The sequence below is a fragment of the Streptomyces sp. NPDC052107 genome, assembly GCF_040680215.1.
In the GTDB taxonomy this organism is placed as follows: Bacteria; Actinomycetota; Actinomycetes; order Streptomycetales; family Streptomycetaceae; genus Streptomyces.
In genome coordinates this window covers 57,672-111,280 of record NZ_JBFAWG010000018.1, presented here as the reverse complement: position 1 = coordinate 111,280, position 53,609 = coordinate 57,672, and the positions used below count along the sequence as shown (strand labels likewise).

Below are 53,609 nucleotides of genomic sequence, written 5' to 3'. Positions count from 1 at the left end.
ACGGTCGAGCGGGAATGCGATCACCCGAGAACCCGCTCGTAAGAGGGTCAGACGAGCACGTGGTCCACGAAACACCACCGCCAGTCCTCGCCGGGCTCGAAGGTCCGCATCACCGGGTGACCGGTGGTCTCGTGGTGCTGCGTCGCGTGCCGTCCGGGCGAGGAGTCGCAGCAGCCGACATGGCCGCAGGTGAGGCACAGCCGCAGCTGCACGGGGTGCGTGCCGTCGCGCAGGCACTCCGGGCAGGTCGGATCGAGGGGGTCCGGTTCCGGGTGCGGCAGCGCGTCGGAGTGCGTGCACTGTTTCATGATTGCCAGATTACGACGGGCGTGCGGGTGGCCGCGCGGAAAACGAGGGTGGGCGAAGGATCATGGACGTGATGCCGCTGCTGTTGCTGGTGGCGGGCAGTGCGGCGATCGCGGGGGCCGCCCGGCGCACTCCGGTGCCGGCGCCGCTGCTGCTGGTCGCCGTGGCCCTCGCGGTCTCGTACGTCCCCGGGATCCCGCACTACACCCTGGACCCGCAGATCGTCCTGCCGCTGGTGCTGCCGCCGCTGCTGTACAAGGAGGGCACGGAGAGCTCGTACCTGGACCTGCGCGCCCAGATGCGGCCCGTGGGGCTGCTGTCGATCGGGTACGTGCTCTTCGCGACCTTCGCCGTCGGCTGGGTCGCCTATCTCGTCGTACCGGGGCTGCCGCTGCCCGCCGCGCTGGTGCTGGGCGCGGTGGTCGCGCCGACGGACGCGGTCGCGGCCGCGGCGATCGCCCGCCGGGTCGGCCTGCCCTCCAGGATCACCACCATCCTCCAGGGCGAGTCCCTGCTCAACGACGCCACCGCGATCACCGCCTACAAGGTGGCCCTGGGTGCGGCCGTCGGCGCGGGCGCCACCTGGGCGGGCGGGTTCGGCGAGTTCCTGCGGGCCGCCATCGGGGGTGTCGTGGTCGGCCTGGTGCTCATGGTGCCGATCCACTGGCTGCGCACGCACCTGAAGGAGGCCCTGCTCCAGAACACCCTCTCCCTGCTGATCCCGTTCGTCGCCTATGGCGTCGCCGAGCAGTTCCACGGCTCCGGGGTCCTCGCGGTCGTCGTGGTCGCGGTCTATCTCGGGCACCACGCGTGGGAGGTCGACTTCGCCACCCGGCTCCAGGAGGACGCGGTGTGGCGGATGGTCGCCTTCGTGCTGGAATCGGCGGTGTTCGCGCTGATCGGGCTCCAACTGCCCACCGTCCTCAAGGGATTGGGCGCCTATCGCGGGGTCGACGCGGCCTGGTACGCCATCGCGGTCTTCCTCGTGGTCGTCGCGGCCCGGTTCGTCTGGGTGTATCCGGCGGCCTTCCTGCCCCGCCTGCTCTTCCGCCGCATCCGGGAACGCGAGGACAACCCCACCTGGCGGGCGCCGGTCGTGACGTCGTGGGCCGCCATGCGCGGTGTGGTGTCCCTGGCCATCGCCTTCTCGATCCCGCTCACGGTGAGCGGCGGCGCCCCCTTCCCGCAGCGGAACCTGATCCTCTTCCTGACCTTCACCACGGTCATCGGCACCCTCGTGGTGCAGGGCCTGACGCTCGCGCCGCTGATCCGTCTGATGAAGTTCCCCGGCCGCGACCCGCAGGCCGTGACCCTCGCCGAGGCCAACGCCCAGGCACAGGCCTCCCGGGCCGCCGAGAGGCGCCTCGACGACCTCCTCTCCGACGAGCGCAACGAACTGCCCCCGCCGCTCGCCGACCGTCTGCGCACGGTCCTGGAGCGCCGCCGCAACGCCGTCTGGGAGCGCCTCGGCCAGACCAATCCGATCACCGGCGAGTCCGTCGACGACACCTACCGTCGCCTCTCGCGCGAGATGATCGGCGCCGAACGCGAGGTCTTCGTCAAGCTCCGCGACCACCGCTACATCGACGACGAGATGCTGCGCGCGCTGCTCAGACGCCTGGACCTGGAGGAGGCGGCGGCCTACCGGGAGGCGGAGTAGCGCTATGGGAACGGCCGCCCGGTGACGACGGCGGCCACCGTCGTCCCGCGCGCGAAGGCGCCCTCCTGCGCGAGGGCGACAAGCCCGTAGAGCAACTTGGCGACATAGAGACGTTCCACGGACAGCCCGTGGCGGTCCTCGAAGTCCTCGGCGAACGCGTGCAGTGCGGGTGTCGTACGGGCGTAACCGCCGAAGTGGAAACGCTCGTCGAGGGACCAGGAGCCGGTACGGCCGCCGAAGGCACGTTCCTGCAGTGCCTGTACGTCATCTCCCAGGAAGCCGCCCCTGAGGACCGGCACGCCGAGTGCCCGCTGCCCCGGGGCCAGACCCGCGGCCAGCCCGGCGAGCGTGCCACCGGTGCCGCAGGCGACGCCGACGACATCGGCGTACCCGCGCAACTCCGCTCCCAGCGCCCGGCAACCGTGGACGGCCGCGCTGTTGCTGCCGCCTTCGGGCACGACGTACGCGCCCTCGGCCCCGGCCGCTCGCAGGACCGCGGTCAGGGTCCCGGGGTCGGTCTTGCGTCGATATGTCGCTCTGTCGATGAAGTGCAGCCGCATGCCGTCCGCCGCGCACCGGGCCAGCGAGGGGTTGAACGGACGGTCGGTCAGCTCCTCGCCGCGGACGACGCCGGTGGTCGCCAGCCCGAGGATCCGGCCCGCGGCGGCGGTGGCCCGCAGGTGGTTGGAGTAGGCCCCGCCGAAGGTGACCAGCGGCCGCCCTCCCGCCGCCTCGATGTTCGGCACGAGCTTGCGCCACTTGTTGCCGACGAGGTCGGGGTGGATCAGATCGTCCCGCTTGAGGAGGAGCCGCAGCCCGCGCCGCTCGAACCGGTCGTCCCGTACCTCTTGGAGGGGGGACGGGAGGCGGGGGGTGAGGGCGGTCCGGCTGGTCACTGCTCCATTGTCGCCCGGGGGGCCGGCCGGGAGGTGGGACGCTTACCGGCGCAGGCTGGGACGGCGGGCAGCGCCCCGCAAGGAGCGCGGGGGACTGCGGCGCTACCCCTTCAGCCGCTCCGCCACGCGATCCCGCAGCCAGTCCATGCCGAACCCCCTCGGATCCACCTTCCCCGGCTGCCACTCCAAGTGGCCGATGACCGACCTCTCGGTCCACCCGTGCCGGCGGCACACCGCGGCGGCGACGCGCTCGATCGCGTCCAGCTGGGCCTCGGGCCACGGATCCTCCCCGTCGCCCAGGTTCTCGCACTCGAAGCCGTAGAAGTGCCGGTTGCCGTCGGTGTCGGCCTCGTTGTCCGGCGGCAGCCCCCTCTCGGCGATGACGGCACGCAGCACCTCGTCGTCGCCGAGGCCGGCATGGTTGGCGCGGCCGTAGCCGACCAGGTGGACCGTGCCGTCCTTGGTGATCACGCCGTGGCACAGCGGGCCCGGCAGCCCCGGATGGCCGTCCCGGCAGACCTGCACGGTGTGCGCGCTGCCCCGGGTCACCGTGTGGTGGATCATCACGCCGTGGACGGGCCCCCACGGGCCCTTGTGGTTGCGGTTGTGGTTCCTCCAGTCGCCGACCTCGACGACCGCGACGCCCTCCGCGCGCAGTGCGTCCAGAAACCCGCTCGCGGACATGGGTGGGGCCATGCCGCCTCCTTCGTGCCGTACCGGTCCGTGTACCGACACCTCTACCGAAACCGGACGTCCCGGAGCACGTCGTTCGCACGATGTGCGAGCCGATTCGGCCAGGTGGCGCGGGTTCTCCGGCGTTACAAGGCGCTCGACCGGCAGTCCCTCTTCGTGCCCGGTAATCCGATGATCCATTCCCGCTCATTCGGGTAATGGTGCGATCACGGTCCGTGATGGAAAGCTCGGATACCGAGACCGGTGCTCCCTGCGATTCGGTGCCGGGCATACCTGGGAGGCAATTCTCTATGTCGGTAGGCGAAGAGGTCCGCACGGATCAGGGCAAGCCGCAGCAGTCCCTCGGGACGGCGGCCGCGCGGAACCTGGCCACCACGACCAAGTCCGTTCCTCAGATGCAGGAGATCAGCTCCCGCTGGCTGCTGCGCACACTCCCGTGGGTCGACGTACAGGGCGGCACGTACCGCGTCAACCGGCGGCTGACGTACTCCGTCGGCGACGGCCGCATCACCTTCGTGAAGACCGGGGACCAGGTCGAGGTCATCCCGGCCGAACTCGGCGAGCTGCCGGCCCTGCGCTCGTACGAGGACGAGGAGGTGCTGACGGAGCTCGCCCGGCGCTGCCGCCAGCGCGACTTCGCGCCCGGCGAGGTGATCGCCGACTTCGGCAACCAGACGGGCGAGGTGTACCTGCTGGCGCACGGCAGGGTCGAGAAGATCGGCACCGGCCCCTACGGCGACGACGCGGTCCTCGGAGTCCTCGCCGACGGCGCCTACTTCGGCGAGCAGGCGCTGCTGGACCCGGACGCCATCTGGGAGTACACCGTCCGCGCCGACACCGCCACCACCGTGCTGATCCTCGGCCGCCAGGACTTCCAGCAGGTCGCCGAGCGCTCGGACACCCTGCGCGACCACCTCGAACAGCTGCGCTCGGTGCCGGAGCAGCGGACCAACAAGTACGGCGAGAAGGAGGTCGAGCTGGCGGCCGGTCACTCCGGCGAGCCCGACATCCCGCACACCTTCGTGGACTACGAGGCGCGGCCCCGCGAGTACGAGCTGAGCATCGCCCAGACCGTGCTGCGCATCCACACGCGCGTGGCCGACCTCTACAACCAGCCGATGATCCAGACCGAGCAGCAGCTCAGGCTCACGGTCGAGGCGCTCAAGGAGCGCCAGGAGCACGAGCTGATCAACAACCGCGACTTCGGCCTGCTCCACAACTGCGAGTACGACCAGCGGATCCAGCCGCACGACGGCGTGCCCAGCCCGGACGACATGGACGAGCTGCTCAGCCGCCGGCGCAGCACCAAGCTGTTCCTGGCCCACCCGCGCGCGATCGCCGCCTTCGGGCGCGAGCTGAACAAGCGCGGACTGGTTCCGGAGACCGTCGAGATCGGCGGCAACCGCATCCCGACCTGGCGCGGAGTGCCGATCTACCCGTGCAACAAGATCCCGGTCACCCCGGAGCGCACGACCTCGATCATCGCGATGCGTACCGGTGAGCAGGACCAGGGTGTCGTCGGCCTGAGGCAGTCGGGCATCCCGGACGAGATCGAGCCGAGCGTGTCCGTGCGGTTCATGGGCATCAACGAACAGGCCGTCATCAAGTACCTGGTGACGGCCTACTACTCGGTCGCCGTGCTGGTGCCCGACGCGCTCGGCGTGCTGGAGAACGTCGAGATCGGCCGGTGGAGGTGACGTTTCCGCACTTCGCGGCCGTGTCCCCGCCCGCCGGGAGGGGTAGACCCTCGGAATATGCGTCCGGCCGGGCCGGCGACGCCGGTGTCCGCGGACCTGGCGAGGGGGAGACATGGCCGAGTTCATGACGGAGACCGAACAGCGTTCCCCCGCCGTGCCGCACCCCGGCGCGGCGGGGGAACGGCGGGGGAGGAGCGGCGACGCCGGCGCCGATCCGGTCGACAAAGAACCCGAACGGCATCCAGAGCGGTATCCGGAACGGCAGACCGAGGGGCATCCCGAAGGGCAGGAGGCACCGGCGCTCCTGGAGCGCACCCGGGCCGCCGTCGACCCGGAGCTAAGGGCGGCCCTGGAGTCGCTGCCCGCCCCCATGCGCCGTATCGCGCTCTACCACTTCGGCTGGCAGCACGCGGACGGCAGCCCGGCAACGGACAACGCCGGCAAGGCGATACGGCCCGCGCTCGTCCTGGCGGCGGCCGCGGCCCTCGGCGGACCGGCGGCCCGTGCGGCGGCGGTCCGGGCGGCGGTGGCGGTCGAACTCGTCCACAACTTCACGCTGTTGCACGACGACGTGATGGACCGGGACACCTCCCGCCGGCACCGGCCCACCGCCTGGACCGTGTTCGGCGACACCGACGCGATCCTCGCCGGTGACGCCCTGCAGGCGCTGGCCCTGCGGCTGCTCGCCGAGGATCCGCACCCGGCCTCCGGCCCGGCCGCGGCCCGGCTCGCGGACTGTGTCATGGAGCTGTGCGCCGGCCAGCACACCGACACGGACATGGAGCAACGCGCCCCGGACGAGGTCACCCTCGACGAGGTGCTCGCCATGGCCGAGGCGAAGACCGGCGCGCTGCTGGGCTGCGCCTGCGCCCTCGGCGCGCTGTACGCGGGGGCCGGCCGGGCGGAGGTGGCGGCGCTGGACGGCTTCGGCCGCCAGGCCGGGCTCGCCTTCCAGCTGATCGACGACGTCATCGGCATATGGGGTGACCCACGGCGCACCGGGAAGCCGGCCGGTGCCGATCTCGCCGCCCGAAAGAAGTCGCTGCCCGTGGTGGCGGCCCTCGCCTCCGGCACCGAGGCCGCGGCCGAACTCGCCGAGCTGTACGGCAAGCCGTACGTCTCCGGTGACGCCGAGGGCATCGCGCGTACCGCACGGGCCGTGGAGCGGGCCGGCGGCCGGGACTGGGCGCAGGCCGAGGCGGCCGACCGGATGGCCCGCGCCATGCAGGAGCTGTCCCGCGCGGTCCCCGTCCCCGAGGCGGCGGGCGGTCTGCTGGCACTCGCCGAGTTCGTGACCCGGCGCAGCAGCTGAGCGCCGTCGGCACCGGCAGCCGGGGAGACCCCGGAGCCCGGGCCCGTGCGGCTCCTGACCCGTGCGGCCACCGGGGCTCCGGCCAGGCGGGTCCCGCGCATCCCCGCGGTGCGCGGGGCTCGCTGCTTCGCCGAGCCGGCGCAAGGGCATGACGAGCCGTCCGGCGATCGCAGCCGCCGGCCTACTCGGCGGGGACGATCGTCGTCACGATCCTGTCGACCAGCCCCTCCGGCACGCTCACTCCCTCCAGGGCTCCGTCCAGGACGCCGGGCAGTGTCAGGTGCTCCAGGATGAGGCCGAGCATCGCGAGGTAGAGGACGGTGACGGTCTCGTCGCCGCCGGGCAGGCCGCTCCGGCGGTGGAACGCCATGCCCTGTTCCAGGTCCCCGCGCACGGACCGGGTGAAGGAGGCACGCAGCTCGGGGCGCCGGGTGGCCTCCAGACGCATCTCCAGCAGGGCCAGATAGCCGGTGCGGTCGCGGGTGGCGCGGTCCATGAGATCCCGCATGAAGGCCATGACCAGGGAGCGGTCGCGGGCCCCGCGCAGCAGCGTCTCCACCACCTCCGGATCGGGCGCGAGCCGGAGGTGCAGCCGGGCGTCGATCTGACGGAGCAGGTCGTCGCGGTTGGTGAAGTAGTTGGAGGCGGTGCCCGTGGGCACGCCCGCCTCGCCGTCCACCGCGCGGAACGTCAGCCCGCGTGCGCCCTCCCGTGCCAGCACCGCGATCCCGGCGTCCACCAGCGCCGCCCGCCGTTCCGGATTGCCCGCCATGCGGAATCCCTTCTCCCACTTGCCCTCGATGCCGACGGCATCCCTGAAAGACCTTGCCGCCACTACAACCGGAGTACTACAAATGAAGCACTACAAGTGGAGTGGTTATCGGGCCGCTCCGCAGCCTACGAAAAGAGACCAAGCTTGCGAAAGCTCACGTACTTCATCGCCTGCTCGCTCGACGGCTTCATCGGCGACGAGCACGGCGACGCCTCCGCGCTGCTCCGCTTCCTGGACGAGGAGTTCCTCGCATTCCTCGGGACGGAGTTCCCGGAGACCCTCCCCACCCACGCCCGCAAGCCGCTGGGCCTGGACGACCTGGAGAACAAGCGGTTCGACACCATCATCCAGGGCCGGGCCAGCTACGAGCTGGCGCTGAAGGAGGGCATCACCAGCCCCTACGCCCATCTGCGCGAGTACGTCGCCTCGCGCACGCTGGGCAGCTCCCCCGACCCGAACGTCGAGGTCATCGCCGACGACCTGGTCGGCCGGGTGCGCGAACTGAAGGCCGAGGAAGGCGGGTTGGACATCTACCTGTGCGGTGGTTCGCTGCTCGCGGGCGCGCTGCTCGAGGAGATCGACGAACTCGTCATCAAGAGCTACCCCCTCGTCTACGGCACCGGCATGCCGATGTTCGGCACCGGCCTCGACATCAAGGAGTTCACCCTGGACTCGGTGCGCACCTTCGGCAACGGCGCGCTGGTGCGGACGTACCGCAGGAAGCGCTGAACCCCCGCCCGCCCTACCCTGAGGACATGGACAGCGAGGACCACGTCTGTCCCGTCTGCGGACAGCCCGTCGACACGGTCGTCGGACGGCGCAAGACGCTGGGCGCCTGGGTACCGGTGTGGGGCCCCGGCCCCTGCCGCAACCCCGACTGCGCGGCCCACGGCGAGCCCGTCGAGCCCGCGGCCGGGGACGACGGGACCGAGCCACCGCACCCCGGTGAATCCGAGGCCGAGAAAACCTGAGCCGGGTGGTCATGAGCCGAAGGAGCGGACCATGAGGTACCTGGTGATGGTGCAGGGTGCGCAGGCGGACTACGACGCGATGGCCGGCAAGCCCACCGAGCACGCCCCGGCCTGGACCGAGGCACAGCTCAAGGCCATGTACCTGTACATGGACGCGATCGGCCACGACCTCGCCGAGTCCGGCGAGCTCGTCGAAGCCGAAGGCCTGGCCGAGCCCGCCCGGACCCGGCTCGTCGCACGCGGCGAGGACGGCCAGACCGTGATCACCGACGACCCGTACGGCGACACCGAGGCGGTGATGGCCGGTTACTGGGTGGTGGACTGCGCGAGCCTGGACCGGGTCACCGAGATCGCCGAACGCGTCACCCGCTGTCCCGGCCCCGAGGGACTGATCGACTACCCCGTGGTGATCCGGACCGTCATGGACGCGGCCGACGACATCGGTGCCGGATGAGGAGACGCGCGCGGCCCGGCCGGGGCCGTAGCGTGGCCGCATGCCGAAGCTTCCGTACATCGTCCACATCACCGAGCGCTCCCTGTGGGAGGCGGCGCGCGAGCGCGGCACCTACGAGATGTCGACCCGTGGCCGCACCCTCCAGGAGGAGGGCTTCATCCACTTCTCCACCCGTGAACAGCTCCCGCGCATCGCCGAGTTCCTCTACGGCGACTACGACGGCCCGGACGAGCTGGTCGTGCTGGTCGTGGACCCGGCCCGGGTCGGCGCACCGGTGAGGTACGAGGCCGTGGACCCCGGCGGGGAGGAGTTCCCGCATGTGTACGGGCCGGTGCCGGCCGACGCCGTGGTGGACGTGGAGTCCTGGGGGTGACCGGGCAGGGAGGAACGCCTCGCCGCCGTGGGTGGCGGTGGGCGGTGACGGTCTGGGCGGTCGCCGTGGCCGTGGGGGGAGGGCTCACGCTCTTGCTCCAGGAGGACGTACGGCCCCGGGGGCCGTACGTCTGGGACGACGGGCACGGGGCCGGCCCATCGCCCAGTTCGCGGCGCCTGCCGCAACAGCCGCTGGGCGACGACCGCTCCTGCCCGCCGAGTCCACCGGCGGATCCGGCCGAGGCCTCCCCTCGCACCGGGGTCGTGTGCCTCTACGCGACGACGGCCCGTTGACCCCCGCCGGGCAGGCCGCCGGTCTCCGGGTCACGGCCCGTCAGGCAGTAGACGCCGCCCGCCGGATCGCGCAGCACCGTCCAGTGCGGGCCCCCGCCCACCACGACGGCGCCGTGCTCCTCGTGCCGGGCGCGGACGGCGGCGAGGTCCGCGCAGGCCAGGTCGAGGTGGGCGGAGGCGGGGCGCTCGCCGTCGAGCCGCTGGAGCAGGATCCGCATGGGCAGCCCCGCCGGCGGCCTCAGCACCTCGAACTCCGGCCGCGACCCCTTCAGCCGCTCCCAGCCGGTGAGGCCGGCCCAGAAGTCCGACTCGGCGGCGTACGCCGACGGCGGGATGTCCAGGCACACCTGGTCAAGCCGGCTGCCGGCCACCACCGGCGGCCGTACCGTCTCCCCGTGCCAGGGCACGGCACAGAACAACTGCCCCGCCGGAGAACGCAGTACGGCCCAGTCGCCGTGGTCCGTCACCAGCTCCGCGCCGAGTTCCAGGGCCGCGCCGGTCACCTCCCGTACGTCCTCGGCGCAGAGGTCGAGGTGGGCGCCGCCGTCGCCCTCGGTGACGCCCTGGAGCTTCACGCACGCGTCCGTCCCGGCCGCCTCCTCGGGCAGCAGGGTCATGAACTCGCCCCGCTCACCGCGGGGTTCGGAGGCATGGGTGCCGGTGACGGCCGTCCAGAAGGCGCGCGCCTCGGGCTGCCGCTCGGCGGGCCGGTCGACGAAGGCGTACGTCCAGCGAATGATCACGGGGTGGAGTCTAGGCGCGAGCCCCCCGAAGGCATGCGGACTTTCACTCCGCGGGCCGCTGGAGGAAGCGCAACTGGTTGCCCGCCGGGTCCCGGAAGGCACAGTCGCGCACCCCGTACGGCTGGTCCGTCGGCTCCTGGAGCACATCGGCGCCGGACTCCCGCACCCGCTCGTACAGCGCGTCGCAGTCCTCGGTCGTGAAGATGACACCCCTCAGCATGCCCTTGGCGAGCAGCTCCGCGAGCGCCTGCCGGTCGGCGGGGGAGGCGTCCGGGTTCGCGCCGGGCGGCTCCAGCACGATCTCGACGTCCGGTTGCAGCGGCGAGCCCAGCGTCACCCAGCGCATGCCCTCGAAGCCCACGTCGTTGCGGACCTCCAGACCGAGCACGTCACGGTAGAAGACGAGCGCCTTGTCATGGTCGTCCACCGCGATGAAGCACTGCTTGAGTTTCACGTCCATGGGCTCACGCTAGGCCCATCCGGGCCGGGGCGCGCGGTTCAGTAGGGGCGGCGGCGTGGGCGGGTGAACGTACGGGCCACGCAGGACGGGATCACCGCGCTCTCCTCGTGGTCACGGGCCCGGTAGGCGCTCGGCGTCTCCCCGACCAGCTCGGTGAAGCGGGAGCTGAAGGAGCCGAGCGACGTACACCCCACGGCGAGGCACACCTCGGTCACGGTGAGGTCGCCCCGGCGCAGCAGCGCCTTGGCGCGCTCGATCCTGCGGGTCATCAGATAGCTGTACGGCGTCTCCCCGAAGGCCTTGCGGAAGCTGCGCTGGAAGTGCCCCGGGGACATGTGGGCGCCTCGGGCCAGCTCGGTCATGTCGAGCGGCTCGGCGTACTCCCGGTCCATGCGGTCGCGCACGCGCCGCAGCCGTCTGAGGTCCTCCAGGGTCACGTCCACAGCTTGGCACAGGGCACTGACGCCGAGAGACGAAACGATTTCGCACAGGACCGCACAACAGGCTTCCCCATATTCGACACGCCGTTCGCCTTCAGTTCTCCGCGGATTGGCCCGCTCTTGCTTGCCTTGGAGAATGGACCACATCACGTTCCTCGTGGCGGTCGTCATCGTCACGGCACTGGCGTTCGACTTCACGAACGGGTTCCACGACACCGCGAACGCGATGGCCACCTCCATCGCGACCGGCGCACTCAAACCGCGCGTAGCGGTCCTGATCAGCGGGATCCTCAATATCGCCGGGGCCTTTCTCTCCACCGAGGTCGCGAAGACCATCTCCGGCGGGATCGTGGACGACACCCTGGTAAGCCCGGCGATGATCTTCGCGGGGCTGGTCGGCGCGATCCTGTGGAATCTGGTGACCTGGCTCGCCGGACTGCCCTCCAGTTCCTCCCACGCCCTCTTCGGCGGTCTGATCGGCGCGGTCTGGGTCGGCGCCGGCTCCGACGCCGTGCACTTCGACAAGGTCGTCGACAAGGTGCTGATCCCGGCCGTGGCCTCTCCGGTGGTGGCCGGCGTGGCCGCCCTGGTCGCCACCTACCTCGCCTACAAGCTCTCCGCCCGCGCCCGCCAGGACTCGGTGACCAAGGGCTTCCGCCTCGGCCAGATCGCCTCCGCCTCCCTGGTGTCCCTCGCGCACGGCACCAACGACGCGCAGAAGACGATGGGCGTGATCACGCTGACCCTGATCTCGGCGGGCGCGCTCGGCCATGACGCGGGCCCGCCGGTGTGGGTGATCGGCGCGGCCGGCCTCGCCATCGGCCTCGGCACCTACCTGGGCGGCTGGCGGATCATCCGCACCATGGGCAAGGGACTGGCGGAGATCCAGTCACCACAGGGCTTCGCCGCCGAGACGGCTTCCACGGCCGTGATCCTCACCTCGGCCCACCTGGGCTTCGCGCTGTCCACGACCCAGGTCGCCTCGGGCAGCATCCTGGGCGCCGGCCTGGGCCGCCGGCTCGCGGAGGTCCGCTGGGGCGTGGCCGGCCGTATGGTGCTGGCCTGGCTGATCACCCTGCCCTCCGCCGCGCTGGTCGGCGGCCTCGCGGCAAGCGTGGTCAAGCACGGTGGCAATCTCGGTACGGCGGTCATCGCCCTGGTCGCCCTGGCCCTCGCCGCCGTCATCGTCGCCGCGTCCCGCCGTAACCCGGTACGCGCCGACAACGTCAACGACCACCACGAGGTCACCCTCCGCGCCCCGGCCCCGACGAACGTCGGCTCGGCCGCCTGAACCCCCGGGAGTCCCCATGCATGTCGACTGGTCCGCCCTCGGCGAGGTCGCCGCGGTCAGTCTCGGTGTCACGGTCGCCGTGGTCGTCGTCTTCACCTTCGGCGTCCTGGGCCTGTCCCGGGCCGAAGCCGAGCGCGCCGAAGCCGGAGCCCCCACCGTGGGCCGGGCCCTGGCCGGCCTGTGCTTCCTCGCCTGCGCGGCGGTGGTGGCGTACGGCATCTATCTGATCGTGCCGCAGTTCCACTGACGGCGAATCCGCACCAGCAGGGGTCCGGTCGAGGGGAAACCGACCGGGCCCCTTTGCGAACTCGTACGGCAGAGAGCCTCAGGTGCGCGGAAGTTCGCCCTCGGTGTCCCGCTCGCCGGGCGGGGCGGGCGCGGTGGTGGCCCGTGGGATCAGATGGGTGGGCAGCACGATGTGCTGCTTGTGGTCCGCCTCGGAGTCGTCGATGAGGCTCAGGGCCAGCCGGCCGGCCTCGCGGCCGATGTCCGAGGGCGACTGGGCGATGGTGGACAGGTCGAACCAGTCGGCCACCGGCTGGTCGTCGAAGCCCAGGACGGACATCTGCGCGGGTACCTCGACGTGCGTCCGGCGCAGCGCCCGGATCACGGCGACGGCGACCTCGTCCTGTTCGGCGAAGACGGCGGTGGGCGGCTCGCGCAGGCTCAGCAGCTTTCCGAGCGCTTCCGCGGTGGCGCGTTTGTCGCCGACCGGCAGGGCGGCCACCAGGTCGTCGTCCAGTGGGACGCCCGCTTCGGTGAGCGCCTGCTGGTAGCCGACCAGCCGCTCGTTGGAGCTGAACGAGAAGCCGCTCGCGCCCACCGTCTTGATGAAGGCGATCCGGCGGTGGCCCAGGTGGAGCAGGTGCCGGGTGCCGTGCAGGGCGCCGGCGACGTCGTCGACGTACACGCTGGGGCGGCCGTCGACGTGCTGGCTCACGTAGATGACCGGCATGCCGAGGTTGTCCAGCCGGTCGGTCTCCTCCTCGGTGAGGTCGAAGGAGAAGACCAGCAGCGCGTCGGCGTTCCGTCGGGCGGGCAGCCGGTCGAAGAACGAGGTGCGCTCGGCGAGGTCGGGGATCACATAGACCGTCAGTTCCATGCCCGCCGCCCGCAGCACAGGGGCCAGGCTGGAGAGGGCCGAGCCCATGAACCACGCGTTGAGGGTCGGGACGAGCACCGCCACGGTCCCGGTCCTCCCCGTGACAAGGCTTGCGGCCTGCCGGGAGACGGCGAAGTCCAGTTCGCGGGCAGCCTGTTCGACGCGGGCGCGGACCTCTGGCGAGACGGTCGTCAGGCCGCGCAGGGTCCGCGAGACGGTGGACGTGGACACCCCGGCCCGTTCGGCGACGTCAGCCATCGTGGGGTGTCGCTGAGCTGGTGGCATGTAACGGACGGTAGCACAGCGAGGCCTGCTCCGAGGCCCAGTGAGACAGCGCTTTCATAGCGACGACAGCCCTACTGTCACCTCATTACCCGGAAGTAACGCATTGACTTCCACTTACCTCACTCCTAGCGTGCAAGCGTTGTCTCGACCCGAGTCAAAGCCGGTACCTGTGGACGCGGGACAGTGGCTTTGACCTGCGTGTTTGATCAAGAAGTTGCCGTGACAACGCAGTCTCGCAACAGAGTCGCCTCAGGTTCCGCACGACCAGGAGAGACAGTGAAGACCACAACCGCCAGAGCCCTTCGATGCTCGGCCGCGCTCGCCGCCGCCGGACTCCTCCTCACCGCCTGCGGCTCGTCCGACGGCAGCGGCTCCGCGGGGCAGTCCGGGAGCACGTCGTTCACCGGCCGCGGCCCCATCACCTTCGTGGCCGGCAAGGACACCACCGGAGCGGTCCAGCCGGTCCTCGACCAGTGGAACAAGCTGCACCCCAAGGAGAAGGTCACCTTCATCCAGCTGCCCACGGACGCCGACGCGCAGCGCCAGCAGATGATCCAGAACGCGGAGACGAAGTCCGACGCCTACACGGTGCTCTCCCTGGACGTCGTGTGGACGTCGGAGTTCGCGGCCCACCAGTGGATCGACAAGCTGCCCGAACAGCGGTTCCCGCTGGGGAAGATGCTCAAGCCGGTGGTCGAGACGGCGAAGTACCGCGGCGGTGTGTACGCGGCCCCGTCCAGTTCGGACGGCGGCCTGCTGTACTACCGCACCGACCTGCTCAAGCACGCCGGAGTCACCAAGCCCCCGACGACCTGGGCGGAGATGAAGGCCGACTGCGCCAAGGTGAAGAAGCTGCCCGAGGCCAAGGGAGTGTCCTGCTACGCCGGGCAGTTCCAGAAGTACGAGGGCCTGACGGTGAACTTCTCCGAGGCCGTGAACTCCGCCGGCGGTTCCGTCACCGACGCGAACGGCAAGCCCGACGTCGACACCCCTGAGGCGAGGAAGGGGCTGGACTTCCTCGCCGGCTCCTTCCGGGACGGGACGATCCCCAAGGAGGCCATCACCTATCAGGAGGAGGACGGCCGACAGGCGTTCCAGGCCGGCAAGCTGGTCTTCCTGCGCAACTGGCCGTACATGTACGCACTCGCCGGCAAGAGCGAGGTCGCGGGCAAGTACGCGGTCGCGCCGCTGCCCGGCATGAACGGGCCCGGCGCCTCCAGCCTGGGCGGTCACAACCTGGCTCTGTCGTCCTTCGCCAAGAACAAGGCCACGGCCCTGGACTTCATGAAGTTCTACAGCGGCGAGACCACCGCGAAGACCTTCCTGGAGAAGGCCTCCCTCGCCCCGCCGTACGCGGCCCTGTACGACGACCCGTCACTGGCCCGGCAGTATCCGTACCTTCCGGTCCTCAAGCAGTCGATCCTGCGCGCCGCACCGCGCCCGCGCGTCGTCCAGTACGGCGATGTGACCTCGGCGGTCCAGCAGGAGGCGTACGCCGCCCTGACCGGCACCAAGAGCAGCGCACAGGCGCTGAAGGACCTGCAGCGGGAGCTGCTCAAGGCCACGGCGCAGTGAAAGGCGGGGCCATGACCGACATCGAGATTCCGCCCGGACCCGCCGCCGACGAGTCCCACCCTCCGTCCCGTACAAAGGCCCGGCGGTCCCGCTCCCGGGCCCGTGCGACGGCCGACGCCGGGCGGATGGCGGCCCTGCTGGTGTCCCCGACGCTCCTGGTCCTGACCATCGTCGTGCTGTACCCGACGGTGATGGCGCTGCGGGAGTCGCTGTACGGGCCGAAGGGGCTGGACCCGAGAACCGGCTTCATCAGCGGCACCGAGCCGTTCGTCGGGCTGAAGAACTACGCCGACATCTTCGGCGCGGCCGGGGACCGGTTCTCGAACGCCTTCTGGAACACCACCTTCTTCACCGTCGTCACCGTCGGTCTGGAGACGGTGATCGGTGTGGCCATGGCCCTGATCATGCACCGGGCGTTCAGCGGCCGGGCCCTGGTCCGGGCGAGCATCCTGGTCCCCTGGGCGGTGCCCACGGCCATCTCCGGCCTGCTGTGGCGGTGGATCTTCAACAGCGACGGCATCGCCAACGCCCTGATCGGCCACCAGATCCTGTGGACCACCGAGGGCTTCCACGCCAAGGTCGCGGTCATCGTCGCCGAGGTGTGGAAGACCGCCCCGTTCATCGGGCTGCTGGTCCTGGCCGGACTGCAGGTGATCCCGAACGAGGTCTACGAGGCGGCCCGCATCGACGGTGCCAGGGCGCTGCGCCGGTTCTGGCACATCACGCTGCCGCTGGTGAAGCCCGCGCTGCTGGTGGCGATGCTGTTCCGCTGCATGGACGCGCTGCGGATGTTCGACCTGCCGTACATCCTGATCGGCGCGCAGAAGAACTCGGTGGAAACCCTGTCCATGCTGGCGCAGAACGAGGCGTCCAACGTCCGCTTCGGGCCCGCCTCCGCCTACGCGGTCCTGCTGTTCCTGTACGTCTTCCTCATCGCGCTCGCCTTCGTACGGCTGCTGGGCGCCGATCTCGTCGGCGACGCCGGCGGCGCGGCCGGGCGCCGGAGGAGAGGCAGGCTCGTGTTCGCACGCCGCGCGGAGGTGACGGCATGACGACCACGGCGAAATGGCGCGGCCGGCTGCTGTACGTGGGGGTCGCCGCGGTGGTGGCCTACTGCCTGGCCCCGTTCTACTGGATGCTGGTCTCCAGCCTGCGCCGCACCTCCGACATCTTCGACACCTCGCTCGTCCCGTCCCCGGTGTCCTTCGCGAACTACCGGTCGCTGTTCGGCGCCTCCCAGGGGTTCACCCGGGCGCTGCTCAACAGCCTGGTCGTGGCCGGCACCACCACCGTGCTGGCGCTGGCGCTGGCCACGTTCACCGCCTACGCGATGGCCCGGCTGGAGTTCCGGTTCAAGCGGCTGATCCTCACCCTGATCATCGCCACCTCGATGTTCCCGGTGGTGTCGATCGTGGTCCCGCTGCTGAAGCTGTTCACGGACTTCGGCTGGATCAACACCTACCAGGCCATGATCGCGCCGAGCATGTCCTTCGCGCTGCCGTTGGCGGTGTGGAACCTGACCACGTTCTTCCGGCAGATGCCGGACGAGCTGGAGCACGCCGCCATGGTCGACGGCTGCACCCGCGGCCAGGCGTTCCGCAAGGTCATCATTCCGCTCGCCGCGCCCGGCATCTTCACCACCGCGATCATCACCTTCATCGCCGCCTGGAACGAGTTCCTCATCGCCCTGTCGATGACCAACCGGCCGGACATGCAGACCGCACCGGTCGCCATCTCCAAGTTCACCGGCGCCACGACGTACGAGACCCCGTTCGGCAGCCAGATGGCCGCGGGCGTCCTCGTCACGATCCCGCTGGTGGTCATGGTGCTGCTCTTCCAGCGCCGCATCGTCGCGGGCCTGACGGCCGGTGCCGCGAAGTGAACCCGCGCTCTTCTCGTACACCTCGTATCTCGTATAAGGAGCAACCCAGTCAGATGTCCGGTACCGCACCGTGGTGGCGCAGCGCCGTCATCTACCAGGTCTACATCCGCAGCTTCGCCGACGGGAACGGTGACGGCATCGGCGACATCGCCGGCATCCGCTCCCGCCTGCCGTACCTGAAGTCGCTGGGTGTGGACGCCCTCTGGATCAACCCGTGGTACAAGTCGCCGCAGGCGGACCACGGTTACGACGTGGCCGACTACCGCGCGATCGACCCGCTGTTCGGCACCGTGGCCGAGGCCGAGCAGCTCATCGAGGAGGCCCACCGGCACGGGATCCGCGTCATCCCCGACATGGTGCCCAACCACACCTCCGACCAGCATGCCTGGTTCCAGGCTGCGCTGGCGGCCGACCCGGGCAGCCCGGAACGTGACCGCTACATTTTCCGCCCCGGCCGCGGCCCCGACGGCGGCCTGCCGCCCAACGACTGGGTCTCCTCCTTCGGCGGCCCGGCCTGGACCCGGCTGCCGGACGGGGAGTGGTACCTGCATCTCTTCGCCCCCCAGCAACCCGACCTGAACTGGCAACAACCCGAGGTGCGAGCCGAGTTCGAGTCGATCCTGCGGTTCTGGTTCGCCCGGGGCGTGGACGGCTTCCGTATCGACGTGGCGCACGGACTGATCAAGCACCCCGAACTGCCCGACCTGCCGCCGCGTCCGGCCGGGGCCGGCGGGCGCCGGCCCCATCTCGACCACCCGCACTGGGACCGCGACGAGGTCCACGACGTCTACCGCGCCTGGCGCAAGGTGGCCGACGAGTTCCCCGGCGACCGGTGCTTCGTCGCCGAGGCCTGGGCCGACACCCCCGAGCGGCTGGCCGCCTACGTCCGCGCCGACGGCCTGCACACCGCGTTCAACTTCGACTTCCTGATGTCCAGTTGGGACCCGAAGGGCCTGCGCACGGTCATCGACGACTCCCTCGCCATGCTCGGCGCGGTCGGCGCGCCCGCCACCTGGGTGCTCTCCAACCACGACGTCATGCGCCACGCCAGCCGGTACGGCCGCAGGGCGACCAGGCGCTGGGTGGCCAACGAGCGCTACGAACCCGAAGGCCCCCTCGACCTGGAACTCGGCACCCGCCGCGCCCGCGCCGCCGCCCTCCTCATGCTCGCCCTGCCCGGCGGCGCCTACATCTACCAGGGCGAGGAACTCGGCCTGCCGGAGGTCGAGCACCTCCCCGAGGCCGCCCTCCAGGACCCCGTCTGGGAACGCTCCGGCCACACCGACCGCGGCCGCGACGGCTGCCGGGTGCCGATCCCCTGGTCCGGGCAGAGCGCACCGTACGGCTTCAGCCCCGAGGACGCCTCCGCCGCGCCCTGGCTGCCGCAGCCCGCGGACTGGGCCGCACGCACCGCCGAGGCGCAGACCGGCGACGCGACATCCATGCTGGAGCTCTACCGCGCCGCGCTGCGCCGCCGCCGCGAGCACCCGGCCCTCGGCGACGGCACCCTCACCTGGCTGGACGCCCCCACCGGAATCCTCGCCTTCCACCGTGCCCCCGGCTTCGCCTGCGTGGTCAACCTCTCCACCGAGCCGTACCCCCTGCCCGACCACACCGCGATCCTGCTGACCAGCGGACCCGTCGAGAACGGCCGCCTGGGCCCTGACCAGGCGGCCTGGCTCGCGGTGTAGCGCACCGCCCCCGACGGCGCGTCCGTGTGCGTCTTGGCTGTCGGGGTGTCCGCGCCCAGGCAAGGGGCCCGGTCGAGAACAGCCGACCGGGCCCCTTTCGCAAGGGAGAGAAAGCCTCAGGCCTTCTTGGTCTCCTAGCAATGAGCCGGGTCGGCGACCTGCGGGGATCTTCCCTGTGGGTCGCTGGCCTGGCCCTTTGACGATTGGTGGCGACGGGGTGTGACGGTCGCGATCGGGTGTCCTGCGGACTGTGTGCGGACTGCTGTCCCGGCCGGGGGCGTAGACGGCTGACGCCGGACCCTCGGCGGGCCGGAGCCGGCATGTTTGCGGGGTGCGCCGACCGCCGGTGACCTCCAGAGCCTGCCGCGCTGGCAATCGGGACGAAGCGGGATGATCGAGGCGCGAGACACTAGCCTCGGGCCATGGTGACGCGTACCCGGCTGTATCACGACGGCACTCTCGTCCTGGAGGACTTTCCCGCCAGTGACGTCTCCGCGCATCTCGCCGACCCGGCGTCGGTCCTGTGGCTGGACCTGTACCAGCCCGGGCCTGCCGAGTTCACCATGCTCGGCCAGGAGTTCGGCATCCACGAACTGGCTCTGGAGGACGCCGCGCAGCGTGGGCAGCGGCCGAAACTCGATCGCTATCGCACCCACGAGTTCCTCAGCGCCTATGCCGTGACCGTCAGCCCGGACGGTGCGGAACTGACGTACAGCGAGATCGCCGTATTCCTCACCGGCCAGGTCATGATCACCGTCCGCAAGGACGACGGTCTCGACATCGAGGACGTCGTCGCCCGCTGGGACGAGAGCCCGGACCTGGCCGGCCATGGCGTCGGATTCCTGCTGCACGGCCTCCTCGACCATCTCGTGGACGGTCACTTCGCCGCGGTCCAGCAACTGGACGACGGCATCGAGGAACTGGAGGGTCTGCTGTTCGCGGCCGGGCGCCGTGAGATCGAAGCCGTGCAACGCCGGGCTTTCGCACTGCGTAAATCGCTCGTCCGGCTCCGCCGCGTCGTGCTCCCGATGCGCGAGGTGGTTAACACCCTCATGCGCCCCGGCCTGCACGTGGTCACCGACCCTCTCGTCCCGTATTACCAGGACGTCTACGACCACGTGCTGCGCGCCACCGAGTGGACCGAGTCACTGCGCGACCTGGTGGCCTCGGTCATGGAGACGAACCTCTCGGTCCAGGCCAACAGCATGAACCTGATCATGAAGAAGGTGACGAGCTGGGCCGCGATCATCGCCGTACCCACCGCGATCACCGGCTACTACGGTCAGAACCTCCCCTACCCCGGTTTCGGCCGCCAGTCCGGATTCGTCACCTCCGCCGCCGTCATCGTGGCCCTGTCCGCACTGCTGTATGCGGCGTTCAAGCGCAAGGACTGGCTCTGACCGTCCCGGTGTCGGGCACCGGCGACCAGGTTCCGAAGGCGGGAAAATACCTGGTCACCCCCGGCTTTTCGGGCCGGTGTGCGGAGTAGGGTGAAGAGACCGGGAGTTTTTCGCGCGCCGGCTCCGCCGCGGGTGCCGTTTCCGGTGATCGACAACGCCGGGCCGCACCCACGAGCCCGGGGACAGGTCCGCGCCATGCCCGTGACCATTGACCGTACGACATCCAGCAGGCGCGCGCCGCCGCAGTCGGCCCGGCTGTCCCTCACGCCCGCACCGGGCGGGCTGGACGGCATGTGGTGGCCTCGATCCCGTGCCCTCACCCGTGAGCTGCCCACCCTGACGGCCGCACTGGTCGAACATTGGGGCCGCATCACAGGTGTCCTCGTGCACCCGGCCTACTGGCCCGTCATCCCGCACTGGGTGTCCGTCGCCGGGCGTACCGTGCAGGTGAGCTGGTCCACCGAGGCCCAGGATCCGCACAGACTGACTCTCGCCCTACCCGATGGCCGCCGAGACGTCCTGGTGATTCCGCCGGAAACCGGTGCGGGTGCTGCCGCGCAGCTGATGGCGGGCGAGGGCATCGATGCCCCGACCCGGCAGGAAGCAGCAGACAGGTTCGATGCCCGGATCAGGGAAGAAGCGTGGGAGACCGACGGCGGAGCAGGCCGGCCGTCGTTCCCGCCCCGGCCCATCGGCTCGACAGGGCCTTCGCCCGCCGGTCGGCGGAGGTGAGAGAACGATGACTGTCTTTGCCGTGGCCGTGCTGCTCCTTCTGATCGCCGTCGGAGTCGTTCTGATCCACCAGCTCAACGGTCAGCACGACGAACGGATCGCTGCCTTCCACTACAGCGATGTTCTGCCGGGGGTCGGGCGTCGGCCCCGGAGGCACCGTCGGTCGGCGGTGGACGCAACTGTTTCCGACGCGCGCCCCACCGCGACGGCGACCGCGGATGACATCGACTTCGGCCCGACCGTGAGCAGTAGAGGAAGGCGCGTCATGGCGATATTGCGAGACCGGAAGACGTACCGCGAGAGGATCATGCAGGCTCTGTACCAAGCCGCCGAAGGCAATCGCCTCCTGGGCGTCGATGGGGCGAAGCTCCGCAACGACCTCGGTATCCCTGAGCAGGACATGGCCGCTGCCTGTATGTACCTGGCAGGCGAAGGCTGGGTCGTCGTGGACTGGGCGAGGGGCAACACGCCCGCGATGATCACGCTGACGCACCAGGGGATCCGGCAGATGGAGACAGAAGAGGAAGGGCGTGGCTGAGCCGCCGCGTCGGTTTCTCGGACCGAAGTGAACCTCCGCAAGGATTGCTTATGCCGGATTGATCCCTTTGGCGTAATGTGGAAAGCGGGTCGGCGCACGCTCACGTGCAATGACCCGGAAGGGCGGCTCCGGCGGGTATACGCCGGAGCCGTTGCCTTTTTCCGTAACCGCGCCCTGCGGCGAAGCGCTCGCTGGAGCGTCGTGCGGAGTACCGTGAGGTAGCAGGGCCGTATCGCCGTCGCACTGCTCTCTACGGAGGGGCGGACACCATGGCCGACTCCGACACCCCCGACCTCCCCAGGGTCCTGCCGGACGCGGCCTACCAGTCGGTGAAACCCGGGACGGCCCTGCTGAGGCTGGAGACGACACACGCACGCGAGGGAATCCTTGACGGCGCATGGTGGCCGCGGTCCCGGGACATCGGTGCGGAGCTCCCCTCGCTGATCTCCGCGTTGACCGAGCATCTCGGACCTGTCACCCGGGTCGGTCTGGACGGCAGCGCCTGGGACGAACTGCCGACCCGGGTGATGGTCGACGACCGAGTGGTGCACATCGACTCCTTCCCGGTCGGTGACGACACCGTCCTCATCACCCGAGGCGACCGGGACCATTTCTCCCTGATGCTGGTCCCTCCGGACACGTCGCCCGACGCGGCACATGCCGCGATGGCCAGGGCCGTACGGGCCGACAACGTCACCGAGGCCAGACAGATCCTCATCGATACGGGCGGCGACCCGCCACCTACCCCGGCCTGAAACCTCCGTCGCGGATCGACTCCCCGTCGGCCTGGACGCTAGATGCGGGCGAACCTCTCCGTCTGCTGCGTGAATTCCTGGGCCATAGCGGCGCTGACCGTGGGCTTGGTGTCGCGGATCGTGTCCAGATGGTCGTCGGTGGTGGGGGTGGTCCGGGTTCCGGTGTCGAAGGTGCCCTCGAACTGGGCCGGGGAGTGCCGGGGCGTGACGTATGCCGGTTGCCGGACCGGTCTCACGCCCGACGCCTCGCATGCCCTGCCCCAGCACTCCTTGGCTGTGTTACGTGGGAGGTGTGCCGCGTGTTCCGTTCAGCCCGTCGCTCCCCATCAGTCCGCCGGGCCTCGACGAGGAGTACCCTGGTAACTACCGAGAGCATCTCGTACACCGGCTTCAACGCTGACGTCGTTCTCGGCGATTCACGACAACCGGGCTGGCCGTGACCGGCCCGGGGTTGGGTCCGCGCCATGACCGCGACCATTCCGTTCACACGCGCAGTCGAAGGCCGGGCTTCTTCTTCGTCACCGCTCCGACTCACGCTGGCGTCGGCCGGCGCCCCTCAGGCCCTGATCGACGGTGCCTGGTGGCCCCGTTCGCGCAACCTGACGGAGCAGCTCCCGGCGCTCGTCGAATGTCTCGACCCGCTGTGGGGGCGGATCACCCGGGTAGCGGTGAGCCGCACGTTCTGGCCGGTCATTCCAGGAGAAGTGCCCGCGCACGGCCACATGGTGCGCGTCGGCTGGTCTAACGCCGGGCAAGACCCGTACAAGCTGTTGCTGCTGTCCTACACGTTCGGCCGCTGGGACCTGCTGGTGATCCCACCGGAGACAGACCCGGCCACCGCGGCCCACCTCATGGCCACGGCCACTGACCCGTCGCGGAGCCTCACCGCGACCGGCCTGATCCATGAGGCCGGACGTTTCCGGGCCGCGGCAGAGGCAGCGGCCGACTCGGACTCGCTCCGGGAGGCGGTCTGGGACTCCGAAGGCGGACATGACGCCCGCCACCCGGCCTCACGTACTCCTGCTGAAGCGGTCATCTACCACGTGCCGACCCCGGCAGCAGGAGTGTGAGAGGCATGGACACCTTCGTGACGGTGAGTGTGCTCCTCGCGATGATCGTCTTTGGTGTGATCGTGATTCAGCTGTTCACCGCGAGCCACGATGATCGCATGGAGACCCTGGCCTCCGGCCGTACCCGGCGGTGGCGGTTCTCGCCATGGCGCCGCGCAGAGAGCCGCACAGAGAAGTGAACCCGCCCCGAGGAGGATCGTGGCGCCGGCTCCGCCGGTAGGGCGTTCGCGGGCAGCGGCGGGAGTGGAACGGTCAGCGTGCCGTCGGCCATGTCCATGGTGGTGCGGCTGTCGGCTCACTCCAGGAGGGCGAGGTGGTCGGCGGCGCCCCCGCGCCATTCGATCAGGAAGAGGGTCGCGTCGTCGCTGGTGCGGCCGCCCCGTTGCTGCTTCAGAGCGTGGGAGAGTGCGCGCACCACCGCGCGTACTCCCTTCTCTGTGTGTTCGATGCGGTTGACCCAGTGGATGAGTTGCTCCTCGCCGAACTGCTCTTCACCGGCTTCGTGCTCCTCGATCAGGCCGTCGGTGAAGCACAGCACCCGGTCGCCGTGTTGGAGCATCTGCTCGCTGATCTGGGGCTCTTCACCGCCGAAGCCGACCGGCAAGGTGGTCGGGCCTGTCAGTTGCCGCGCGACCTGGTGGTTGCGGATCAGCAGCGGCGCGGGGTGGCCCGCGTTGACCCACTGCAGGTGGCCCGTTGAGATGTTCAGACGCATCATCTGCGCGGTGACGAAGTGGTCGAGCCCGAACTGGTCGGCGATGGCCCGGTCCATGAACGCATAGATCTCGGACAGGCCGATGTCGGCACGTCTGGCGTGCCGGTAGGCCCCGACGGCGACGGTCGCCATCGTGGCGGCGTCCAGGCCGTGGCCCATCGCATCGACCATGGCCAGGTGCAGGATGTCCTCGTTGAGGGCGTAGTCGAAGCTGTCGCCTGCGACGCTGTAGGCGGGCTCCAGGATTCCGGCTACTGCTGCCTGCGGGACGGACATCGCCAGCGGCGGCAGCAGAGACCACTGGATCTCGGCGGCCACGCTCATCGGTTCGCGGCGCCGGGCGAGGAAGAACTGGTCGGTGTAGCTGTGCTTGGTGACCAGCATGTCGGCCACGAGCGAGGCGAGTCTGCGCAGCAGCCGTCGGTCGTCGTCGTGGATATGTTCCCCTGCGAACCGCGATGATCCGCAAGGGCGTTGGGGCGGGAACGGCCGGTCTTCTCCTTACTCCACGCGGTGTGGTCTGTGGCGGGTGACCTGTAGGCGGACCTCGGTGGGCGGGTCAGGGAGACCGGTGGACCGGCGAGCGGTGCTGAGCGGGCCGTCGCAGAGGGCAGCGAGAGTGGCGCCGGGCGTGCCCTCGGGGGTGAGGGTGAGCCTGATGCGGGTGCGGTGGTGGGCTGGTCGGCCGGTGATGCGCACGGCCGCATGCTCGACCGTCGGCAGGGCACCGGCCTCGGCCGCGATCGCGTCGCTGAGCGCGCGGTCGCGCAGTTCGACGCTCTCCTGCCGTGGTGTGCGGCCGACGGGCAGGGAGCCGGGGTGGCGTCGGCTCAGCTGGGCGAGCAGCCACCACAGGGCGAGCAGGGCGGTGAGGACGAGGGCGGCGATGACCGCGGGCCACCACCACCAGCCCTGGCTGCTCCAGCGGGCCCGGTCGGCGGAGCAGAGCAGGACGTCGGCCGGCGTGGTCAGGGGCCAGCCGGCGGGCGGGACCAGATCGTGCCGCCGGTAGAGGTCGAGCCCGGCGAAGAGGATCAGCAGCCCGCCGCCGAGCAGAACCAGTCCGGCGAGGGCCAGCAGACTGCGGTTGAGTGCGGATCGCGGTGACATGGTGCGGGCTCCCGGTGGTGCGGTATCGGTCAGTCGGTGCGTTGCCGCACCCGTACGACGATTCGGGGAGGACGAGCGAGGGCCAGCTGGTCGCATTCCTCGCCGAGGACGGCGGTGAGGTCGTCCTTCACCCGCTGGGGGTCGCGGAAGCGGACGTCCGCGCGGGCTTTGACGCGGTGGCGGCCTACCAGGACACGCGCCGCGCCGACTCCAGGGACCCGCATCGTGGCGTCACGCAGCAGGGCGGCGGCGCCGTCGCGGTCCAGGAAGGCCAGCACTCGGGGGCAGCCGGCGGGGGAGCACAGGGGCAGCCAGCGGCGTTGACCGGGGGTGAGGGCCAGGACGATCAGCCAGACGCCGACGGCGGCGGCCACGGCGGCTCCCGTCAGCATCCACACGTCGTCCACCGGGCGGGTGGCCAGTTCGTCGGCCAGATGCCGTCGCCAGGCCGCCGCCGGGCGTCCCGCCCGTACGGCGATGACGTCGACCAGCGCCGCGACCGCGGCCACGAGGATCACCGAGGCGACCAGTGCCGCCGTGATGCGACGCGCGGACCACTTGCGGTGGGTTCGGTGCCCTCTGCCGCGCTCACCGGGTGGGAAATCCGAGGTGGACAGGTCGCGATCGGGCGGGTCGGGCTCCTTCGCCAGCGGTACGGCGCCACGGTGCGCGGACGGCGCGCCGCTGCGGCCGGGAGGACCGGGATCGGGTGTCATCGCGATCGCCCTTCCTCCACGACGTGCTGTGCGACCTGGGTCGCGTGGCCGCTCACTGCACCCGCCCCCGGCTCGCCTCGGCGACGGTCACCAGCCGCCGGACGGTGAGGAGGACCTCTCCCACCCGCAAGCCGGTCAGCTGGGCGACCCGTTCGGCGACGTCCTGCTGGATCCGCTCGCAGACACGGGGGATGTCGGTGGGGTAGGGCAGATCCATGGTCAGATGCAGGCGCACGGACCCCGTACGGACGGCGGCGGAGGCGTGGGGTGCCGCCGGTCCGCCGCGGTCGGGCGGTACGGCGGCGCGCCGGGACTGGGCCGTGCGTGCGGCCTGGGCGGCGATACGGGCGACCACCCTGTCCGGGATGACGGTGGCGCCCCGCTCGGCCGGGGGCGGCAGCCCGGCGGTCGGCGCGGGCGGGCTCGACCCCTCCCCCGGGGGAGCGGGCCTGGTCCTCACCGCTGCCTCCGTGTCCGGAGGTCGAGGTCGCCCTGTACGACGAGTCCGACGATCAGCCCCGCCGCACCCAGGACCAGCACCAGCAGAAAGGCCCAGAAGCCGCCGAAGTAACCGGCGAAGCCGAGGGCCATGCCGGCCGCGAGGCCCGTCATTGCTGCGTTCATCTCGCACTCACCCGTCTCGCGCAGGGGCGTCGCCGTGCGCGCGATCATCCGCGCCCGCAAGGGGTGCGGCGGCGGATCACCTCACGCGGCCCTCGGCCGGTTCGGCTTCTTCCTCCTCGTCGGGCAGGTGGACGTCGTCGACGGCGATGTTCACCTCGACGACCTCCAGGCCCGTCATCCGCTCCAAGGCGCTGATCACACTGGTGCGCACGTCGCCCGCGACGTCGACGATGGAGACGCCGTACTCGACGACGACGTCTAGGTCCACGGCGGCCTGACGCTCGCCGACCTCGACCTTCACTCCCCGCGTGACGGCCCCGCCTCCGCCTCCGGGAACGCGTTCCCGCATGGCGCCGAAGGCGCGCGCCATCCCCGCTCCCAGGCTGTAGATGCCCGGTACCTCGCGGGCCGCCATGCCCGCGATCTTCGCCACCACACCGTCCGCGATGGTGGTCTTCCCCCGTGTCTCGGCCGGAGCCCCGGCCCCGCTGTGGCCCTTGAGCGCGCTCACGCCCGCCTCGGGCCGGCTGCCCCCGCCGACGCTGGTGATGTCGTCCGTCATGGCGGTCGCCTCGATCGGTCGCTCGGACACCGGTGCGGTGCCCTTCCGAAGGGTTGGACATAGCGGGCGCCGCATTCCTCACACCCTCTGTATGTGATGTGCATCACATGTCACCCGTCGGGTACGCGGACGGTCCGAGCCTGTGCGGGGGTGCCGTGATCGAAAGCGTTGTTTCCCCATCGCCGGGCCGCGACCTGATGGGACGCGACCTGCCGGACGGCCTGCTGGCCGTACGGGCGGCCGAGGGGGACGAGGACTCCTTCGCCGTTCTCGTCCAGCGGCACGGCCGACCCCTCCTTGCCCTGGCCCGCTGCATGCTCGGCAACCCTCAGGACGCCGAGGAGGCAGTTCAGGACGCCTTCGTCAGTGCCTGGCGCCGACTGCCGGAATACCGCCACAGCGCGGAGTTCCATACCTGGATGTACCGGATCACCGTCAACCGCTGCCTGACCATACGCCGTCGCCGGCCGCCGCCCCTCCCGCTGGACGCAGTCGTCGAGCCCGCGGCGAGAGACGCCTGGAGCCAGCCCGCCCGGTCCGCCGAGCAGGAAGCGGCCACCGCCGCCCTGTCCCGCGCACTCGGCGATCTCGACGCCGGGCAGCGACTCTGCTGGATCCTGCGGGAGGTGCAGGGCCTGTCCTACAAGGAGATCTCCGACGTGACGCGGACCAGCGAACAGACGGTGCGCGGCAGACTGTTCAGGGCACGCCGATCCCTGCAGGAGGCGATGGGCCCATGGCGCTAGACGACCCGCACGCGCGGCCTTCCGGACCTCCCGGAGCCGACGGGACCGGTTCCGAGCCGGGTGCCACAGACGTCCCGGCGTTCGCAGGTGACGAGGTCCTGCCCTGCGGCCGGCTGCTCAGCCGGGTCTGGGAACAGGCCCGGGACGCGGTGCCGGCCGCGGACCCGCACACCCTCTCCTGCCCTCACTGCCGCGAGGCCGTCGAGGGACTGGCCGCCGTGAACGCGGCCACCCGAGCGCTGCGCGCCGAGGACACGCCCGGCCTCCACGCGCTCGCCGACCGCGTCATGGACATCGTCAGGGCAGAGGTACGGCTCGGGCGGCTGCTGCCCCTGGCCGACCCGGACCGGGAGCTGCGAATCGCCGAGAGCGCCGCGGCGAAGGTACTCCGGCAGGCCGCCGACACGGTCCCCGGTGCCAGGGCCGCGACCTGCCGGCTCGTACCCGTGGGCGAAGGCACCGACGTGCGGGTGACCATGACCCTCGCCGCCGCTCTCGACCGCCCGCTGCCCGACCGGGTGCACCAGGTGCGCCGATCGGTCCTCCACTCGGCCGGACAGGACCTGGGCCTTGCCGTGACGGCCGTCGACATCACCGTGGTCGACGTCCTGGAGCCGGAGCCACCCCTCCGTCCCGGCCTCACGCCCGCCGGCGGTGCGTGATGACCGTCATCCGCACGACCACGCTCCTCGACGCCGCAGCGGAGGCGGCCCTCGCGGTTCCCGGTGTGGCGGGCCTGCAACCCCGTCTCTGCCATCGCCTGGCGGCAGCCGCCGCGCCCACCCGGTCGGACGCCACGCTGCGCCGCACATCGCCCGAGGAAGGCATCCGCGCCGACCGGTCGCCGGACGGTTCGGGATGGCACATCGAGGTGCGCTGCGTCCTGTCCGAGGGCCGGCGGGCGCTGGACGTCGCCCAGAACGTCCATGACCGGGTGGGAACCGCCGTCATCTCCCGCCTCGCCGCCCTCGATGCCGTGGAGCGGGTCACCGTCGAGGTCACCGTGACCGGTATCGCCACCCGGCACGACGTGGCGTGAGTCCGGTTGCGCGTTTCCAGCCGCAGCTCATAGGGGGGTCCGGGCGCAGAACACCGGCAACGATGGTACGTCGACGAGGCTCTCGCCTTCGCCCGCGTCTTCGAGCTGCCCCTCGAAGAACTGATGTCACCGCCGCTGGAAGGGCTGGACCTCAACAGCAGACGACTCGTCCAGGAAGCCGTGGAGGCGTACTACGAGACGCGCGACGCCGAAGATCGCCTGCACCAGGCCATCGTCGGTATCGCCCTCCAGGCGGCGGAGGACGAGGCGGCCGAGCGCCGGGGCGGCAAGCCCGTCGAGCTGCCCCACATGGTGACCCACGACCTGCGCCACTCCTTCGCCTCCGCCCTCATCGCCGGCGGAGCGAGTGTCAAGCGGGTCCAGCTGGTTCTCGGCCACGCGTCCGCCGTCATCACGCTGCGGATCTACGCCCATCTGTGGCCGGGCGAAGAAGACCGCACCCGGACCGTCATGGACGCCGTTCTCGGCGGCCTGCGGACCGGGTGCGGACAGGGAGACACTGCAATCAAAGAAACCGCAGGTCAGAAGGCGTAAAAGAAGATCAAGCCTTCTTGGTCTCCCAGAAGATCTTGTCGATCTGGGCGATGTAGTCCAGCGCCTTCTGGCCCGTCGCCGGGTCGGTGGACGCCTTGGCGGCCGAGAGGGCCTTCAGGGTGTCGTTGACCAGCTGGTGCAGCTCCGGGTACTTCTCGAAGTGCGGGGCCTTGAAGTAGTCGCTCCAGAGCACGGAGACGTGGTGCTTCGCGAGCTCCGCGCGCTGCTCCTTGATGACGGTGGCACGCGCCTGGTAGTGGGGGTCGTCGTTGCCGGCCATCTTGTCCTGGATGGCCTTCACCGACTCCGCCTCGATGCGGGCCTGGGCAGGGTCGTACACGCCGCAGGGCAGGTCGCAGTGGGCGCTGACCTTGACCTTGGGGGCAAACAGGCGGGAAAGCATGGAGCATTCCTTCCTCGTGATCGTCTTCTCAGGTGCGACATTACTCCCTGAGGAAGGCGATTTCTCGGGTGCCCCCTAGGGCTTAGGACAAAAGTCCAGGGTCAGACTGAGACTGGTGGAGGAACGGACCGGGGAGGTGCCGGGGATGCCGGAGCTGTCGCAGGAGACCGAGCGGGGGAGGGCCGTGGCGCCCTTCGGAGTGGCGGAAGTGACCGGGCCGTCCATGGTGCCCACCCTCCTCCACGGGGACCGGCTGCTGGTGCAGTACGGCGCGTCGGTCCGGACGGGGGACGTCGTCGTTCTGCGGCATCCGTTCCAGCAGGACCTGCTCGTCGTCAAGCGTGCCGTGGAGCGGCGCGACGGCGGCTGGTGGGTGCTCGGGGACAACCCGTATGCGGGCGGGGACAGCTCGGATTACGGCGTTGTACCCGATGAGCTCATCCTCGGGCGCGCCCGCTTGCGGTACCGGCCGCTCCCCGCCGGTCAGCGCTCGCCGCTGACGCTGGTGCGCTGGGCGCTCTCCGCGGCGAGGCTGCTGCTGCCCGACCGGTCGGCCTCCAGGCGCTTGCGGGCCCGGTAGGCGGCCACGTTCGCCCGGGTCGCGCAGCGGTCGGAGCAGTAGCGCCGGGAGCGGTTGGTGGAGGTGTCCAAGTAGGCGTTGCGGCAGGGGGTCGCTTCGCACAGGCCCAGGCGGTCCACGCCGTACTCGGTGAGGTGGAAGGCCAGGCCCATCGCGGCGATCGCCGCGTAGCCCGCGGTTGCGTTCGACGGGTGGTCGGCCAGGTGCATGTGCCACAGCGGACGGCCGTCCTCGTCGCGGTAGTCGTGGCCGGAGATCTGCGGCGACACCGGGAACTCCAGCAGCAGTGAGTTCAGCAGGTCCACGGCCAGCGTCTCGTCGCCCTTGTCGGCCGCCTCGAAGACCGCGCGCAGCCGCCCCCGCACCGAGCGGAAGCGCGTGACATCGGCGTCGGTGGCACGGCGGGCCGCCGAGGAGTTGGCGCCGAAGAGGTCGCGGACGGCCTCGACCGAGGTCAGCGAGTCCTTGCCCCGGGCCGGTTCCTCGCTGTTGACGAGACGGACGGCGTAATCCGAGTAATAGGCCAGTTCCACTTGTAGTCCTTACGAGGGCGCTTTATGGTCGTGTCTGCGGTCGGGTAACAGCCGGTCGTGCTTCCAGGGTATTACGCAGACAAGGGGGACAGGCTTCATGACTACGAGCACGGGCACCGACTGGGCCGCGTGGCAGGAGAGCTGGGACCGGCAGCAGGAGTGGTACATGCCGGACCGCGAGGAACGCTTCCGGATCATGCTCGACATGGTCGAGGCGCTGGTCGGCACCGCCCCGCGGGTCCTCGACCTCGCCTGCGGCACCGGCAGCATCACCGCCCGGCTGCTCCAGCGGTTCCCGGCGGCCACCAGCACCGGCGTCGACCTGGACCCGGCCCTGCTCGCCATCGCGCGCGGCACCTTCCAGGGCGACGACCGGGTCGCCTTCGTCGCGGCCGACCTCAAGGATCCGCACTGGCCGGCGAAACTGCCGTACGACTCCTACGACGCCGTCCTGACCGCAACGGCCCTGCACTGGCTGCACAGCGAACCCCTCGCGGCCCTCTACGGTCAGGTCGCGGAGCTGGTCCGCGACGGCGGTGTCTTCATGAACGCGGACCACATGATCGACGACAGCACGCCCCGGATCAACGCCGCCGAGCGCGCCCGGCGCCACGCCCGTATGGATCAGGCCAAGCGGGACGGTGCCCTGGACTGGGCCGAATGGTGGCAGCTCGCGGCCGAGGACCCGGTTCTCGCCGGGCCCACCGTCCGCCGCTTCGAGATCTACGGCGAGCACGCGGACGGCGACACGCCCTCGGCCGCCTGGCACGCGCGCACTCTGCTTGCGCAGGGCTTCGGCGAGGCCCGGCCGGTGTGGTGCTCGCCGTCGGACACGCTGCTGCTCGCCCTCAAGTAGCGGCCGGTACGACGGCGGAGGCGGAGAAAGCGAGAAACGGAGGCGGTACGGACATTCGTACCGCCTCTCTGCGTCCCCGGGGGACTCCCACCGCACTGGTACGGGCGAGACGGTCCGATCCGGTGGACCGGCGGAAAGGGGGAGGGATGACGCGGGGCGCGGAAGCGACTCTGCACGCCGTCGTCGAGGGCAGACGCACGGCGCTGTTCCACAGCGCCTATCTGCGGCAACCGCGACGAGGCCGAGGACCTCGTCCAGACGACGCTCGTGAGGGTCGTGCTCGGCGCGCGCCGGCACGGGCGTCTGGAGAACCTCGACGCGTATGCGCGCAAGACGCTGGTCAACACCTTCATCTCGGCCCGCCGCCGGTTCTGGCGGCGCGAACAGGCGGTGGTGCGGCGGGGTTCGCCGAGCTGCTGCCCCGGCACGTCGGCAAGGTCCGGGAGGTCTCGCTGCTGCGGCTGATCAAGGGGGTGCCGAAGGCGCCGCTGCCCAAGGACGTGGGGCCGTACGACGGCGACTACGCCATCGCCCGGAAAGACGGGGTCGGGTACGTCACCGTGCGCGTGATGCCGGCGAAGGCGGTGCAGGCCAAAGAGGCCGACCGGGACCCCTGCCACGTCGGCAACGTGACACCGCCGGTGCTGAAGTGCACCAACGAGAAGGTGCCCGGTGGCGTGCTGTCCATCTGGCTCACGCCCGCCCAGAAGCTCACCCAGCCGTCGTACTACGGCGCCGAACTTCAGGCGCGGCTGCTGCGGAAGGACGGCAGCCTGCTGTCCGTCCGTGACTGGACGGGCTTCCTGGGCCAGGGCTCGCAGGGCCCAGTGCTCAAGACGTTCCCGCTGACCCGGGCGCAGCTGCGCGAACTGGCGCTGAAGCCGCAGCTGCTGCCGTAGCGGGGCGGCGCACGAAGAGGGCGCACGAAAAGGGGCGGTACGGGGATCCCGTACCGCCCCTTGCCGTGCGTGCCGCTACAGCACCTTGGACAGGAACGCCTGTGTCCGCTCGTGCTGGGGGTTCGTCAGGACATCGCGAGGATGGCCCGATTCGACCACCACGCCCTCGTCCATGAACACCAGGCTGTCGCCCACCTCGCGGGCGAAGCCCATCTCGTGGGTGACGACGACCATGGTCATACCGGACTCGGCGAGGTCCCGCATGACGTCCAGGACGTCACCGACCAGCTCCGGGTCCAGGGCCGAGGTCGGCTCGTCGAACAGCATCAGCTTCGGATCCATGGCGAGGGCCCGGGCGATCGCCACCCGCTGCTGCTGGCCACCGGAGAGCTGCGAGGGGTAGTGCCCGGCCCGGTCGGCCAGGCCCACGCGCTCCAGCAGCTGCATGGCCCGCTCCCGGGCCTGCGCCTTGCTCTCGCCCTTGACCTGCACCGGCGCCTCGATGATGTTCTCCAGCGCCGTCATGTGCGGGAACAGGTTGAAGCGCTGGAAGACCATGCCGATGTCCCGGCGCTTGCGCGCGACCTCGCTGTCCTTCAGCTCGTACAGCTTGTCGCCCTTCTGGCGGTAGCCGACCAGCTCGCCGTCGACGTACAGCCGGCCGGCGTTGATCTTCTCCAGATGGTTGATGCAGCGCAGGAAGGTCGACTTGCCGGAGCCGGAGGGGCCGATCAGGCAGAACACCTCGCCCGGCTTCACCTCCAGGTCGATGCCCTTGAGCACCTCGACATGGCCGAAGGACTTGTGCACGCCCTGCGCCCTGACCATCGGGACCGTGCTCCTGGCCGGGGTGTCCTGCGTCTTGCTGAGCTTGTCGGTCATGCCGTGACCTTCCTGCTCGAGAAGGTCGTCAGATGTCCCTTGACCTTCTGCCACGGGGTCGGCGGGAGGCTGCGGCTGGAACCGCGGGCGTAGTAGCGCTCGATGTAGTACTGGCCGACGCTCAGGACGGATGTCATGATCAGATACCAGGCCGCGGCGAGGAAGTACATCTCCACCGGAGCGCCGGAGTTCTGGCCGATGTCCTGGGCGTAGCGGAACAGCTCGGGGAACTGGACGGCCGCCACGAGCGAGGTCGTCTTCAGCATGTTGATGACCTCGTTGCCCGTCGGCGGCACGATCACGCGCATCGCCTGCGGGATGATCACCCGGCGCAGGGTCTTGCCGTGGCTCATGCCCAGCGCGTGGGCCGCCTCGGTCTGGCCCTCGTCCACCGCGAGCAGACCCGCCCGGCAGATCTCGGCCATGTACGCCGCCTCGTTCAGACCCAGGCCGAGCAGCGCCGTCAGCAGCGGCGTCATGAAGTTCGACCAGTAGTCCTTGTAGAACGGCATCAGGTTGATGTAGTGGAAGACCAGGCCCAGGTTGAACCACAGGAACAGCTGGACCAGGACCGGGGTGCCGCGGAAGAACCAGATGTAGAACCAGGCGATGGACGAGGTCACCGGGTTCTTCGACAGCCGCATCACCGCGAGGACGATGCCGCCGACGATGCCGATCAGCATCGACAGGACCGTCAGCATGAGGGTCTTGTAGACACCGGTCATGATCCGGTGGTCGAAGAAGTAGTCCGGCACCGCCTGCCAGTTGATGTCGCCCTGGCTGAAGGCGTAGACGATCGCCACGAGGAGCGCGATGGCGACGAGGGCGGCGACGTACCGCCCGTAGTGCCGGACCGGGATGGCCCGGATGGCCTCCGGGCCGGCCGGGGGAACGGGGTTCTCCCCGGCGCTCTCCCCGGAGCCCTTTCCGGCCGTCTTCTCGATGTCAGTCACGGGTGTTGCCTTTCAGTGGCCGCTTCTGCTGCTTGCGCGGGTCACTTGCCGCCGTTGATCACGGACTCCGTGACGGCGCCGTCCTGGGCGCCCCACTTCTTGAGGATCTTCGCGTACTCGCCGTTCTTGATGATCGCGTTCATCGCGGCCTGCAGCGCGTCACGCAGCTGGGTGTCCTTCTTGGCCACGGCGATGCCGTACGGGGCCGCCTCGACCTGCTGGCCGACGATCTGGAAGTCCTTGCCGCCGCCGGAGGTCTTCACCGCGTACGCGGCGACCGGGAAGTCGGAGGAGGCCGCGTCCACACCGCCCGAGCGCAGCCGGGTCTGGGACTGCTGGTCGTCGTCGAAGGGCTCGATGGTGAGCTTCTTGCCGCTCGGACACTTCTTGGCCTCCTGCTTGGCCAGGTCCTCCGAGACGGTGCCGCGCTCCACGGCGATCTTCTTGCCGCACAGGTCCGACCAGCCGTTGATGCCCTGGGTGTCGCCCTTGCGGGTGTAGATGGAGACACCGGCGGTCAGGTAGTCGACGAAGTCGACGCCCTCGCCGACCTTCTTGCCCGAGTCCGGGTCGACGCCCTCCTGGCGGTTCTTGTTGTCGGTCATGGCCGACATGGCTATGTCGTAGCGGCCCGAGCGCAGACCGGTGAGCAGGGCGTCGAACGTGCCGTTCTGGAACTCCAGCGTCACGCCGAGCTGCTTGCCCATGGCCGCCGCGAGGTCTGGGTCCAGGCCGACGGCCTTGCCGGAGGAGTCCTTGAACTCCACCGGGGCGTACGCGATGTCCGAACCGACCTCGATCTTGCCCTTGTCCCGGATCTCTTTGGGGAGCTTGTCGGCCAGCGGGGCACTGGCCGTGGACGCGCTGCCGGAGCCCTTGTTCGTGTCCTTGGTCTGGTCACCGCAGCCGGTGAGCAGCAGGGCGCCCGCGACCGCGATCGCACCGGCCGCTGCCAGACGGGAGCGTGCGGCGGTCGTACGACGGGTGGAGCTTGCGGTCATCGTGGTTCCTCCGGCGGATGGGAAGAGGTGCGATGGGTCAGCGAGAACACACACCTGCGGGTGTCGCGACCTCGTGGGTTTACCGCATCTTGCCATTCGGACTAGCCCATTCAGGGGCGCGGCTATGTCAAAATCGGATAACGGGTCACCCCCGAACCGCATCAGGTCGGTACATCCTTGGTCGTTCACCACCGAACCATCTGCGGGAATCCAGCCTTCCGGCCGGAAAATCTTCGGCGTGTCTCACGATGTGGTCGCCGCCAGCGCCGATCTACCGGCGTCTTCGCATGCTCGGCGCGGTTGTCAGCCGCGTGTCATTTCGCCGTGGCTTTCTGGTTCCGAGATGTGACCTTGCACCTAATGGACTCGTCGTGAGCACCGTCCGTCCGGTAAGAAGGTTCTTTACACCCCTCATCCGGGGCTCAGGGCGCGTGTGCGGCGCGCCCGTCGCGTATGGCCCGTACGTATCAGCAATCGGGCGGTACGCGGTGCCCGCCCACCCCTCACCAGGAGTGGTCGACCCTCAAACCATGCATACCTAAGGGGTAAAACGAAGTGGCAGCGGAGATCGTCAATCCTCGCAGCGACAAAACGGACCAGGACGGCGGGGCGGAGCCCCTCGATTCCTTCGATCCGGCGTTCGCGCTGCACCGCGGCGGCAAGATGGCCGTGCAGGCCACCGTGCCGGTCCGCGACAAGGACGACCTTTCCCTCGCGTACACGCCCGGCGTCGCTCGCGTGTGCACCGCGATCGCGGAACAGCCGGAGCTGGTCAACGACTACACGTGGAAGTCCTCCGTGGTCGCCGTCGTGACCGACGGTACGGCCGTGCTCGGACTCGGGGACATCGGTCCCGAGGCCTCCCTCCCCGTGATGGAGGGCAAGGCGATCCTGTTCAAGCAGTTCGGCGGCGTCGACGCGGTCCCGATCGCGCTCGACTGCACCGACGTGGACGACATCGTCGAGACCGTCGTGCGGCTTGCCCCGTCCTTCGGCGGAGTGAACCTGGAGGACATCTCGGCACCCCGGTGCTTCGAGATCGAGCGCCGGCTCCAGGAGCGCCTGGACATCCCGGTCTTCCACGACGACCAGCACGGTACGGCCGTCGTGACGCTCGCGGCGCTGCGGAACGCGGCGCGGCTCAGCGGGCGGGAGATCGGGCAGCTGCGGGCCGTCATCTCGGGCGCCGGCGCGGCCGGTGTGGCCATCGCCAAGATGCTGGTCGAGGCCGGCATCGGGGACGTGGCGGTGGCGGACCGCAAGGGCGTCGTGTCGGCAGGCCGGGAGGACCTGACCCCGGTCAAGCGGGAGCTCGCGGGCTTCACCAACAAGGCCGGCATCACCGGCTCGCTGGAGGACGCCCTCGCGGGCGCGGACGTCTTCATCGGCGTCTCCGGCGGTACGGTCCCGGAGGAGGCCGTGGCCTCCATGGCCGAGGGCGCCTTCGTGTTCGCGATGGCCAACCCGAACCCCGAGGTGCACCCGGAGGTCGCCCACAAGTACGCGGCAGTGGTCGCGACCGGGCGGTCCGACTTCCCGAACCAGATCAACAACGTGCTGGCGTTCCCGGGCATCTTCGCGGGCGCGCTGCAGGTGCGGGCCTCTCGGATCACCGAGGGCATGAAGATCGCTGCGGCGGAGGCGCTGGCCGCGGTGGTGGGGGATGACCTTGCCGCCGATTATGTGATTCCTTCGCCGTTCGATGAGCGGGTTGCTCCTGCGGTGACGGCCGCGGTGGCTGCGGCTGCTCGGGCCGAGGGCGTTGCTCGTCGCTGAGGTTGCGCTGAATGGCCCCGTCCGGTTTGGGCGGGGCCATTTTTTTCGCCCGCCCGCCCGACTCGGGTGTCGAAAGGATGCCGTGGGGGTGTTGGTGGCTCGGGTGGGGATGGGGAGCTCTGGGGAAGGGCGCGCGCTGGGGGTGGGTGGCTCGGGTGTTGAAGGGGCGCGCTGGGGGTGGGCAGCTCCGGTGTGGAAAGAGGGGGCCTGTGGCTGGGCGGCTCGGGTGTTGGAGAGGCGCCCTGGGGTGGTGGCTCGGGTGTTGACGGGGTGCCCCGCTGGCGTGGTGGGGGCCTGCGCTGGACGGGTGGCCCTGTGCAAGAGGGTATGTGTCACAGGTCCCTGCGGTTCCGTCGGCTGATCGGCGCACCTATCGTCGGCTGCATGTTCGCTGTCTACGCCGCCCGAATCGACCGCGACCAGCCGCTCACCGGCCTGGAGTTGGGGGAGCGTCCGGCTCCCGAGACCCGGCCCGGCTGGAGCACCATCACGGTGCGCGCCGCCTCCCTCAACCACCACGACCTCTGGTCCCTGCGGGGCGTCGGCCTCCCGGAGGACCGGCTGCCGATGATCCTCGGCTGTGACGCCGCCGGCGTCGACGAGGACGGCAACGAGGTCGTCCTGCACTCCGTCATCGGCCAGACCGGCCACGGCGTCGGCCCGGACGAGCCGCGCTCCATCCTCACCGAGCGCTACCAGGGCACCTTCGCCGAGCAGGTCGCCGTGCCGACCTGGAACGTGCTGCCCAAGCCCAAGGAGCTCTCCTTCGCCGAGGCGGCCTGCCTGCCGACGGCCTGGCTGACCGCCTACCGGATGCTGTTCACCAACGCCGGGGTACGGCCCGGTGACTCGGTCCTCGTGCAGGGCGCGGGCGGCGGTGTCGCCACGGCCGCGATCGTGCTCGGCAAGGCGGCGGGGCTGCGCGTCTTCGCGACCAGCCGGGACGAGGCCAAGCGGAAGCGAGCGCTGGAGCTCGGGGCCGTGGAGGCGGTGGAGCCGGGGGCCCGGCTGTCGCAGCGGGTGGACGCCGTCATCGAGACCGTCGGCGCCGCCACCTGGTCCCACTCCGTGAAGTCGCTGCGGCCCGGCGGCACGATCGTCATCTCCGGTGCCACCAGCGGGGACCGGCCCACGCACGCCGAGCTGACCCGGATCTTCTTCCTGGAGCTGAAGGTGGTCGGCTCCACCATGGGCACCAAGGAGGAGCTGGAGGATCTGCTCTCCTTCTGCGCCGCGACCGGGGTGCGGCCCGTCATCGACGAGGAACTGCCGCTGGACCGTGCCCGCGAGGGCTTCGAACGGCTCGCGTCCGGCGAGCAGTTCGGGAAGATCGTGCTCACCAACTCCTGAGGTCCTTCGGGAGAGTGGTCGTCGGGCGGGTCCAGGTGTCCGGGCCCGCCCTTTTGTACACCGGGTCTGTCAATGTTGGTTGACATGAAGGATGATGTCAACGTAGGTTGACATCATGACCGAGGCAACCGATCTCGCCGAGCGTGCCGGCGACCGTGATCCGCGGGTCGGACTACGGGCCGTGGCCGCGCTGCGCAGGCTGCTGGAGCAGCTGGAGGCAGTACAGGTGCGCAGTGCGCGCAACAAGGGCTGGTCGTGGCAGGAGATCGCCGCGGAGCTCGGAGTCAGCAGGCAGGCCGTGCACAAGAAGTACGGGAGGCAGTGATGTTCGAACGCTTCACCAGGGACGCACGTGAGGTCGTGAAGGGCGCGTTCGTCCACTGCGAACGCGCCGGTGAACAGACCGTCGGTGCCGAGCATCTGCTGCTCGCCCTTCTCGACCGCGAGGGCAGCCGTGCCTCCTTCGCGCTGGCCGCGCTGGGGCTCGGGGAGCGCAAGGCGTCCGTACGGGAGGCGCTGGACGAGGCGCGACGGCGGGCCGGGCTGTCGCGGGCCGACTCGGACGCGCTGGCGGGGCTGGGGATCGATGTGTCGGAGATCGTCGCCCGGGTCGAGGAGGTGCACGGTGTCGGGGCCATGTCCGGCGACCCGGAGGACCGGCGCCGGTGGTCGGGACGGCGGCCAGGCTTCGGCCGGGGCGCCAGGTACGTCCTGGAGCGGTCGCTGCGGGTCGCCGTCGGCCACCGCGACCGGCACATCGGCGACGAGCACCTTCTGCTCGCGCTGACCCTCCTGCCCGGGGCGGTGGGCGAGGTCCTGGCGGACCACGGCGTGACCCACGCGTCGGTGTCCCGCGTGCTGTACGGCGCAGGGGAGGCACAGGCCGGCTGAGGCGCGGTTTGCCGAAGGCGCGCCTCGGTCGGGCACCGGGCCGGCCGCGGCCCCACCCTCGCGGTCGGCAGCAGCGGGAGAATGCGTAGGCCGGCTGAGGGGTGGTTCAGCTGACGTGCCGCTGGGCCGAGGCTCCGGTCGGCCGCCGCCCCGCTTGTGTGGTCGGCAGTGGGGGCGCAGGCCGGCTGAGGCGCGGATCGGCTGAGGCGCCGGTCAGCTGCTACCCCGCCTCTGCGGTCGGCAGCGGTGGAGGAGGCGCGGGGCGGCTGAGGGATAGCCCGGTTGAGGCGCGGATCGGTTGAGGCATCGGTCGGCCGCTACCCCGCCTCTGCGGTCGGCAGCGGTGGAGGAGGCGCAGGGCGGCTGGGGGCAGCTCGGTTGAGGCGCCGGTCAGATGCCGCCCGCCTCCGTGGTCGGCAGCGACGGGAGATGCGCAGGTCGGCTGAGGGATAGCCCGGTTGAGGCACCGGCCGGCAGCCGCCCCGGCTCTGCGGGCGGCAGCCCGCCTTGCTCCCCGGCCGGCAGTCGCCTGCCCCTGCCAGGGTCGGCAGCAGTCCTGGTCCCCTCGGCCGGCTGCCAGCCCTGGTCCCCCTGGCCGGCAGCGCACTCTTCCCTCCCCCGGGGAACGGCAGCCCGCCTTGCTCTCATCGATCGGCTGCCGTCCTCCCCCGCTCAGGCCTTCGGTGTCCGCAGGAGCGCGCTGATGTGGGCCGCTGCCGTCGACAGATGGCGGCGGGCCTCACGGAGTTGGGTGGGGGTGACTCCGTGGTCGCGGGCCGCGTCGCGGATGTCGTCGCGGAAGCGGTCCAGGAGGCGGTCCAGGTCGCGGGCCGGGTCGCCGGTGGTGTCCTCGTGGGCCCAGGTGGGTTCGTACTCGGCCGGGAACTCCTCGTCGGGAGAGACGTAGTGCACGTCCGACGGTGCGGTGGTGGGCTTCGCGGCCGGTTCTCCGGGGGTGCGGGGGGAGCTCCAGTACTTGCCGAAGTCGCCCAGTTCCCTCGCCAGTTCGGACAGGCCCTCGCGGACGCCCGTCGGCCAGTCGCCCTGGGCGAAGTGGTCCTGGACGCGGTCCTGGACCTGGCGGGCGATGCGCTGCATCTCCTCCTGTGCCTGGGCCCGCGCCCGTGTCTGCGCCTCCTGGGCCTGGCGGCGGGCCCGCTGGGCCTCCTCACGGGCCCGGCGGCTCTCGTCCTTGGCGCGGCGGGCCTGTTCCTTCCACTCCTGCTTGACCCGGCGCATCTCCTCCTTGGCGGCCTTCCAGGCCTCCTTGTCGCCGAGGTCGCCGTACTCCCCGAAGGGGCCCGCGGCGCCGGCCGCCTTCGCGCCCCGGCGGGCCTCGGACGCGGCGGCGCGCATCTCGCGGCGCAGATCGCCGGCCGCGCCGCGCACGTCGGCCTGTATCTCGGCGGCCAGTTCGGCGACCGACTCGCGGATCTCCAGCTCCAGGTCGGCCAACTCGCCGCTGCGGCCCGCAAGTTCGGAGCGGCCCGCGTCCGTGATGGCGTACACCTTGCGGCCGCCCTCGGTGGTGTGCGTGACCAGGCCCTCGGCCTCCAGCTTGGCCAGCCGGGGGTAGACCGTGCCCGCCGAAGGGGCGTACAGCCCCTGGAAGCGCTCTTCGAGGAGCCTGATCACCTCGTAGCCGTGGCGCGGGGCCTCGTCGAGCAGCTTGAGCAGATACAGGCGCAGGCGCCCGTGGGCGAAGACGGGGGGCATGTCAGAGCACCTTCTTGTCGGTCGTGCCGTCGGCCGGGGTGTCGGTGCCGCCGGAGGCGTCGGCGCCCTGGCCGGAAACGGAATTGTCCCCCGAAACGGCCGGAGCACCGGCGGCGGGGGCGGTGCCGGGGTTCCGTGGTGACCCGGAGGGGCCGGCCGGCTCTGCGGGCCGGGCCTCCCACGGGGTGTCCGCCTCGTCCTCCTCGCGCGGCGGGCGGCGCAACAGGGCGATCGAGCCGGAGACCGTGGTGGCCCGCAGCCTGCCCGTGCCCGCGCCGAGGCGGCCGGTGATCTTGTGGGCCCCCCACTGGCCGTGCACCCGCAGTCCTTCGAAGGCGTTGGAGACCGTGCCGCTCGCGGTGTTCGCCTCCACCTCGGCGTCTGCCGGGTGCGGCAGACGGACGGCGATCTCGCCGGAGACGCTGGTGAGGCTGACCTCCGTCGGGCCGTCCGGGTCCAGGTCGACGATCATGGAGCCGCTGACGGAGTCGGCGCGGACGGAGCGGCCGGAGCCCGCGACCACCGTCAGGTCTCCCGAGACCGAGTTGAACCGCAGGTCGCCGGTGACCGCCTGGGCCTCCAGGTTGCCCGACACGGTGTCCGCGCGGACCGGGCCCGAGACGCCGACCAGGGTCGTGTCGCCGGTCACCCCCTTGACCACCGCCGGGCCGCGGATGCCGGAGACGACCGCGCCGGCGCCGACCACGCCCACCTCCACGCGGGTGTCGGCGGGGACCGCCAGGGAGACGACCGCGCTGCGCCGCCAGCCCTTGCGGTCGAGCCACTTGAGGAAGCCCTTCCAGGGCAGGTCCTCGTACGCCACCGTGAGGGTGTCGCCCTGCTGGGTGACCACCAGGGGTGGGCCTTCGATCTCCGAGATCTCCAGGCGGGCGGAACCTTCGTCGGTGCCCACCACGTTCACCGTTCCGTTGACGATGCGGACCTGGAGGTCGCTCACGCGGGAGTCGAAGGTCAGCTTCTGGGGCTCGTTGACGGACCACTCGGGCATGGGAGACCTCCTAGGGTCGGGCACGGGGACGACACGCCATATCGCGTCCTCCGAGAAACACGATATATCGTGGCCGCCGGAAGTCAAGGCACCCTTTCGCGTGAGTACGTATGCGTCATATCAGGCGTGATGTGGGCGAACTGCCTAGCGTGTTGGCATGCCGACGGACGCGTTCCAGGGCGGATACCGGGCCGCCTCCGCCACCGGGGCCCTGCTGCTGTGCCGGGCCGAGCCGGAGTCCGTCGCGCTTCTCGCCCCGCTGCTGCGCGAACGGATGGCGTTCACGCACGCGGGTGAGCGCTGGACCGTACTGGTGCCGGAGGGGAGTCCGTGGCGGGGAAACGGTACGGGGAGTGAACCGGTCGACCAGGTGCTCACCGGCTGGGCCTCCGCGCTCGCCGTCGGGTCCTCCTGGCCCGTGCTCGCGCTGTGGTGGGACGCCGACCGTGTCGGTTACACCCTTGCGTCCGGCTTCCGCCGTCCCGTCGGGTACGTCTGGCTGGCCAACGGCACGCCGGCGGGCGAGAACGAGGCGATGCACACCTTCGCGGGTCGGCTGGGGCTGGATCCGGTGCTGGACGTGCAGGCCCTGGACGGGCTGATGGCAATGGACTCCGACGCGGACGGGCGGGCACGGATGCGGGGGCTGATCGCCGTCCTCGCACGCGCGGGTGTCGCCTTGCCGGCGGGGCTCGTGCCGGGGGAGAGCGCCGAAGGGCTGCTGCAGGCCGCGGCGGAGGTGCCGGGCGGGGTGCGGTGGGTCGCGGGGGCCGGGTGGCGGGAGGCGGTGCGGGCGGAGTCCGGGCCGGGCGAGACGGGCGAGGGTGGCGGAGGGCTTGGCGTGTGGGCGCCGGGCTCGGGGGATCCGCGGGCTCGGTGGCTCGGGATGGTGCAGGTGGGCGTGGGGGTGCCGGTCACCGTGTGGGGGATCTGGCGGCGGAGTGGGGGATGGGTGGCGGCGGGGGTGCTGCTGCTGGCGCACGGGGCGCTGGGAATGGCGTACGAGGGGGTGCGCGGGCGCGGGTGACCGCGTGCGCCGGGGTGCGATGCGGGTGCGCTGCCGCTGGGCCGACCTCTGGGGGTGCCCCTGAGCTGCGGCTGGGCGGGGTTTGCGAGGCGCCCGGTGCTGCCGCTGGCCAACGGGGCGTTTCGCTCGCCCGCGCCGGCGGGGTGCCGCTGCGCCCACCCGTGCCGCCCCAGCGGCACGACTGCCCGCAGCTAGGCGGGCCGCGGCGCGGGGGACTGCGCGAGACCGGGCAACGGACGGCCCGCGGTCGCGCACGGTCTTGAGTGCCGCTGCGCCCACCCGTGCCGCCCCAGCGGCACGACTGCCCGCAGCTAGGCAGGCCGTGCGAAGGGGCGCGGGGAACTGCGCGACCAGCCCGTCACGAGTCCGCACCCGGCGACGGCCCGGCACCCCGCCCACACGAACCCCGCACCGCCCACCCCGAAACGTTGCATACGCTGTCTCTGTAGCCACCACCGCCATGGATGTTCACGCAGGAGACGCACCCCATGTACTTCACCGACCGTGGTATCGAGGAGTTGGAGAAGCGGCGCGGCGAGCAAGAGGTCACCTTTGAGTGGCTTGCCGAGCAATTGCGCACGTTCGTGGATCTCAACCCCGACTTCGAGGTGCCCGTAGAGCGGCTGGCCACCTGGCTCGCCCGGCTCGACGACGAGGACGACGAGTAGCCCCGTGCCGCCCATGGCGCAGGAGTAGGGGGCGATCATCAGCCGTATCGTTCGTTGCCTCTCCCCCTCCCCTTTCCCGGGAGTTAGCCTTCTTCTCCCATCGGCGAACGGGGGCGTCATGGCTGGCGGAATCGAGCGGATACGGCTGGACGACGGGACCGTCGTCTGGGCCAGGATCGCGGACGCGGACGCGGGCGGTTACGGCGGGGAGTACCGGGACACCTCATTCGGGGGCCGGATCATCGACATGGCCGGCGGACTCGCCGGCACGGTCGGCGGAGTCGTGCGCTCCCTGCGCGCCGGTCTGGACACACCGGCCCCCGTCGAGGTCTCCGTCAGCTTCGGAATCGAACTGACGGCGCAGGCAGGCAAGATCGTGAGCGCGATCGCGGAGGGCGGCGGCAAGTCGTCCCTGACCGTGTCCCTGACCTGGACCGAACCGGCCACCGGGGCCGACGGGGCGGATCCCGCACAGCCCGGCGGCACGGTCGTACCGCCGCGGTCCCCGGCCTCCGGCGCCGTATGAGCGCCTTCGCCGAGATGGTGCGCCCCTCCCTCGCACGCATCGGCGCACCGGGTGACGGGTATGCAACGGACGGTGACCCGTACTGGGGATCGGGCTTCTTCATAGCCCCGGGCTGGCTGTTGACCTGCGCCCATGTCGTGGGGAAGGGGGGAGCCGCGGTGTGCCGAGGGGAGAGCGCCATGAGCGTGACCTGGCTGGAGCGCACCCGCGCCGACGGCTGGGCGGAACGCACCGGCACCGGTACCGCCCGGCTCCTCGCCCCCCGTCCCGAGGCCGCGCAGGCGGTGCGTGACCGCTGGTCGTTCCCCGACCTCGCGCTCGTCCGGGTCAGCGGCGCCGACGACGTGCCCTGTCTGTGGCTGGCCGACCGGGAGGCCGGCCCCCGCACTCCGGTCGGCCTCTACGGCTGGTCCGTGCAGACCGGCGAGCTGGGCATCCGGCACGGCGACGGGGAGATCGCCGGCGCCGACGCGCGTGCCCTGCTGCTCACCGGGAGCCTGCCGGTCGGCGGCCTGTCCGGCGGCCCGGTGCTCGACCTGCGGCACGGCTCGGTGATCGGCGTGATCAAGGGGCGGCGGACGGAGGACGGCGTCGCCGTTCCGGTCACCGCGCTTTCCGAACTGCTCGACCTGAGGGACGGGGGCCGTACGGTACGCGAGGTGCTGCGCGCGCACGACCTGCACCATCTGCGCCGCCTCGAAGACCCTTCCGCCTCCTCACCCTTCCCGGCGTATCCCGACTGGACCTCCTTCCAGGCCGAACTGCCCGGGCACGCGCCCCCGGTCACCGGGATCGGCGCCGAACTGCGCACCCGGCTGTACGGCCACCTCGCACACCTGCCGCCGCCGGCCGGCGCGGGCGAGGTGGTCCACCTCGTGGAGGACGTGAAGGCGCAGGTGCGCGGCGAGCGCCTGCTGTCACTGGTGCTGCGCAATGTGCGCACCTGGCGCGAGGGCGCCGGGCTGCTCTCCGGGCTGCGCACCCTGCAGACGGGCGGCGGGGGCACCCTGGTCGATCTGGACGCCGTCCTGCTGTACGCGGCGAAGGTCGCCCGCAAGACGGCGTGGGAGCGCGCGGACGAGGTGGACCCGGCGCGGCTCGGCGCCTTCACCTCCTGGATCGCCGGACAGGCCGCCGGGCACCGGCACTGGGCGGTCGGCGAGGCCATCCGCGCCCTGCTGGAGGGCATCGACGACCCCCGGGGTCCGATCGACGACCGCCATGGCCCAATCCGAAACCACCAGGGCTCGTCGGACACCGGTGAAGGCGAGGAGCCCCTCGCACCAGAGGCCTCCGCATCCCAGCCCCCCGCACCCTACGCCGTCCGGACCGACGTCCTGGTCAAGGTCGGCGCGCCCATGTACGACGGCCGGTATCCGTGGAGCGTGCAGCTGATGTACGACGGTCGGGACGTCACCCCGGTCGCCGCCGACGACCGGGGCGTGCGCGCCGACGAGTTGGTGCGGGTGCTGCGCGAGCCGCTGGCCCGGGCGCTGAGCCAGGGTGATCATGGCGAGCATCTGGCCGCCGTCGAGGTGTTCCTGCCGCGCAGGCTGTTCGACCTGCCGGTGGACGAGTGGCAGCTGCTGTCCGAACCGCCCGGCGCGGAGGGGCCCGTGGGCGACGAGGACGCCGAGGACGAGTTCGTGGACGAGCGGGCCATGCCGCTCGGGATGCGGCGGACCGTCGTCGTCCGGGACGTGCGCCGCAACGCCCAGGCGCCCTCCCCGGAGTGGCGCCGGCGCTGGAACGGCGTGCGGAAGGGGCCGCTCACGGCCGAGACGCTGCACGGGCGGCCGGCGGCCGACGGGCATCCGCCCGGTGCCCGCCCCGGCGGCCGCTTCGCCTACTACGGTGCCCTGACCGGGATGGCCAATGAGGGCGTACCGGTGTACTGCGGGCCGGTCGGCAGTGGAGAGGGGCTGGCCGCGATGAATGACGCGCTGCGGGCCGGGCACCCGGTGGTGCTGTGGCGCCGGGACCGGCACGACCACGAGGAGTGCGGGGCCTTCCACCGGCAGGCCGCAGACCTGCTGAAGGCGGCCCGGCACGCGAGCGGGCTGCACGGTCCGGTGCGTGACCTGCGCATCCGCCTCGCCGACGCGGACACCGCCCGCGGGTACGGGCTGTGCGGGAAGATCGCCGTATTCTTCGACCCGCCGGACCGGCCGCCGTTCGGCGCCGAGGCGATGCGGCCACCGCCGCAGGCCGCGCCCGGCGGCTGACCCGCCGCGCGTGGACACGCCGCCAACCCGCGGACACGCCGTCAAGCCGCTTGCTTCACAAGGGCGTTCGTCCGGCCGGAAGTGAACGCCGGGCGCCCCGAACCTCGGCAGGCACGGCCCGCTGGCGGTAGCCTCGTAGGCCGGACGACCGGGACCCGCTGCATGATCACCAGAGCCGGGAGGAGCCCAAGGTGAACGACTGGCGGATCTACCGCGGAGTGGGTCAGCCGCACGACGGTGTACGGCGGTTGCCGGCGCCGCCGCCCTGGCGTGACTTCGCGGCGTCCCGGGAGAGCGGGGAGGCGGGCCCGGAGGACCCGAGCAGCGCCCGCCGGCTCGGGGTCCGCCGTCGGCTGGTGGAGAGCTATGCTCCCCGGCCCGCCGAGGTCGACGCCGTCAACGCGGCCCTCTATCTGCGCCGGCCCCTGCTGGTGACCGGCAACCCGGGCACCGGCAAGTCCACCCTGGCCTACGCGATCGCGCACGAACTGGGCCTCGGCAGAGTGCTGCGCTGGCCCATCGTCAGCCGTACGACCCTCCAGGACGGCCTGTACCGCTACGACGCGATAGGCCGCCTGCAGGACGTCCAGCTGGAGCGGGCCCGGGGCGGCGGCCAGGACGCGGCGAGCACCTCCGGCATCGGGTCGTACATCCGGCTCGGGCCGCTCGGCACCGCGCTGCTGCCCGCCGGCGAGCCGCGCGTGCTGCTCATCGACGAGCTCGACAAGAGCGACCTCGACCTGCCCAACGACCTGCTGAACACGCTGGAGGAGGGCGAGTTCGCGATCCCGGAGCTGGAGCGGCTGGCCGACCGCGAACCCGTCGTCGAGGTGCTCGACCACGACGGCGACCGGGTGGCCGTGCACGGCGGACGGATCGCCTGCACCGCCTTCCCGGCGATCGTCCTGACCTCCAACGGCGAACGCGACTTCCCCGCCCCGCTGCTGCGCCGCTGCATCCAGCTGGAACTGGAGGCGCCCGGCGAGGAGCAGCTGACCGCCATGGTCGAGGCGCATCTGGGGCCGGAGGGCGTCGCCGCGGGCGGCGAGCTGATCCGGCGGTTCCTGGAGCGCGAGCCGGGCGAGGTGCTCGCCGCGGACCAGCTGCTCAACGCCCTCTTCCTCACCCGGCACGACCCGCGCGCCCAGAGCCTCACCCGGGAGCGCATCGCCGAGATGCTCATGCAGCCGCTCGACCGTACGAGGTGATGGCCGGATGCCCGGCATGGGTCTGGACGAGCTGATCGGCAAGCTGCGCCAGGGCGGGCTCGACTTCACCGCCGAGGACGTGGCGGACGCGCTCTGGCTGGCCCGGCGGCTCGGCACGGGCCCGGCGCGCGACGCCCCCGGCCCGTCCCCGGCCGAGTCCGGCGGGCCCCTCCGGGACGGCACGCCGGCACCGGCACCGCAGGATGCCCCGCACGCCCCGCCGGACCCCGGCACCGGCACCGGCACCGGCCAGCGTCCGTCCCGCCCGGAGAACTCCACCACCCCCGTTCCCCTGCACATGCCCACGCCGGGCCCGAGCTCCGGTCCCGCGCGTCCGCGGCCCGAGGGCGCCCCGGCCGCGTTCCCCGTGCGCGCCCCGGCCGCCGGCGCGCTGCCCGGGCTGCTCGGCCTGGAGCAGGCGCTGCGCGCCCTCGGCCGTTATCGGACCGCCTCCCCCCGCGCCGAGGACGAGCGGATCGACGAGGAGGCCACCGCCGACCGGGCCGCCGCGGGCGGCATCCTGCTCCCTGTCACCCGGCCCGGCCGCCGCCGGCGCTGTGACGTCCAGCTCCTCATGGACACCGGCCCCGCGATGGCCGTCTGGGACCGGATGGTGGAGGAACTGCGCCAGGCCTGCCAGCAGTCCGGCGCGTTCGCCTCGGTCCACGTCCACCACCTGTACGCCGACGACTCCGGGGACTTTGCCGTCCCGCTCGTCGGTACGACCGCCGGTCCCGGCCGGCGCACCCGGTTACGCCCCGCCGACGAGCTGCACGACCCCACCGGCCGCCGGGTCACCTTCGTCATCAGCGACTGCGTGGGCCCGCTCTGGCAGAACGGCAGCGCCCAGCGGCTGCTGCACCGGTGGCCGCGCAACGCCCCGCTCGCCGTCGTCCAGCCGCTGCCGCCGCGCCTGTGGGGCCGTACCGCGCTGCCCGCCGAACCCGGACTGCTGGTGCGCGACGCCGAGACCGGCGGACGCCTGACCTTCATCCCCGACGACGAACCCTGGGAGGAACCGGCCGCCGACGCCCGGCCGGTGCCGGTCCTCACGCCCACCCCGGACGCCTTCGGCACCTTCGCACGGCTGCTCGCGGGCACCGGCCCCACCAGTGAGCGCGCCTGGGCCGCGCTCACCGGCCCCGGCACGGTCCCGCCGCCCGCGCCCGCCGTCGCCGGCCCGCCGAGCGAGGACGACCTGCTGCGGGCCTTCCGCGCCGGCGCCTCGCCCGGTGCGCTGCGCCTCGCGGTCTACCTCGCCGCGGCCCCGCTCACCCTGCCCGTGATGCAGCTCGTGCAGCGGGCCATGCTGCCCGACACCGGGCCCATGGAGCTGGCCGAGGTGCTGCTCGGCGGACTGCTGACCCAGCTCCCGGGCACCGCCGACCAGCCCTGCTTCGCCTACCCGCCCCGGGTGCAGGACCTGCTGCTGTCCTCCCTGGACCAGGACACCGCCGGACTTGTCCTCAAACACTGCTCGGCCTATGTGGAGCGGCACTTCGGCCGGGGCACCCGGAACTTCGCCGCGCTCGCGGCCGCGCGGCTCACCGACCACGACCCGGACGGCGGCGCCGGGCCCCTGCCCGACGACACCGGGGCGCAGGGCGAGGGCGGCAGCGTCGAGGCCGAGCTGTTCGCCCGGGTCCCCGCCCGTGTGCTGCGCTTCTACCAGCCCGAGCCCCCGGCCCGCGACCCGCTCACCGAGGGCGGCAGGCTGTTCGAGGAGTGGCGGCGTCGCGGCGACCCGGAGGCGCTGCGGCAGGCCCGGGACCTCGCCCGTACGGCGGTGACCGGCGCGGCGCGCGAACCGGACACCGCCGCACGGGCCCGGCTGCTGCTCGGCCGCGTGCTGCGCGCCGAGGCGGGCACGGCGGCCGCACGCGCCGCGGGCCGCCGCGAGGAACTGCTCCGCGAGGCCGTCACCGAACTCGCCGCCGCGTACGGGACGGCCGCCGCCGACAGTCACGAACAGGCCGAGGCCGCCTTCGAACTTGCTGCCTCCCGAAGAGAGTTGTGGCAGCTGACGGCGGAGGGTGAGCTTCTGACGGCCGCGCTGGAGGAACTCGACCCGGACCGTGCGCCGTGGCCGGGGCTGGCGGGTCGGGCGCGTGCGTGGGGCCGTTCGCGGCAGCGCGGGGACGGGGGCGGGGAGGCCGGAGGGCCGGTGGTCCGGTTCGGCGATCTGCAGGACGGTGACGCCATCCCCGGCACCCCCAGCTCTGGGGACGCCCGCGAGGACGGAGGCGGCACCGGTGCCGGCCCGGACGCCGGAAGCGTGCCCTGGGTCGTGGCCCTACACCGTGCCCGGCTTCTGCTGCGTGGCCGGATTCTGCTGGAGTTGCGGCGGGCCGGTGCCGCTGTGCCCGAACTCACGGAAGGCTGTGCTCTGTTGGAGCTTGGAGAGGCCTCCGATACGGTGCTGGCTCCCGCGTTGCTCGATCTCGCGCGGGCGCTGCGGGCCGCCGGCACCGAGGACGACGAGACGCGCCGGGTGCTGGAGCGGGCGGAGCGGGCCGCCGGGGACGATCCCGGACTGCTGCTGCCGGCCCTGGCCGCGCTCGCCGCCTTTCATGACGAGACGGGGCACAGCCGCGAGGCCGACGCGGCCTATGAGCGGGCCGTGCTGCTCGCCCCGGCCGACAGCGCCCTGCGGTGCCGGCTGCTGACCGGCTGGGGCGAGTCGCTGCTGCGGCGGGCCTCGGCGCCGGGTGGCGCGGGGCTGGTGGACCGGGCCGAGTACGTGCTGCGCGAGGCGCTGAAGGTCCTGCCGGCCCGCTCGGACCGGCGCGGCCGGCTCCAGGGGCTGGTCGGCAGCGCGCTCGCCCAGCGGTTCCGCCATCTCGGCTTCCTGCCCGACCTGTTCGAGAGCCGCCATCTGCTCGGCCAGGCCCTGCGCGCCGCCGCCGACGCGGCCGTACGCGCGGAGGTGTGGCTCCAGCTCGGCCGGGTGCGGCTGGAGGGCTGGTACCGCGCGGGTGCGCCGGTGCTCGTGGAGGCGCTCCAGGCGTACGAGAACGCGGGGCGCGAGGCCCGGGCGGCGCACGGCGGCGATCCGGGCTCGGTGACCGCGGCCCGGGCCTGGCACGGCAGCGGCACGGTGCTGGCCCTGATGGGGCGGCCGGGGGCGGCGCGGGGCGCCTACCGGGCGGCCCGGGAGCAGTGGCAGCGGCTGGCCGCGGCGCTGCGCGAGGTGGACTGGGCCGACGTCGAGGCGAGCAGGGAGGCGGAGGCGCGTCTCGGCGCGGAGGGAGTTCCGTGGGATGAGGCACGGGGGATGTCCGAGGCCGATTGGGGCCGGCTCGCGCCCCCTTGGTACCCATGGACCGAGGAGTGGTCCAACTGGTCCGATCGTGACCGGAGTTGATCGATTCGGTGTTTCTGACTCCCTTGTGTCGGGAAGAACTGGGCAGCCGCTGTGGCCGTGCGGGGCGGGTACCGGCAGGGAGGAGCCGAGGGTGGCGGAGCAGAGGAAAGGAGCGGCCGGTCCCGGTGCGGACCGCGGACGGACCGTGCACCTGCCCGACCTCACCGACGTCGACCTGCGGACATTGCGTGCCATGGACGATCCGGACCTCATGGCCTCGGTGAGTGACGTCCTGTGCCGGGCCCGGGAGTTCGGCGAGGTGTGGTACGTCGGCGAGGAGAGCGGCGGGAAGGGTGGGGTCGCACCCGGCGACCGTACGTTTCCGGCCGGAGTGGCCGCATGGGATCCCGGTGAGGACGACCGGGGATGACCCCGGCGCCGGTGTCCGCCGAGACCATCGGGGAACTCGCGACGACCCGGCCCGCACCCGCGGGCACCGCGGCACTGCGTGCCGTACTCCACGCGCGTCGCATGCTGCTCCTGAAGGCGGCCCTGGTCCGCGTCGAACGGGCGCGGACGGCGCTCGCACCGGCCGTTCACACCGGCTTCGAGGCCGACTGGTCGCTGCTGGAGCGGGCGGAGCGGGCCGACCCCGCGGCGGTCCGTGACCTGCTCGACTACCCCATGACCGGCGCCTGGCTCGGCGCCGTCCTCGCCGCCGACGAAGGCCCCGAGCTGGAGCGGCAGTTGCCGTACCTCACCGGCCTCGCTCTGTCCGCCGCCGTGCGTGCCGGCTGCCCGGTGGAGGGGGAGCGCACGGTGCCCTCGGGCCGTCTGGTGCTGCCGGGGCTCGGCGTGCTGTGCTGCCCCTCCGGCCGCGCCCTGCTCGACGGCCGACCCGGGCCGGCGCGCATCACGGACGCCGCCGGCGCCACCGAGGTGGTCTTCGGCCGCCCCGGAGCGGACGCCCGCCGACCGGATGGTGGGGGTACCGGCTGGGCCGGGTCGGACATGCGCCGACCGGATGGTGGGGGTACCGGCTGGGCCGGGTCGGACACGCGCCGACCGGACGACGACGACACCGGCCGCCCCGGAGCGGATACCCGCCGACCGGACGGCGGCGATGCCGGCCGGCCTGGAGCGGGCATCCCCCGACCGGACGGCGACGACATCGGCTGGCCCGGAGCGGACGCCCGCCGGCCGCTTGGCGACGGCACCGGCTGGCTCAGCCTGCGCGCGCTGCCCGGCAGTGCCGTACTCCTCGACGACCTCGACCCCTACCGGGTGCCCGTGCACGGCATCGGGCCCGAGGCCCTGCCCGCCGCCCGGCGCCCGCACTCCGCGCCCGGAGCGTGGGCCGCGCGGTGGGTCGCCGCGTGCGACCTGCTGTCGGCGACCGACCCCGCCCGGGCCGCGGAGACCTCGGCGGTGCTGCGCGCGGTGGTCCCCCTGGCACCGTCCGGGCGCAGGGGCGGCCCACCGATGAGCGCCACCCTGCGGGCCGCCCCCGGCGCGCTGCTCAGCCAGCTGCCGAAGGACGCGGGCGACCTCGCCGAGACCCTGGTCCACGAGACCCAGCACACCAAGCTGGCCACCCTGCACGAACTGGTCCCGCTGTACCGGCCGGGCGGTGCCCGCCACCGGGTGGGCTGGCGCCCCGACCCACGGCCCGTGCCCGGCGTGCTCCAGGGCGTCTACGCCCACCTCGCGCTCGCCGATCTGTGGCGGCGGGCCCGGGACGGATCCGTGCCTGATCACGGCTGGCGCGATCGCGCCGAGCGTCAGTTCGACACCCACTGGGATCAGGTCGGCAAAGCCTTGTCCATCCTCCGAGAATCCGATGAACTGACCTACGCCGGGCGGGAGTTCGTCCAGGAGATGGAAAGGCACCACGCACGCCTCGGCGTGGCGGCCCGAAGCCCAGGGTGACAACCCGTACATGGTGGGTTGCGCTAGGTTATGCGAGCGCTCGTCCGGGAGTCGGGCACGGGAACAGGAGCGACGATGGCGGAACAGCGGCGGTCGGACACGGACGGTGCGGTACAGCACTTCCTGGTGGTCTTCCCGGGCTACCACCGCTCATGGGCGGCGTGGATCGCACAGACCCTGGAGCGCCACGGCCACCGGGCCACCCTGCAACGCTGGGACCCGCCGCGCGAGGTTCCGCTGGAGGACTCGCTCGGCGACCTGCTGCTCTCCAGCGGCAAGGTGCTGCTGGTCCTCAACGACTGGTTCTTCGAACTCGGCCCGCGCCCGGCCGGCGAGTGGAACGACGTGCTGCGCGGCTTCGTCGCCCACCACGCCGACCGCTTCGCCGCCGTCAACCTCACCAACCGCCCGCTGC

General features: G+C 71.6%; 59 protein-coding genes and 4 pseudogenes (1 of these 63 only partly in view). 41 read left to right on the top strand and 22 right to left on the bottom strand.

All coding sequences use genetic code 11. From position 1 onward, the window contains the following. Positions 1 to 47: 47 nt before the first annotated feature. Positions 48 to 308: a UBP-type zinc finger domain-containing protein gene (locus AB0M27_RS21605; protein ID WP_365723461.1), complete on the bottom strand. Its 261-nt coding sequence runs from the start codon at positions 306 to 308 to the stop codon at positions 48 to 50. Positions 309 to 370: 62 nt separating this feature from the next. On the opposite strand from AB0M27_RS21605, the gene AB0M27_RS21600 reads away from it, so the two are divergent. Then, a complete protein-coding gene (locus tag AB0M27_RS21600; RefSeq protein WP_365723460.1) occupies positions 371 to 1,966 on the top strand; it encodes a Na+/H+ antiporter in 1,596 nt (531 codons plus the stop codon). Positions 1,967 to 1,968: 2 nt separating this feature from the next. Here the strand turns inward: AB0M27_RS21600 and AB0M27_RS21595 are convergent, their stop codons facing one another. Both AB0M27_RS21595 and AB0M27_RS21590 read right to left on the bottom strand, forming a co-directional pair. After that, positions 1,969 to 2,862: a pyridoxal-phosphate dependent enzyme gene (locus AB0M27_RS21595; RefSeq protein WP_365723459.1), complete on the bottom strand. Its 894-nt coding sequence runs from the start codon at positions 2,860 to 2,862 to the stop codon at positions 1,969 to 1,971. A gap of 102 nt (positions 2,863 to 2,964) precedes the next feature. Further along, on the bottom strand, positions 2,965 to 3,558 hold the full coding sequence (locus AB0M27_RS21590) for an N-acetylmuramoyl-L-alanine amidase (RefSeq protein WP_365723458.1): 594 nt from the start codon (positions 3,556 to 3,558) through the stop codon (positions 2,965 to 2,967). Positions 3,559 to 3,845: 287 nt separating this feature from the next. Here AB0M27_RS21590 and AB0M27_RS21585 point away from each other — a divergent pair, with 287 nt between their 5' ends. Together AB0M27_RS21585 and AB0M27_RS21580 are read left to right on the top strand one after the other, a co-directional pair. Continuing rightward, entirely contained in the window at positions 3,846 to 5,252 is a 1,407-nt protein-coding gene (locus AB0M27_RS21585) for a family 2B encapsulin nanocompartment shell protein (RefSeq protein WP_365723457.1), read from the top strand. 112 nt (positions 5,253 to 5,364) lie between these two features. Next, positions 5,365 to 6,564 (top strand): family 2 encapsulin nanocompartment cargo protein polyprenyl transferase, encoded by a 1,200-nt coding sequence (locus AB0M27_RS21580; protein WP_365723456.1) that lies wholly within the window; start codon positions 5,365 to 5,367, stop codon positions 6,562 to 6,564. Positions 6,565 to 6,745: 181 nt separating this feature from the next. On the opposite strand, the gene AB0M27_RS21575 is transcribed toward AB0M27_RS21580, so the two are convergent. Continuing rightward, positions 6,746 to 7,336, bottom strand: a complete 591-nt coding sequence (locus tag AB0M27_RS21575) for a TetR family transcriptional regulator (RefSeq protein ID WP_365723509.1) — start codon at positions 7,334 to 7,336, stop codon at positions 6,746 to 6,748. A gap of 144 nt (positions 7,337 to 7,480) precedes the next feature. Between AB0M27_RS21575 and AB0M27_RS21570 the strand changes: the two genes are divergently transcribed. The 4 genes from AB0M27_RS21570 to AB0M27_RS21555 are packed head-to-tail and all read left to right on the top strand — an operon-like array spanning position 7,481 to position 9,134. Further along, positions 7,481 to 8,065, top strand: a complete 585-nt coding sequence (locus tag AB0M27_RS21570) for a dihydrofolate reductase family protein (protein ID WP_365723455.1) — start codon at positions 7,481 to 7,483, stop codon at positions 8,063 to 8,065. 26 nt (positions 8,066 to 8,091) lie between these two features. Next, a complete protein-coding gene (locus tag AB0M27_RS21565; RefSeq protein WP_365723454.1) occupies positions 8,092 to 8,307 on the top strand; it encodes a hypothetical protein in 216 nt (71 codons plus the stop codon). 31 nt (positions 8,308 to 8,338) lie between these two features. Next, a complete protein-coding gene (locus tag AB0M27_RS21560; RefSeq protein WP_365723453.1) occupies positions 8,339 to 8,761 on the top strand; it encodes a YciI family protein in 423 nt (140 codons plus the stop codon). Between the two features lie 40 nt (positions 8,762 to 8,801). Next, positions 8,802 to 9,134: a DUF952 domain-containing protein gene (locus AB0M27_RS21555; RefSeq protein ID WP_365723452.1), complete on the top strand. Its 333-nt coding sequence runs from the start codon at positions 8,802 to 8,804 to the stop codon at positions 9,132 to 9,134. Positions 9,135 to 9,405: 271 nt separating this feature from the next. Here AB0M27_RS21555 and AB0M27_RS21550 read toward each other — a convergent pair whose 3' ends face one another. From AB0M27_RS21550 to AB0M27_RS21540, 3 genes are read right to left on the bottom strand one after another with little or no spacing between them, the layout of a single operon-like run. Further along, complete coding sequence (locus tag AB0M27_RS21550) at positions 9,406 to 10,170, bottom strand: VOC family protein (protein WP_365723451.1); 765 nt, start codon at positions 10,168 to 10,170, stop codon at positions 9,406 to 9,408. Positions 10,171 to 10,213: 43 nt separating this feature from the next. After that, complete coding sequence (locus tag AB0M27_RS21545; protein ID WP_365723450.1) at positions 10,214 to 10,630, bottom strand: VOC family protein; 417 nt, start codon at positions 10,628 to 10,630, stop codon at positions 10,214 to 10,216. A 38-nt stretch (positions 10,631 to 10,668) separates the two neighbouring features. Beyond that, entirely contained in the window at positions 10,669 to 11,067 is a 399-nt protein-coding gene (locus AB0M27_RS21540; RefSeq protein ID WP_099055057.1) for a helix-turn-helix transcriptional regulator, read from the bottom strand. Positions 11,068 to 11,206: 139 nt separating this feature from the next. Here AB0M27_RS21540 and AB0M27_RS21535 point away from each other — a divergent pair, with 139 nt between their 5' ends. Together AB0M27_RS21535 and AB0M27_RS21530 are read left to right on the top strand one after the other, a co-directional pair. Then, on the top strand, positions 11,207 to 12,361 hold the full coding sequence (locus AB0M27_RS21535) for an inorganic phosphate transporter (protein WP_365723449.1): 1,155 nt from the start codon (positions 11,207 to 11,209) through the stop codon (positions 12,359 to 12,361). A gap of 16 nt (positions 12,362 to 12,377) precedes the next feature. Continuing rightward, a complete protein-coding gene (locus AB0M27_RS21530; RefSeq protein WP_365723448.1) occupies positions 12,378 to 12,608 on the top strand; it encodes a hypothetical protein in 231 nt (76 codons plus the stop codon). Between the two features lie 78 nt (positions 12,609 to 12,686). Here the strand turns inward: AB0M27_RS21530 and AB0M27_RS21525 are convergent, their stop codons facing one another. Next, positions 12,687 to 13,721, bottom strand: coding sequence for a LacI family DNA-binding transcriptional regulator (locus tag AB0M27_RS21525; RefSeq protein WP_365723508.1), 1,035 nt, complete (start codon positions 13,719 to 13,721; stop codon positions 12,687 to 12,689). Positions 13,722 to 14,024: 303 nt separating this feature from the next. Between AB0M27_RS21525 and AB0M27_RS21520 the strand changes: the two genes are divergently transcribed. The 8 genes from AB0M27_RS21520 (at position 14,025) to AB0M27_RS21485 (ending at position 22,321) form a co-directional block, all read left to right on the top strand. Next, positions 14,025 to 15,323 carry an ABC transporter substrate-binding protein gene (locus AB0M27_RS21520; RefSeq protein WP_365723447.1) on the top strand — a complete coding sequence of 433 codons (1,299 nt, stop codon included), beginning with the start codon at positions 14,025 to 14,027 and terminating at the stop codon, positions 15,321 to 15,323. 11 nt (positions 15,324 to 15,334) lie between these two features. Beyond that, positions 15,335 to 16,375, top strand: coding sequence for a sugar ABC transporter permease (locus AB0M27_RS21515; RefSeq protein WP_365723446.1), 1,041 nt, complete (start codon positions 15,335 to 15,337; stop codon positions 16,373 to 16,375). Beyond that, the gene (locus tag AB0M27_RS21510; RefSeq protein ID WP_365723445.1) at positions 16,372 to 17,205 is read left to right on the top strand and encodes a carbohydrate ABC transporter permease; all 834 of its coding nucleotides are present in this window, start codon (positions 16,372 to 16,374) and stop codon (positions 17,203 to 17,205) included. The genes AB0M27_RS21515 and AB0M27_RS21510 overlap by 4 nt, the downstream gene beginning before the upstream one ends. Before the next feature lie 53 nt (positions 17,206 to 17,258). Beyond that, entirely contained in the window at positions 17,259 to 18,896 is a 1,638-nt protein-coding gene (locus tag AB0M27_RS21505) for a glycoside hydrolase family 13 protein (RefSeq protein WP_365723444.1), read from the top strand. A 422-nt stretch (positions 18,897 to 19,318) separates the two neighbouring features. Then, the gene (locus tag AB0M27_RS21500; protein ID WP_365723443.1) at positions 19,319 to 20,296 is read left to right on the top strand and encodes a magnesium transporter CorA family protein; all 978 of its coding nucleotides are present in this window, start codon (positions 19,319 to 19,321) and stop codon (positions 20,294 to 20,296) included. Positions 20,297 to 20,491: 195 nt separating this feature from the next. Next, the gene (locus AB0M27_RS21495) at positions 20,492 to 21,028 is read left to right on the top strand and encodes a DUF5994 family protein (protein WP_365723442.1); all 537 of its coding nucleotides are present in this window, start codon (positions 20,492 to 20,494) and stop codon (positions 21,026 to 21,028) included. 265 nt (positions 21,029 to 21,293) lie between these two features. Further along, positions 21,294 to 21,566, top strand: coding sequence for a hypothetical protein (locus AB0M27_RS21490; RefSeq protein WP_094216170.1), 273 nt, complete (start codon positions 21,294 to 21,296; stop codon positions 21,564 to 21,566). Positions 21,567 to 21,835: 269 nt separating this feature from the next. Further along, complete coding sequence (locus AB0M27_RS21485; protein ID WP_365723441.1) at positions 21,836 to 22,321, top strand: DUF5994 family protein; 486 nt, start codon at positions 21,836 to 21,838, stop codon at positions 22,319 to 22,321. Between the two features lie 38 nt (positions 22,322 to 22,359). Here the strand turns inward: AB0M27_RS21485 and AB0M27_RS21480 are convergent, their stop codons facing one another. Further along, entirely contained in the window at positions 22,360 to 22,557 is a 198-nt protein-coding gene (locus tag AB0M27_RS21480; RefSeq protein ID WP_365723440.1) for a hypothetical protein, read from the bottom strand. Between the two features lie 228 nt (positions 22,558 to 22,785). Here AB0M27_RS21480 and AB0M27_RS21475 point away from each other — a divergent pair, with 228 nt between their 5' ends. Together AB0M27_RS21475 and AB0M27_RS21470 are read left to right on the top strand one after the other, a co-directional pair. Then, a complete protein-coding gene (locus AB0M27_RS21475; protein ID WP_365723439.1) occupies positions 22,786 to 23,391 on the top strand; it encodes a DUF5994 family protein in 606 nt (201 codons plus the stop codon). A gap of 5 nt (positions 23,392 to 23,396) precedes the next feature. Next, complete coding sequence (locus AB0M27_RS21470) at positions 23,397 to 23,570, top strand: hypothetical protein (protein ID WP_365723438.1); 174 nt, start codon at positions 23,397 to 23,399, stop codon at positions 23,568 to 23,570. Positions 23,571 to 23,686: 116 nt separating this feature from the next. On the opposite strand, the pseudogene AB0M27_RS21465 reads toward AB0M27_RS21470, so the two are convergent. The 6 genes and pseudogenes from AB0M27_RS21465 to AB0M27_RS21440 all read right to left on the bottom strand — a co-directional run. After that, positions 23,687 to 24,538: pseudogene (locus tag AB0M27_RS21465) on the bottom strand (PP2C family protein-serine/threonine phosphatase); the annotation flags it as partial. A gap of 69 nt (positions 24,539 to 24,607) precedes the next feature. After that, positions 24,608 to 25,216, bottom strand: a complete 609-nt coding sequence (locus tag AB0M27_RS21460; RefSeq protein WP_365723437.1) for an alkaline shock response membrane anchor protein AmaP — start codon at positions 25,214 to 25,216, stop codon at positions 24,608 to 24,610. Positions 25,217 to 25,245: 29 nt separating this feature from the next. Continuing rightward, positions 25,246 to 25,932, bottom strand: a complete 687-nt coding sequence (locus AB0M27_RS21455) for a DUF6286 domain-containing protein (RefSeq protein ID WP_365723436.1) — start codon at positions 25,930 to 25,932, stop codon at positions 25,246 to 25,248. A gap of 52 nt (positions 25,933 to 25,984) precedes the next feature. Further along, positions 25,985 to 26,392, bottom strand: a complete 408-nt coding sequence (locus tag AB0M27_RS21450) for an Asp23/Gls24 family envelope stress response protein (RefSeq protein ID WP_365723435.1) — start codon at positions 26,390 to 26,392, stop codon at positions 25,985 to 25,987. Beyond that, positions 26,389 to 26,556, bottom strand: coding sequence for a hypothetical protein (locus AB0M27_RS21445; RefSeq protein WP_365723434.1), 168 nt, complete (start codon positions 26,554 to 26,556; stop codon positions 26,389 to 26,391). The genes AB0M27_RS21450 and AB0M27_RS21445 overlap by 4 nt, the downstream gene beginning before the upstream one ends. A gap of 76 nt (positions 26,557 to 26,632) precedes the next feature. Then, positions 26,633 to 27,118 (bottom strand): Asp23/Gls24 family envelope stress response protein, encoded by a 486-nt coding sequence (locus AB0M27_RS21440; RefSeq protein ID WP_365723507.1) that lies wholly within the window; start codon positions 27,116 to 27,118, stop codon positions 26,633 to 26,635. Between the two features lie 197 nt (positions 27,119 to 27,315). Between AB0M27_RS21440 and AB0M27_RS21435 the strand changes: the two genes are divergently transcribed. From AB0M27_RS21435 to AB0M27_RS21415, 5 genes and pseudogenes are all read left to right on the top strand, one after another. After that, entirely contained in the window at positions 27,316 to 27,864 is a 549-nt protein-coding gene (locus AB0M27_RS21435; RefSeq protein WP_365723506.1) for an RNA polymerase sigma factor, read from the top strand. Next, the gene (locus AB0M27_RS21430; RefSeq protein WP_365723433.1) at positions 27,855 to 28,526 is read left to right on the top strand and encodes a hypothetical protein; all 672 of its coding nucleotides are present in this window, start codon (positions 27,855 to 27,857) and stop codon (positions 28,524 to 28,526) included. The genes AB0M27_RS21435 and AB0M27_RS21430 overlap by 10 nt, the downstream gene beginning before the upstream one ends. Then, positions 28,526 to 28,903, top strand: a complete 378-nt coding sequence (locus AB0M27_RS21425; RefSeq protein WP_365723432.1) for a hypothetical protein — start codon at positions 28,526 to 28,528, stop codon at positions 28,901 to 28,903. The genes AB0M27_RS21430 and AB0M27_RS21425 overlap by 1 nt, the downstream gene beginning before the upstream one ends. Positions 28,904 to 28,972: 69 nt before the next feature. Further along, positions 28,973 to 29,149, top strand: a pseudogene (locus AB0M27_RS21420) (XRE family transcriptional regulator); the annotation flags it as partial. Then, a pseudogene (locus AB0M27_RS21415) lies at positions 29,150 to 29,458 on the top strand (tyrosine-type recombinase/integrase); the annotation flags it as partial. Between the two features lie 7 nt (positions 29,459 to 29,465). On the opposite strand, the gene sodN reads toward AB0M27_RS21415, so the two are convergent. Next, on the bottom strand, positions 29,466 to 29,861 hold the full coding sequence (gene sodN / locus AB0M27_RS21410; RefSeq protein ID WP_351613554.1) for a superoxide dismutase, Ni: 396 nt from the start codon (positions 29,859 to 29,861) through the stop codon (positions 29,466 to 29,468). A 145-nt stretch (positions 29,862 to 30,006) separates the two neighbouring features. Here sodN and sodX point away from each other — a divergent pair, with 145 nt between their 5' ends. Continuing rightward, entirely contained in the window at positions 30,007 to 30,441 is a 435-nt protein-coding gene (gene sodX / locus AB0M27_RS21405; protein ID WP_365723505.1) for a nickel-type superoxide dismutase maturation protease, read from the top strand. Here the strand turns inward: sodX and AB0M27_RS21400 are convergent. Further along, positions 30,345 to 30,974 (bottom strand): CGNR zinc finger domain-containing protein, encoded by a 630-nt coding sequence (locus AB0M27_RS21400; protein ID WP_365723431.1) that lies wholly within the window; start codon positions 30,972 to 30,974, stop codon positions 30,345 to 30,347. The genes sodX and AB0M27_RS21400 overlap by 97 nt on opposite strands. Before the next feature lie 97 nt (positions 30,975 to 31,071). On the opposite strand from AB0M27_RS21400, the gene AB0M27_RS21395 reads away from it, so the two are divergent. The 3 genes and pseudogenes from AB0M27_RS21395 (at position 31,072) to AB0M27_RS21385 (ending at position 32,729) form a co-directional block, all read left to right on the top strand. After that, a complete protein-coding gene (locus AB0M27_RS21395) occupies positions 31,072 to 31,830 on the top strand; it encodes a class I SAM-dependent methyltransferase (RefSeq protein ID WP_365723430.1) in 759 nt (252 codons plus the stop codon). Between the two features lie 146 nt (positions 31,831 to 31,976). After that, a pseudogene (locus tag AB0M27_RS21390) lies at positions 31,977 to 32,220 on the top strand (sigma factor); the annotation flags it as partial. An 83-nt stretch (positions 32,221 to 32,303) separates the two neighbouring features. Then, a complete protein-coding gene (locus tag AB0M27_RS21385; protein WP_365723429.1) occupies positions 32,304 to 32,729 on the top strand; it encodes a hypothetical protein in 426 nt (141 codons plus the stop codon). Between the two features lie 75 nt (positions 32,730 to 32,804). Here AB0M27_RS21385 and AB0M27_RS21380 read toward each other — a convergent pair whose 3' ends face one another. From AB0M27_RS21380 to AB0M27_RS21370, 3 genes are all read right to left on the bottom strand, one after another. After that, positions 32,805 to 33,557, bottom strand: a complete 753-nt coding sequence (locus AB0M27_RS21380; protein WP_365723504.1) for an amino acid ABC transporter ATP-binding protein — start codon at positions 33,555 to 33,557, stop codon at positions 32,805 to 32,807. A 50-nt stretch (positions 33,558 to 33,607) separates the two neighbouring features. Continuing rightward, the gene (locus tag AB0M27_RS21375; protein WP_365723503.1) at positions 33,608 to 34,480 is read right to left on the bottom strand and encodes an amino acid ABC transporter permease; all 873 of its coding nucleotides are present in this window, start codon (positions 34,478 to 34,480) and stop codon (positions 33,608 to 33,610) included. Positions 34,481 to 34,605: 125 nt separating this feature from the next. Next, a complete protein-coding gene (locus AB0M27_RS21370; RefSeq protein WP_365723428.1) occupies positions 34,606 to 35,565 on the bottom strand; it encodes an ABC transporter substrate-binding protein in 960 nt (319 codons plus the stop codon). Positions 35,566 to 36,120: 555 nt separating this feature from the next. Here AB0M27_RS21370 and AB0M27_RS21365 point away from each other — a divergent pair. The 4 genes from AB0M27_RS21365 to AB0M27_RS21350 all read left to right on the top strand — a co-directional run bounded on the left by AB0M27_RS21365 (position 36,121) and on the right by AB0M27_RS21350 (position 39,582). After that, positions 36,121 to 37,341: an NADP-dependent malic enzyme gene (locus tag AB0M27_RS21365; protein WP_365723427.1), complete on the top strand. Its 1,221-nt coding sequence runs from the start codon at positions 36,121 to 36,123 to the stop codon at positions 37,339 to 37,341. Positions 37,342 to 37,725: 384 nt separating this feature from the next. Further along, positions 37,726 to 38,691 (top strand): zinc-binding dehydrogenase, encoded by a 966-nt coding sequence (locus AB0M27_RS21360; RefSeq protein ID WP_365723426.1) that lies wholly within the window; start codon positions 37,726 to 37,728, stop codon positions 38,689 to 38,691. Between the two features lie 115 nt (positions 38,692 to 38,806). Then, positions 38,807 to 39,016 (top strand): HTH domain-containing protein, encoded by a 210-nt coding sequence (locus tag AB0M27_RS21355; protein ID WP_351799620.1) that lies wholly within the window; start codon positions 38,807 to 38,809, stop codon positions 39,014 to 39,016. Beyond that, complete coding sequence (locus AB0M27_RS21350) at positions 39,016 to 39,582, top strand: Clp protease N-terminal domain-containing protein (RefSeq protein ID WP_365723425.1); 567 nt, start codon at positions 39,016 to 39,018, stop codon at positions 39,580 to 39,582. Before AB0M27_RS21355 ends, AB0M27_RS21350 begins: the two co-directional genes overlap by 1 nt. Positions 39,583 to 40,254: 672 nt before the next feature. On the opposite strand, the gene AB0M27_RS21345 is transcribed toward AB0M27_RS21350, so the two are convergent. Both AB0M27_RS21345 and AB0M27_RS21340 read right to left on the bottom strand, forming a co-directional pair. Further along, a complete protein-coding gene (locus AB0M27_RS21345; RefSeq protein ID WP_365723424.1) occupies positions 40,255 to 41,298 on the bottom strand; it encodes a helix-turn-helix transcriptional regulator in 1,044 nt (347 codons plus the stop codon). Position 41,299: 1 nt separating this feature from the next. Further along, entirely contained in the window at positions 41,300 to 42,307 is a 1,008-nt protein-coding gene (locus tag AB0M27_RS21340; protein ID WP_365723423.1) for a DUF4097 family beta strand repeat-containing protein, read from the bottom strand. A gap of 157 nt (positions 42,308 to 42,464) precedes the next feature. Here AB0M27_RS21340 and AB0M27_RS21335 point away from each other — a divergent pair, with 157 nt between their 5' ends. The 9 genes from AB0M27_RS21335 to fxsT all read left to right on the top strand — a co-directional run. Beyond that, positions 42,465 to 43,334 carry a hypothetical protein gene (locus AB0M27_RS21335; protein ID WP_365723422.1) on the top strand — a complete coding sequence of 290 codons (870 nt, stop codon included), beginning with the start codon at positions 42,465 to 42,467 and terminating at the stop codon, positions 43,332 to 43,334. 488 nt (positions 43,335 to 43,822) lie between these two features. Next, a complete protein-coding gene (locus AB0M27_RS21330; protein ID WP_046418474.1) occupies positions 43,823 to 44,002 on the top strand; it encodes a DUF6104 family protein in 180 nt (59 codons plus the stop codon). A 118-nt stretch (positions 44,003 to 44,120) separates the two neighbouring features. Next, on the top strand, positions 44,121 to 44,528 hold the full coding sequence (locus AB0M27_RS21325; protein ID WP_365723421.1) for a CU044_2847 family protein: 408 nt from the start codon (positions 44,121 to 44,123) through the stop codon (positions 44,526 to 44,528). Then, the gene (locus AB0M27_RS21320; protein ID WP_365723420.1) at positions 44,525 to 46,753 is read left to right on the top strand and encodes a trypsin-like peptidase domain-containing protein; all 2,229 of its coding nucleotides are present in this window, start codon (positions 44,525 to 44,527) and stop codon (positions 46,751 to 46,753) included. The genes AB0M27_RS21325 and AB0M27_RS21320 overlap by 4 nt, the downstream gene beginning before the upstream one ends. Before the next feature lie 191 nt (positions 46,754 to 46,944). Beyond that, positions 46,945 to 47,961 (top strand): MoxR family ATPase, encoded by a 1,017-nt coding sequence (locus tag AB0M27_RS21315; protein WP_365723419.1) that lies wholly within the window; start codon positions 46,945 to 46,947, stop codon positions 47,959 to 47,961. 7 nt (positions 47,962 to 47,968) lie between these two features. Next, a complete protein-coding gene (locus tag AB0M27_RS21310; protein ID WP_365723418.1) occupies positions 47,969 to 51,325 on the top strand; it encodes an SAV_2336 N-terminal domain-related protein in 3,357 nt (1,118 codons plus the stop codon). 91 nt (positions 51,326 to 51,416) lie between these two features. Beyond that, the gene (locus AB0M27_RS21305) at positions 51,417 to 51,695 is read left to right on the top strand and encodes a hypothetical protein (RefSeq protein WP_365723417.1); all 279 of its coding nucleotides are present in this window, start codon (positions 51,417 to 51,419) and stop codon (positions 51,693 to 51,695) included. Further along, the gene (locus tag AB0M27_RS21300; RefSeq protein WP_365723416.1) at positions 51,692 to 53,194 is read left to right on the top strand and encodes an HEXXH motif-containing putative peptide modification protein; all 1,503 of its coding nucleotides are present in this window, start codon (positions 51,692 to 51,694) and stop codon (positions 53,192 to 53,194) included. The genes AB0M27_RS21305 and AB0M27_RS21300 overlap by 4 nt, the downstream gene beginning before the upstream one ends. 75 nt (positions 53,195 to 53,269) lie before the next feature. Continuing rightward, positions 53,270 to 53,609, top strand: partial view of an FxSxx-COOH system tetratricopeptide repeat protein gene (gene fxsT / locus AB0M27_RS21295; RefSeq protein WP_365723415.1) — the beginning only. It continues 2,660 nt past the right edge of the window; the window shows 340 of its 3,000 coding nt (coding positions 1-340); the start codon lies at positions 53,270 to 53,272; its stop codon lies off the right edge, out of view.

Excerpts from the sequence above, each read along its gene's own strand:
- AB0M27_RS21605 (WP_365723461.1), bottom strand. The coding sequence starts at position 308 with ATGAAACAGTGCACGCACTCCGACGCGCTGCCGCACCCGGAACCGGAC.
- AB0M27_RS21600 (WP_365723460.1), top strand. The coding sequence starts at position 371 with ATGGACGTGATGCCGCTGCTGTTGCTGGTGGCGGGCAGTGCGGCGATC.
- AB0M27_RS21590 (WP_365723458.1), bottom strand. The coding sequence starts at position 3,558 with ATGGCCCCACCCATGTCCGCGAGCGGGTTTCTGGACGCACTGCGCGCG.
- AB0M27_RS21585 (WP_365723457.1), top strand. The coding sequence starts at position 3,846 with ATGTCGGTAGGCGAAGAGGTCCGCACGGATCAGGGCAAGCCGCAGCAG.
- AB0M27_RS21580 (WP_365723456.1), top strand. The coding sequence starts at position 5,365 with ATGGCCGAGTTCATGACGGAGACCGAACAGCGTTCCCCCGCCGTGCCG.
- AB0M27_RS21575 (WP_365723509.1), bottom strand. The coding sequence starts at position 7,336 with ATGGCGGGCAATCCGGAACGGCGGGCGGCGCTGGTGGACGCCGGGATC.
- AB0M27_RS21565 (WP_365723454.1), top strand. The coding sequence starts at position 8,092 with ATGGACAGCGAGGACCACGTCTGTCCCGTCTGCGGACAGCCCGTCGAC.
- AB0M27_RS21560 (WP_365723453.1), top strand. The coding sequence starts at position 8,339 with ATGAGGTACCTGGTGATGGTGCAGGGTGCGCAGGCGGACTACGACGCG.
- AB0M27_RS21555 (WP_365723452.1), top strand. The coding sequence starts at position 8,802 with ATGCCGAAGCTTCCGTACATCGTCCACATCACCGAGCGCTCCCTGTGG.
- AB0M27_RS21545 (WP_365723450.1), bottom strand. The coding sequence starts at position 10,630 with ATGGACGTGAAACTCAAGCAGTGCTTCATCGCGGTGGACGACCATGAC.
- AB0M27_RS21535 (WP_365723449.1), top strand. The coding sequence starts at position 11,207 with ATGGACCACATCACGTTCCTCGTGGCGGTCGTCATCGTCACGGCACTG.
- AB0M27_RS21530 (WP_365723448.1), top strand. The coding sequence starts at position 12,378 with ATGCATGTCGACTGGTCCGCCCTCGGCGAGGTCGCCGCGGTCAGTCTC.
- AB0M27_RS21525 (WP_365723508.1), bottom strand. The coding sequence starts at position 13,721 with ATGGCTGACGTCGCCGAACGGGCCGGGGTGTCCACGTCCACCGTCTCG.
- AB0M27_RS21515 (WP_365723446.1), top strand. The coding sequence starts at position 15,335 with ATGACCGACATCGAGATTCCGCCCGGACCCGCCGCCGACGAGTCCCAC.
- AB0M27_RS21510 (WP_365723445.1), top strand. The coding sequence starts at position 16,372 with ATGACGACCACGGCGAAATGGCGCGGCCGGCTGCTGTACGTGGGGGTC.
- AB0M27_RS21505 (WP_365723444.1), top strand. The coding sequence starts at position 17,259 with ATGTCCGGTACCGCACCGTGGTGGCGCAGCGCCGTCATCTACCAGGTC.
- AB0M27_RS21500 (WP_365723443.1), top strand. The coding sequence starts at position 19,319 with ATGGTGACGCGTACCCGGCTGTATCACGACGGCACTCTCGTCCTGGAG.
- AB0M27_RS21495 (WP_365723442.1), top strand. The coding sequence starts at position 20,492 with ATGCCCGTGACCATTGACCGTACGACATCCAGCAGGCGCGCGCCGCCG.
- AB0M27_RS21490 (WP_094216170.1), top strand. The coding sequence starts at position 21,294 with ATGGCGATATTGCGAGACCGGAAGACGTACCGCGAGAGGATCATGCAG.
- AB0M27_RS21485 (WP_365723441.1), top strand. The coding sequence starts at position 21,836 with ATGGCCGACTCCGACACCCCCGACCTCCCCAGGGTCCTGCCGGACGCG.
- AB0M27_RS21475 (WP_365723439.1), top strand. The coding sequence starts at position 22,786 with ATGACCGCGACCATTCCGTTCACACGCGCAGTCGAAGGCCGGGCTTCT.
- AB0M27_RS21470 (WP_365723438.1), top strand. The coding sequence starts at position 23,397 with ATGGACACCTTCGTGACGGTGAGTGTGCTCCTCGCGATGATCGTCTTT.
- AB0M27_RS21460 (WP_365723437.1), bottom strand. The coding sequence starts at position 25,216 with ATGTCACCGCGATCCGCACTCAACCGCAGTCTGCTGGCCCTCGCCGGA.
- AB0M27_RS21455 (WP_365723436.1), bottom strand. The coding sequence starts at position 25,932 with ATGACACCCGATCCCGGTCCTCCCGGCCGCAGCGGCGCGCCGTCCGCG.
- AB0M27_RS21445 (WP_365723434.1), bottom strand. The coding sequence starts at position 26,556 with ATGAACGCAGCAATGACGGGCCTCGCGGCCGGCATGGCCCTCGGCTTC.
- AB0M27_RS21440 (WP_365723507.1), bottom strand. The coding sequence starts at position 27,118 with ATGACGGACGACATCACCAGCGTCGGCGGGGGCAGCCGGCCCGAGGCG.
- AB0M27_RS21435 (WP_365723506.1), top strand. The coding sequence starts at position 27,316 with ATGGGACGCGACCTGCCGGACGGCCTGCTGGCCGTACGGGCGGCCGAG.
- AB0M27_RS21430 (WP_365723433.1), top strand. The coding sequence starts at position 27,855 with ATGGCGCTAGACGACCCGCACGCGCGGCCTTCCGGACCTCCCGGAGCC.
- AB0M27_RS21425 (WP_365723432.1), top strand. The coding sequence starts at position 28,526 with ATGACCGTCATCCGCACGACCACGCTCCTCGACGCCGCAGCGGAGGCG.
- sodN (WP_351613554.1), bottom strand. The coding sequence starts at position 29,861 with ATGCTTTCCCGCCTGTTTGCCCCCAAGGTCAAGGTCAGCGCCCACTGC.
- sodX (WP_365723505.1), top strand. The coding sequence starts at position 30,007 with ATGCCGGAGCTGTCGCAGGAGACCGAGCGGGGGAGGGCCGTGGCGCCC.
- AB0M27_RS21395 (WP_365723430.1), top strand. The coding sequence starts at position 31,072 with ATGACTACGAGCACGGGCACCGACTGGGCCGCGTGGCAGGAGAGCTGG.
- AB0M27_RS21380 (WP_365723504.1), bottom strand. The coding sequence starts at position 33,557 with ATGGTCAGGGCGCAGGGCGTGCACAAGTCCTTCGGCCATGTCGAGGTG.
- AB0M27_RS21370 (WP_365723428.1), bottom strand. The coding sequence starts at position 35,565 with ATGACCGCAAGCTCCACCCGTCGTACGACCGCCGCACGCTCCCGTCTG.
- AB0M27_RS21360 (WP_365723426.1), top strand. The coding sequence starts at position 37,726 with ATGTTCGCTGTCTACGCCGCCCGAATCGACCGCGACCAGCCGCTCACC.
- AB0M27_RS21355 (WP_351799620.1), top strand. The coding sequence starts at position 38,807 with ATGACCGAGGCAACCGATCTCGCCGAGCGTGCCGGCGACCGTGATCCG.
- AB0M27_RS21350 (WP_365723425.1), top strand. The coding sequence starts at position 39,016 with ATGTTCGAACGCTTCACCAGGGACGCACGTGAGGTCGTGAAGGGCGCG.
- AB0M27_RS21345 (WP_365723424.1), bottom strand. The coding sequence starts at position 41,298 with ATGCCCCCCGTCTTCGCCCACGGGCGCCTGCGCCTGTATCTGCTCAAG.
- AB0M27_RS21340 (WP_365723423.1), bottom strand. The coding sequence starts at position 42,307 with ATGCCCGAGTGGTCCGTCAACGAGCCCCAGAAGCTGACCTTCGACTCC.
- AB0M27_RS21335 (WP_365723422.1), top strand. The coding sequence starts at position 42,465 with ATGCCGACGGACGCGTTCCAGGGCGGATACCGGGCCGCCTCCGCCACC.
- AB0M27_RS21330 (WP_046418474.1), top strand. The coding sequence starts at position 43,823 with ATGTACTTCACCGACCGTGGTATCGAGGAGTTGGAGAAGCGGCGCGGC.
- AB0M27_RS21325 (WP_365723421.1), top strand. The coding sequence starts at position 44,121 with ATGGCTGGCGGAATCGAGCGGATACGGCTGGACGACGGGACCGTCGTC.
- AB0M27_RS21320 (WP_365723420.1), top strand. The coding sequence starts at position 44,525 with ATGAGCGCCTTCGCCGAGATGGTGCGCCCCTCCCTCGCACGCATCGGC.
- AB0M27_RS21310 (WP_365723418.1), top strand. The coding sequence starts at position 47,969 with ATGCCCGGCATGGGTCTGGACGAGCTGATCGGCAAGCTGCGCCAGGGC.
- AB0M27_RS21300 (WP_365723416.1), top strand. The coding sequence starts at position 51,692 with ATGACCCCGGCGCCGGTGTCCGCCGAGACCATCGGGGAACTCGCGACG.